The sequence below is a fragment of the Priestia sp. Y58 genome (assembly GCF_029522095.1).
In the GTDB taxonomy this organism is placed as follows: Bacteria; Bacillota; Bacilli; order Bacillales; family Bacillaceae_H; genus Priestia; species Priestia megaterium_E.
On the sequence record NZ_JAKWFL010000016.1, the window covers coordinates 1 to 51975 of the forward strand.

At 38.3% G+C, this 51975-nt stretch carries 49 protein-coding genes, 20 tRNA genes and 2 rRNA genes; 7 read left to right on the forward strand and 64 right to left on the reverse strand.

The window, feature by feature from the left end; translation table 11 throughout:
- Positions 1-133: 133 nt before the first annotated feature.
- The 12 genes from MMB68_RS26300 to MMB68_RS26355 form a co-directional block, all read right to left on the reverse strand.
- Positions 134-207 (reverse strand) — tRNA-Gly (locus MMB68_RS26300).
- A 4-nt stretch (positions 208-211) separates the two neighbouring features.
- Positions 212-288: transfer RNA gene (locus MMB68_RS26305), tRNA-Arg, on the reverse strand.
- Between the two features lie 90 nt (positions 289-378).
- Positions 379-464: transfer RNA gene (locus MMB68_RS26310), tRNA-Leu, on the reverse strand.
- A 22-nt stretch (positions 465-486) separates the two neighbouring features.
- Positions 487-569, reverse strand: a tRNA-Leu gene (locus tag MMB68_RS26315).
- Between the two features lie 12 nt (positions 570-581).
- Positions 582-654, reverse strand: a tRNA-Lys gene (locus tag MMB68_RS26320).
- A 4-nt stretch (positions 655-658) separates the two neighbouring features.
- A tRNA-Gln gene (locus tag MMB68_RS26325) sits at positions 659-733 on the reverse strand.
- Positions 734-743: 10 nt separating this feature from the next.
- Positions 744-819: transfer RNA gene (locus MMB68_RS26330), tRNA-Asp, on the reverse strand.
- Between the two features lie 28 nt (positions 820-847).
- Positions 848-923: transfer RNA gene (locus tag MMB68_RS26335), tRNA-Val, on the reverse strand.
- 24 nt (positions 924-947) lie between these two features.
- Positions 948-1022 (reverse strand) — tRNA-Glu (locus tag MMB68_RS26340).
- 9 nt (positions 1023-1031) lie between these two features.
- Positions 1032-1122: transfer RNA gene (locus tag MMB68_RS26345), tRNA-Ser, on the reverse strand.
- Positions 1123-1125: 3 nt separating this feature from the next.
- Positions 1126-1200 (reverse strand) — tRNA-Asn (locus MMB68_RS26350).
- 134 nt (positions 1201-1334) lie between these two features.
- Positions 1335-1784, reverse strand: coding sequence for a SprT family protein (locus MMB68_RS26355; protein ID WP_221786137.1), 450 nt, complete (start codon positions 1782-1784; stop codon positions 1335-1337).
- Between the two features lie 109 nt (positions 1785-1893).
- On the opposite strand from MMB68_RS26355, the gene cmpA reads away from it, so the two are divergent.
- Positions 1894-2010: a cortex morphogenetic protein CmpA gene (gene cmpA, locus MMB68_RS26360; protein ID WP_013055014.1), complete on the forward strand. Its 117-nt coding sequence runs from the start codon at positions 1894-1896 to the stop codon at positions 2008-2010.
- Between the two features lie 57 nt (positions 2011-2067).
- On the opposite strand, the gene MMB68_RS26365 is transcribed toward cmpA, so the two are convergent.
- The 14 genes from MMB68_RS26365 to acpS form a co-directional block, all read right to left on the reverse strand.
- Positions 2068-4242: a Tex family protein gene (locus MMB68_RS26365; RefSeq protein ID WP_221786136.1), complete on the reverse strand. Its 2175-nt coding sequence runs from the start codon at positions 4240-4242 to the stop codon at positions 2068-2070.
- An 84-nt stretch (positions 4243-4326) separates the two neighbouring features.
- Positions 4327-4932 carry a PP2C family serine/threonine-protein phosphatase gene (locus MMB68_RS26370; RefSeq protein ID WP_221786139.1) on the reverse strand — a complete coding sequence of 202 codons (606 nt, stop codon included), beginning with the start codon at positions 4930-4932 and terminating at the stop codon, positions 4327-4329.
- Complete coding sequence (gene sigB / locus MMB68_RS26375; protein ID WP_013055011.1) at positions 4932-5726, reverse strand: RNA polymerase sigma factor SigB; 795 nt, start codon at positions 5724-5726, stop codon at positions 4932-4934. Before sigB ends, MMB68_RS26370 begins: the two co-directional genes overlap by 1 nt.
- Complete coding sequence (gene rsbW, locus MMB68_RS26380) at positions 5692-6177, reverse strand: anti-sigma B factor RsbW (RefSeq protein WP_025753516.1); 486 nt, start codon at positions 6175-6177, stop codon at positions 5692-5694. Before rsbW ends, sigB begins: the two co-directional genes overlap by 35 nt.
- Positions 6174-6506 (reverse strand): anti-sigma factor antagonist, encoded by a 333-nt coding sequence (locus tag MMB68_RS26385; RefSeq protein ID WP_013055009.1) that lies wholly within the window; start codon positions 6504-6506, stop codon positions 6174-6176. Before MMB68_RS26385 ends, rsbW begins: the two co-directional genes overlap by 4 nt.
- A 59-nt stretch (positions 6507-6565) precedes the next feature.
- Positions 6566-7576 (reverse strand): PP2C family protein-serine/threonine phosphatase, encoded by a 1011-nt coding sequence (locus MMB68_RS26390; RefSeq protein WP_013055008.1) that lies wholly within the window; start codon positions 7574-7576, stop codon positions 6566-6568.
- A 13-nt stretch (positions 7577-7589) separates the two neighbouring features.
- Positions 7590-7991 (reverse strand): anti-sigma regulatory factor, encoded by a 402-nt coding sequence (locus MMB68_RS26395; RefSeq protein ID WP_013055007.1) that lies wholly within the window; start codon positions 7989-7991, stop codon positions 7590-7592.
- A 3-nt stretch (positions 7992-7994) separates the two neighbouring features.
- Complete coding sequence (locus MMB68_RS26400) at positions 7995-8351, reverse strand: STAS domain-containing protein (protein WP_013055006.1); 357 nt, start codon at positions 8349-8351, stop codon at positions 7995-7997.
- A gap of 2 nt (positions 8352-8353) precedes the next feature.
- Entirely contained in the window at positions 8354-9190 is an 837-nt protein-coding gene (locus MMB68_RS26405; RefSeq protein WP_013055005.1) for an RsbT co-antagonist protein RsbRA, read from the reverse strand.
- A 157-nt stretch (positions 9191-9347) separates the two neighbouring features.
- The gene (gene ndoA / locus MMB68_RS26410; RefSeq protein WP_013055004.1) at positions 9348-9698 is read right to left on the reverse strand and encodes a type II toxin-antitoxin system endoribonuclease NdoA; all 351 of its coding nucleotides are present in this window, start codon (positions 9696-9698) and stop codon (positions 9348-9350) included.
- A 4-nt stretch (positions 9699-9702) separates the two neighbouring features.
- Entirely contained in the window at positions 9703-9984 is a 282-nt protein-coding gene (locus MMB68_RS26415; protein WP_013055003.1) for a CopG family ribbon-helix-helix protein, read from the reverse strand.
- 201 nt (positions 9985-10185) lie between these two features.
- Positions 10186-11427, reverse strand: coding sequence for an alanine racemase (gene alr / locus MMB68_RS26420; protein WP_481861954.1), 1242 nt, complete (start codon positions 11425-11427; stop codon positions 10186-10188).
- Between the two features lie 62 nt (positions 11428-11489).
- Entirely contained in the window at positions 11490-12548 is a 1059-nt protein-coding gene (locus tag MMB68_RS26425) for a LolA family protein (protein WP_013055001.1), read from the reverse strand.
- A 58-nt stretch (positions 12549-12606) separates the two neighbouring features.
- Positions 12607-12972 (reverse strand): holo-ACP synthase, encoded by a 366-nt coding sequence (gene acpS / locus MMB68_RS26430; protein ID WP_153252861.1) that lies wholly within the window; start codon positions 12970-12972, stop codon positions 12607-12609.
- 64 nt (positions 12973-13036) lie between these two features.
- Here acpS and MMB68_RS26435 point away from each other — a divergent pair, with 64 nt between their 5' ends.
- Positions 13037-13639: a rhomboid family intramembrane serine protease gene (locus tag MMB68_RS26435; RefSeq protein ID WP_221786134.1), complete on the forward strand. Its 603-nt coding sequence runs from the start codon at positions 13037-13039 to the stop codon at positions 13637-13639.
- An 8-nt stretch (positions 13640-13647) separates the two neighbouring features.
- Here the strand turns inward: MMB68_RS26435 and uvsE are convergent, their stop codons facing one another.
- The 4 genes from uvsE to MMB68_RS26455 all read right to left on the reverse strand — a co-directional run bounded on the left by uvsE (position 13648) and on the right by MMB68_RS26455 (position 18985).
- Positions 13648-14619 carry a UV DNA damage repair endonuclease UvsE gene (gene uvsE / locus MMB68_RS26440; protein ID WP_221786133.1) on the reverse strand — a complete coding sequence of 324 codons (972 nt, stop codon included), beginning with the start codon at positions 14617-14619 and terminating at the stop codon, positions 13648-13650.
- 96 nt (positions 14620-14715) lie between these two features.
- On the reverse strand, positions 14716-16227 hold the full coding sequence (gene cshA / locus MMB68_RS26445; protein ID WP_013054997.1) for a degradosome RNA helicase CshA: 1512 nt from the start codon (positions 16225-16227) through the stop codon (positions 14716-14718).
- Between the two features lie 196 nt (positions 16228-16423).
- A complete protein-coding gene (locus MMB68_RS26450) occupies positions 16424-17806 on the reverse strand; it encodes a UDP-N-acetylmuramoyl-tripeptide--D-alanyl-D-alanine ligase (protein WP_221786132.1) in 1383 nt (460 codons plus the stop codon).
- Positions 17807-17902: 96 nt separating this feature from the next.
- On the reverse strand, positions 17903-18985 hold the full coding sequence (locus tag MMB68_RS26455; RefSeq protein WP_013054995.1) for a D-alanine--D-alanine ligase: 1083 nt from the start codon (positions 18983-18985) through the stop codon (positions 17903-17905).
- Between the two features lie 293 nt (positions 18986-19278).
- On the opposite strand from MMB68_RS26455, the gene MMB68_RS26460 reads away from it, so the two are divergent.
- From MMB68_RS26460 to MMB68_RS26470, 3 genes are read left to right on the forward strand one after another with little or no spacing between them, the layout of a single operon-like run.
- Positions 19279-19791, forward strand: a complete 513-nt coding sequence (locus MMB68_RS26460) for an FMN-binding protein (RefSeq protein WP_221786131.1) — start codon at positions 19279-19281, stop codon at positions 19789-19791.
- 11 nt (positions 19792-19802) lie between these two features.
- The gene (locus tag MMB68_RS26465; RefSeq protein WP_221786130.1) at positions 19803-20735 is read left to right on the forward strand and encodes an FAD:protein FMN transferase; all 933 of its coding nucleotides are present in this window, start codon (positions 19803-19805) and stop codon (positions 20733-20735) included.
- Positions 20719-21606, forward strand: a complete 888-nt coding sequence (locus MMB68_RS26470) for an RnfABCDGE type electron transport complex subunit D (protein ID WP_221786129.1) — start codon at positions 20719-20721, stop codon at positions 21604-21606. Before MMB68_RS26465 ends, MMB68_RS26470 begins: the two co-directional genes overlap by 17 nt.
- A gap of 16 nt (positions 21607-21622) precedes the next feature.
- On the opposite strand, the gene MMB68_RS26475 is transcribed toward MMB68_RS26470, so the two are convergent.
- From MMB68_RS26475 to mscL, 10 genes are all read right to left on the reverse strand, one after another.
- Positions 21623-22858: a sensor histidine kinase gene (locus tag MMB68_RS26475; RefSeq protein WP_221786128.1), complete on the reverse strand. Its 1236-nt coding sequence runs from the start codon at positions 22856-22858 to the stop codon at positions 21623-21625.
- On the reverse strand, positions 22851-23528 hold the full coding sequence (locus MMB68_RS26480) for a response regulator transcription factor (RefSeq protein WP_221786127.1): 678 nt from the start codon (positions 23526-23528) through the stop codon (positions 22851-22853). The genes MMB68_RS26475 and MMB68_RS26480 overlap by 8 nt, the downstream gene beginning before the upstream one ends.
- A gap of 145 nt (positions 23529-23673) precedes the next feature.
- A complete protein-coding gene (locus MMB68_RS26485) occupies positions 23674-24786 on the reverse strand; it encodes an acyltransferase (RefSeq protein ID WP_221812717.1) in 1113 nt (370 codons plus the stop codon).
- Between the two features lie 218 nt (positions 24787-25004).
- Positions 25005-26078, reverse strand: coding sequence for an ABC transporter substrate-binding protein (locus tag MMB68_RS26490; protein WP_221786125.1), 1074 nt, complete (start codon positions 26076-26078; stop codon positions 25005-25007).
- The gene (locus MMB68_RS26495; protein WP_013054988.1) at positions 26075-26881 is read right to left on the reverse strand and encodes an ABC transporter permease; all 807 of its coding nucleotides are present in this window, start codon (positions 26879-26881) and stop codon (positions 26075-26077) included. Before MMB68_RS26495 ends, MMB68_RS26490 begins: the two co-directional genes overlap by 4 nt.
- A 1-nt stretch (position 26882) precedes the next feature.
- Positions 26883-27683 carry an ABC transporter permease gene (locus MMB68_RS26500; protein ID WP_013054987.1) on the reverse strand — a complete coding sequence of 267 codons (801 nt, stop codon included), beginning with the start codon at positions 27681-27683 and terminating at the stop codon, positions 26883-26885.
- On the reverse strand, positions 27673-28782 hold the full coding sequence (locus MMB68_RS26505; protein ID WP_025601794.1) for an ABC transporter ATP-binding protein: 1110 nt from the start codon (positions 28780-28782) through the stop codon (positions 27673-27675). Before MMB68_RS26505 ends, MMB68_RS26500 begins: the two co-directional genes overlap by 11 nt.
- A 20-nt stretch (positions 28783-28802) precedes the next feature.
- Positions 28803-29345: a helix-turn-helix domain-containing protein gene (locus tag MMB68_RS26510; RefSeq protein WP_013054985.1), complete on the reverse strand. Its 543-nt coding sequence runs from the start codon at positions 29343-29345 to the stop codon at positions 28803-28805.
- 195 nt (positions 29346-29540) lie between these two features.
- Entirely contained in the window at positions 29541-31610 is a 2070-nt protein-coding gene (locus MMB68_RS26515) for an LTA synthase family protein (protein WP_221786124.1), read from the reverse strand.
- 195 nt (positions 31611-31805) lie between these two features.
- Complete coding sequence (gene mscL / locus MMB68_RS26520; RefSeq protein ID WP_025753425.1) at positions 31806-32201, reverse strand: large conductance mechanosensitive channel protein MscL; 396 nt, start codon at positions 32199-32201, stop codon at positions 31806-31808.
- Between the two features lie 281 nt (positions 32202-32482).
- Here mscL and MMB68_RS26525 point away from each other — a divergent pair, with 281 nt between their 5' ends.
- Positions 32483-33019, forward strand: a complete 537-nt coding sequence (locus MMB68_RS26525; protein WP_221786122.1) for a L,D-transpeptidase — start codon at positions 32483-32485, stop codon at positions 33017-33019.
- A 37-nt stretch (positions 33020-33056) separates the two neighbouring features.
- Here MMB68_RS26525 and MMB68_RS26530 read toward each other — a convergent pair whose 3' ends face one another.
- The 12 genes from MMB68_RS26530 to sigW all read right to left on the reverse strand — a co-directional run bounded on the left by MMB68_RS26530 (position 33057) and on the right by sigW (position 49406).
- Positions 33057-33542, reverse strand: coding sequence for a VOC family protein (locus tag MMB68_RS26530; RefSeq protein WP_221786121.1), 486 nt, complete (start codon positions 33540-33542; stop codon positions 33057-33059).
- Between the two features lie 89 nt (positions 33543-33631).
- Positions 33632-34774 carry a mannitol-1-phosphate 5-dehydrogenase gene (locus tag MMB68_RS26535; protein WP_221786120.1) on the reverse strand — a complete coding sequence of 381 codons (1143 nt, stop codon included), beginning with the start codon at positions 34772-34774 and terminating at the stop codon, positions 33632-33634.
- Positions 34775-34779: 5 nt separating this feature from the next.
- Positions 34780-36870 (reverse strand): BglG family transcription antiterminator, encoded by a 2091-nt coding sequence (locus MMB68_RS26540; protein ID WP_221786119.1) that lies wholly within the window; start codon positions 36868-36870, stop codon positions 34780-34782.
- A gap of 60 nt (positions 36871-36930) precedes the next feature.
- Positions 36931-38823 carry a PTS mannitol transporter subunit IICBA gene (locus MMB68_RS26545; RefSeq protein ID WP_221786118.1) on the reverse strand — a complete coding sequence of 631 codons (1893 nt, stop codon included), beginning with the start codon at positions 38821-38823 and terminating at the stop codon, positions 36931-36933.
- Positions 38824-38983: 160 nt separating this feature from the next.
- A complete protein-coding gene (locus tag MMB68_RS26550; protein WP_346780489.1) occupies positions 38984-40330 on the reverse strand; it encodes an SH3 domain-containing protein in 1347 nt (448 codons plus the stop codon).
- A 143-nt stretch (positions 40331-40473) separates the two neighbouring features.
- Complete coding sequence (locus tag MMB68_RS26555; protein ID WP_013054976.1) at positions 40474-41190, reverse strand: YebC/PmpR family DNA-binding transcriptional regulator; 717 nt, start codon at positions 41188-41190, stop codon at positions 40474-40476.
- An 861-nt stretch (positions 41191-42051) separates the two neighbouring features.
- Positions 42052-43854: a glutamine--fructose-6-phosphate transaminase (isomerizing) gene (glmS, locus tag MMB68_RS26560; protein WP_115652903.1), complete on the reverse strand. Its 1803-nt coding sequence runs from the start codon at positions 43852-43854 to the stop codon at positions 42052-42054.
- Positions 43855-44284: 430 nt separating this feature from the next.
- The gene (glmM, locus tag MMB68_RS26565; RefSeq protein ID WP_042992391.1) at positions 44285-45631 is read right to left on the reverse strand and encodes a phosphoglucosamine mutase; all 1347 of its coding nucleotides are present in this window, start codon (positions 45629-45631) and stop codon (positions 44285-44287) included.
- Positions 45632-45659: 28 nt separating this feature from the next.
- The gene (locus MMB68_RS26570) at positions 45660-47216 is read right to left on the reverse strand and encodes a CdaR family protein (RefSeq protein WP_221786117.1); all 1557 of its coding nucleotides are present in this window, start codon (positions 47214-47216) and stop codon (positions 45660-45662) included.
- Positions 47209-48030: a diadenylate cyclase CdaA gene (cdaA, locus tag MMB68_RS26575; RefSeq protein ID WP_057243254.1), complete on the reverse strand. Its 822-nt coding sequence runs from the start codon at positions 48028-48030 to the stop codon at positions 47209-47211. Before cdaA ends, MMB68_RS26570 begins: the two co-directional genes overlap by 8 nt.
- A gap of 192 nt (positions 48031-48222) precedes the next feature.
- Entirely contained in the window at positions 48223-48828 is a 606-nt protein-coding gene (locus tag MMB68_RS26580; protein WP_013081391.1) for an anti-sigma factor family protein, read from the reverse strand.
- Positions 48829-48842: 14 nt separating this feature from the next.
- Positions 48843-49406, reverse strand: coding sequence for an RNA polymerase sigma factor SigW (gene sigW, locus MMB68_RS26585; protein ID WP_013054969.1), 564 nt, complete (start codon positions 49404-49406; stop codon positions 48843-48845).
- 155 nt (positions 49407-49561) lie between these two features.
- Here sigW and MMB68_RS26590 point away from each other — a divergent pair, with 155 nt between their 5' ends.
- Entirely contained in the window at positions 49562-49732 is a 171-nt protein-coding gene (locus MMB68_RS26590; RefSeq protein ID WP_223260213.1) for an aspartyl-phosphate phosphatase Spo0E family protein, read from the forward strand.
- An 82-nt stretch (positions 49733-49814) separates the two neighbouring features.
- Here MMB68_RS26590 and rocF read toward each other — a convergent pair whose 3' ends face one another.
- The 12 genes from rocF to MMB68_RS26650 form a co-directional block, all read right to left on the reverse strand.
- Complete coding sequence (gene rocF / locus MMB68_RS26595; protein ID WP_025753445.1) at positions 49815-50714, reverse strand: arginase; 900 nt, start codon at positions 50712-50714, stop codon at positions 49815-49817.
- Positions 50715-50877: 163 nt separating this feature from the next.
- A tRNA-Ala gene (locus MMB68_RS26600) sits at positions 50878-50953 on the reverse strand.
- A gap of 21 nt (positions 50954-50974) precedes the next feature.
- A tRNA-Gly gene (locus MMB68_RS26605) sits at positions 50975-51049 on the reverse strand.
- A gap of 9 nt (positions 51050-51058) precedes the next feature.
- Positions 51059-51131: transfer RNA gene (locus MMB68_RS26610), tRNA-Lys, on the reverse strand.
- A 4-nt stretch (positions 51132-51135) separates the two neighbouring features.
- Positions 51136-51210, reverse strand: a tRNA-Gln gene (locus MMB68_RS26615).
- Positions 51211-51217: 7 nt separating this feature from the next.
- Positions 51218-51301 (reverse strand) — tRNA-Tyr (locus MMB68_RS26620).
- An 8-nt stretch (positions 51302-51309) separates the two neighbouring features.
- Positions 51310-51385, reverse strand: a tRNA-Thr gene (locus MMB68_RS26625).
- Between the two features lie 4 nt (positions 51386-51389).
- Positions 51390-51465 (reverse strand) — tRNA-Val (locus tag MMB68_RS26630).
- Between the two features lie 23 nt (positions 51466-51488).
- A tRNA-Glu gene (locus MMB68_RS26635) sits at positions 51489-51563 on the reverse strand.
- 3 nt (positions 51564-51566) lie between these two features.
- A tRNA-Asn gene (locus MMB68_RS26640) sits at positions 51567-51641 on the reverse strand.
- 9 nt (positions 51642-51650) lie between these two features.
- Positions 51651-51766: ribosomal RNA gene (gene rrf, locus MMB68_RS26645) — 5S ribosomal RNA — on the reverse strand.
- 109 nt (positions 51767-51875) lie between these two features.
- Positions 51876-51975, reverse strand: a 23S ribosomal RNA gene (locus MMB68_RS26650); the annotation flags it as partial.

The window sequence follows — 51975 nt, forward strand, 5'->3', positions numbered from 1 at the left end:
ATTAGGCACGCCGCCAGCGTTCATCCTGAGCCAGGATCAAACTCTCCGAAGAAATGTTTGACTTGCTCAATTTTAAAATAAAAATTAACGTTGACGTTTGTCGCTTTGTTCAGTTTTCAAAGTTCAATATATTTGGAGCGGGTGATGAGAATCGAACTCACGACATCAGCTTGGAAGGCTGAGGTTTTACCACTAAACTACACCCGCAATATGGCGCGCCCGAGAGGAGTCGAACCCCTAACCTTTTGATCCGTAGTCAAACGCTCTATCCAATTGAGCTACGGGCGCTTCTTATGATGTTTACCGCCGTTGTTTTGGCGACTTTATTATAATATCACTTCTATTTTCTTATGTCAACACTTTTTTAAAAAGTTTTTTTGGTGCGGCCGAGAGGACTTGAACCTCCACGGGGTCGCCCCCACTAGGCCCTCAACCTAGCGCGTCTGCCATTCCGCCACGACCGCTAAATACATAAAATGAATAAGATGCGGGTGAAGGGACTTGAACCCCCACGTCGTAAAGACACTAGATCCTAAGTCTAGCGCGTCTGCCAATTCCGCCACACCCGCAAGAAATGAAAATGAGCCATGAAGGACTCGAACCTTCGACCCTCTGATTAAAAGTCAGATGCTCTACCAACTGAGCTAATGGCTCTTTATGGCTGGGCTAGCTGGATTCGAACCAACGCATGACGGAATCAAAATCCGTTGCCTTACCGCTTGGCGATAGCCCAATAATTTAAATGGCGGTCCCGACGGGAATCGAACCCGCGATCTCCTGCGTGACAGGCAGGCATGTTAACCGCTACACCACGGGACCATCCAAAATTATGTATAAAACAGTCAAATGGTGGAGGATGACGGGATCGAACCGCCGACCCCCTGCTTGTAAGGCAGGTGCTCTCCCAGCTGAGCTAATCCTCCACAGAATATGTAAATGAAAATCAATGGTGACCCGTACGGGATTCGAACCCGTGTTACCGCCGTGAAAGGGCGGTGTCTTAACCGCTTGACCAACGGGCCATTATAAAATGGCGGAGAAGGAGGGATTTGAACCCTCGCGCCGCTTACACGACCTACACCCTTAGCAGGGGCGCCTCTTCAGCCACTTGAGTACTTCTCCATATGGCTCCACAGGTAGGACTCGAACCTACGACCGATCGGTTAACAGCCGATAGCTCTACCACTGAGCTACTGTGGAATAATATTTATCAGACTTCTTACATTGTAATCGACATTATATGTAATGTCAATAAGTTTTTGTCATTTCTTTGCCGTTTATTTGAGACGGCTTTATTAATTTATCATAATCAATCTATTTTAGTCAAGCATCTTCTATATTTTTTTTAATTTACCTTTACACTTTCCACAAACATATTTAACCGTGTTCACTTTTCTTTTTCGAACATATTTTTGATCACACTGCATACATACATATATGTGCTCTTTTTTCTTTCCATCACTTTCTTTTTTCAATGCCTGACAAAATCGGGGGGCGCCTACTTCTTTCATTAGCCTTTTAAAGTCTTGATCTCCATGCTTATACCCTTTCCCCTCAATATGCAAATGGTAGTGACAGAGCTCATGTTTAATAATTTCTACTATTTCTTGTCTGCCATATTGTTCAAAGTATTTGTAGTTTACTTCTATATTAGATGTACGTAATAAATACCTTCCACCTGTCGTACGTAACCGAGAATTAAAAGTGGCTTCATGACGAAATGGTTTGTGGAACAGCTTCAATGAAATTTCTTCTACAAGTATTTGTAAATCCTTATCATTCATCTTATATACTCCTTTACTGTATGAAATCACCTGACTAGCTCTTTGGGCATACACTTCATTACATACTCACTATTCACCTTATCATAAATGAAAAGGAGTGATTGTCCTTATGCCAATGTGGCTACAAAAACAAATGAGGCGCGCTTATTCTGAAAAAGACCGTGCACAAATAAAATTGCTCAATCAATGTTGGTTTTTTTATCAAAAAAATAATTCCGCTTCTTAAATCACTTCTTTTTACAAATAAAATTGCCTTTTCAGAAAATCTGAAAAGGCAATTTTATTATTGATGGGGCGGAATCATCGTCAGTGCAACTCTTCCTTTTTTCATATCTATGTCTTCTACCCACACATTCACCAAATCTCCTACTGAAACGACATCGAGGGGATGCTTAACGTACCGATTCGTTAATTTAGAAATATGGACTAGACCGTCTTGCTTAACTCCTATATCGATGAACGCTCCGAAGTCTACGACGTTTCGCACCGTGCCTTCAAGCTGAATACCTTTTGCTAGATCCTCTAGCTTCAAAATATCATGACGGAGCAAAGGTTTTGGCAGTTCATCACGAGGATCTCTTTCCGGTCTTACGAGCGCTTCTATAATGTCTTTTAAAGTAAGCTCCCCTATACTTAGTTCTTCTGATATTTCGGGTAAAGAAATATGTTTTAATGCTTCTTTTACTTTCTCCGTTCCAAGCTCAGTCTCTTTCACTTCCGCTTTCTTTAAAAGCTTTTTAACGTCTCCATATGTTTCAGGATGGATACCCGTTCTGTCTAAAGGTTCTTCACCTTCTATAATACGTAAAAACCCAATACACTGCTCATACGTTTTAGCACCTAGACGCGGAATTTTCTTCAGCTGTTTTCGGTTAGAGAATTTTCCGTTTTCATCCCGATATTTTACAATGTTTTGAGCAACTGTCTTATTTAGACCAGCAACGTATTGTAGAAGCGAAGCAGAAGCCGTGTTTGCATTTACTCCTACTTGGTTTACTACTGTCTCTACAATAAAAGTCAGTGAATCATTTAATTGCTTTTGAGACACATCATGCTGATACTGCCCTACCCCTACCGACTTAGGATCGATTTTCACAAGCTCAGCCAGCGGATCTTGCAGCCTTCTGGCAATCGATACAGCGCTTCGCTCTTCTACTTGAAAATCAGGAAATTCTTCTCTAGCAACTTCAGAAGCCGAATATACGCTTGCTCCCGCTTCATTCACAATCAAATAATAAACTGGGTTTTCAATTTCTTTAAGAACATCCGCTACAAATTGCTCCGTTTCGCGAGATGCCGTTCCGTTTCCAATGGCTACTACTTCAATAGGGTATTCAGCGAACATTTTCTTTAATTTATTTTGCGCTTCAGCTGCTTTTCTCACAGGAGGATGTGGATAAATAACATCAATTTTTAATACCTTGCCTGTTTCATCTACTACAGCTAATTTGCAGCCTGTTCGAAAGGCTGGATCTACTCCTAATACGACTTTCCCTTTCAATGGAGGTTGGAGAAGAAGTTTTCGTAAGTTTTCAGAAAAGATGTGAATGGCTCTTTCTTCCGCTTTTTCTGATAGCTCTTTACGGATTTCGCGTTCAATAGATGGTTCTATTAAGCGTTTATAAGCGTCTTCTATAGCTGAGATGATATAACTTTCGGCTGAAGAATCCCTTTTTTTGATTACTTGTTTATGTAAATATGAAAGAATACGATCTGTAGGCGCATCAATACTCACTTTTAAAATACCGTCTTTTTCTCCTCTATTCATAGCTAAGATACGATGAGGAACGATTCGCTTTACCGCTTCTGTATATTCATAGTACATTTCATAGATATTTTTTTCATCTTTTCCCGGATCTTTGACTGAAGTAACAATTATGCCATCTTTTACAGTGGTCGTACGAATCCATTGACGGTAAGATGCTTCGTCGGAAATTTGTTCCGCTACAATGTCTAGGGCTCCCTGAATAGCTTCGTCAGAAGATTGAACTCCCGCTTCTTCATTTATGTATGTTTGCGCTTTATTCTTCACGTCAGAACGTGGAAAACTTAGTAGCCACTGTGCTAATGGTTCAAGACCTTTTTCTTTTGCTACAGTTGCTTTTGTACGTCGTTTTTGCTTAAAAGGGCGGTATAAATCTTCTACTTGCTGCAATTTCTTCGCTTGATGAATTTGAGCAGCCAGTTCCTCAGTTAATTTCCCTTGCTCTTCAATTAATCGAAGAACTTCCTCTTTACGCTCCTCTAAATTCATTAAGTAGTTCCAGGAATCTAAAATATTCCGGATTTGGACTTCATCCAAAGCACCAGTTTGTTCTTTTCTATATCGAGCAATAAAGGGAACTGTATTACCGTCTTCTACTAAAGCAATTACGTTTTGTACTTGCTTTTGCGAAATCTCCACCTCTTTACTTACACGTTGAACAATTTGATTATCTAATTTCGTTGCAACAGACACAGCTTATCCTCCTACCTAAATGAAACTTTGTCTCTATTGTAACAAAACTCACATGCAATAACACATGTGAGCTAAAAAGAAAGGCTATGCAGTTGGAAGATGACCAGCGATATACGTAATATCGTCATTATGAGATCGAATAGCTGCCTGTAGCCGTGTCGACAATTGATCTACATTCATCGAGTTAGCAAAAACAGATTTAATCTCTTTTAATTCTAAGCCATCTGTATGAATCAAAAATTTAGAACCGGAGTCATATGGGAAGGTTTGTGTGCGGAACTTTTGAATTTTTCCTGATAAAAAACCTTGAATTGGCAGAGGGTACGTTAATTTCCCCTCCGGAGAATACAGATAAAAGCGGATATTACCTACATTTGTATAATGAAATTCGTTATGTTTTTTATCAATTTTCAAAATAGCTACTGCTGCGCCTCTTGTATGTCGAGTAGCTTTGTTGCACTTAGAAATGATCTCATCCACATCTAGATGATGATGAGCTTTCGCTACATCCGTAACAGCTACAGAAGCGGCTCTGGCTTGTTCACCGCTTCCTAATCCATCTGCCACTGCACATAGAAAATAGTCATCCGTTTCTTTGACATAGTAACTATCTCCACAACATACGTTCCCTTGCTTTGGTTCTTGGTATATATGAGTTTGAATCGACTTTGTATTAGGGTCTACTGCCATCACGACATATACTCCGAATCGTTAGAATCTGAGCGAGCTGCAGTCCTTAGCTTATCAAGCGCTCTTCTTTGCAGTCGAGATACATGCATTTGAGAAATCCCTAACTTCTCACCGGCATCTTTTTGACTCAGATTTTCAATAAAGGTATAGCGAATCACTTCTTTTTCTCTATCGCTTAATACATGAAGAATCTTTTCTAACACTAAGCGCTGATCAGTTTTCTCATAACCCGACTCTTGTTCACCTACTAAATCAAGGATTGTCACAGTGCTTCCATCAGAGTCTGCTTCAATGGAATGATCAACAGACAACGCTTGATAACTTTGCCCCATCTCCATCGTTTCTAAAATTTCTTCCTCTGTCACTCCGATATGATCAGCAATTTCTTTCACTTGAGGAGATCGCTGTAAACGGGTTGTTAACTCTTCGACAGCTGCTTTAATTTTAGGACCTAATTCTTTGATGCGGCGCGGCACGTGAACACTCCACGTTTTATCGCGTAAAAATCGCTTAATCTCTCCAATGATTGTAGGAACAGCAAACGATTCAAAGCTTCTTCCAAATGAAGCATCATACCTTCTAATAGCTCCTAACAGTCCTAGCATCCCTACCTGCACAATATCTTCATGTAAGCTTCTGCCTTTTGAATAACGACGTGCAATAGATTCAACAAGGTTCTTGTAATGTACTACTAGATCACTTTGTGCTTCTTCATCCTGCGTTTTTTGAAAGCGCTCAATTCGTTCCTGAACCTGTTCTTTAGTTAATTTCATAGGTTGAGACTGTGTTTTCATCACTCTCCACCTGCTCTCTTTGCACATACTTAGTCATCATTAGCGTTACACCTTTTGAATTGACCATTTTCACTTCATCCATTAGTGTTTCAATTAAATATAAACCAAGTCCACCTTCAGGAAGAAATTCAACTTCTTTTGATGTTTCATAAGGTCCTATATGTTCCTTAAGCTCTTCAAAATTGAAGCTTTCACCTTTATCGACCACCATGATTTCTAAACGGTCATCAAATAAACCAAAACCTACTCTCACTTCACCATTTTCTTCACTCTTGTAAGCATGCTGCACGGCATTTGTACATGCCTCACTCACAGCAATTTTCATATCTTCAATTTCATCATAAGAAAAACCCATCCGGTTCGCTACACCAGACAGCGTCAGTCGAATAATCGCTACGTAGTCTGGCTTAGCAGGAATCTTCATCTCAACAAAGTCATAAGGCTGTTTCATTTTACGCCACCTTCTACTTGTGAATTCACGTTTAAAATGTCTGTAAGGCCCGTAATATCAAATAAGCGCTTGATGCGCTCTGATACACCAACAAATTTCAAAGAGCCGTTATTTTTCTTATTGGCTTTTAACAATGCAATAAATACACCTAGTCCTGTACTATCCATGTATGATACATCGGTTAAATCGACTATAATTTCCGGTTCAGTATGTTCAGTAATTTCCATGAACTTTTCTTTTAGCTTAGGTGCTGTATATGCGTCAATCTCTCCAGCCAGCTTAATACGATATGCTTGACCGTCCTTTTGTATATCTATTTTTAAATTCATCGTATTAGTAGACCCCCTCTAATTTTGTGCTATCTTTTCTGTACCCTTTTTTAGAATACTTAAACTAAACTCTTCAAAATAATCAATGTAAAGTCATCCCTCAATTGAAAATGCTGTAATTTCTCCAGCTCTTTATATACAGATTCTACAATTTCTTGAGGAGACAAATGCATGTATTTTCGAATTAATTTTATGATGTCCAATCTTTCAATAAATCCTTCTTCAGTTCTGCATTCTGTTACGCCATCTGTTAACAGAACAATCATATCGCCTTTTGAAAGCTGCTGCTCGTACTGAAGATATTTCACATGGCGATCGACTCCTAGCACGAGTCCTTTTGCCTCCAAATCTTCAAATGAATCAGCTTTTGCATCATAATAAAAACCTGGCTCATGCCCTGCAGAAGCATAATCAAATAAGTTTGTCTCGGGATTATAGCTTCCGTAGAACATCGTAATAAACATACTTGGATCTACGTTTCGCTCTACAATATTATTCAAGTTCTCTAATACATAACTTGGATTTTTCCTTGAGTCCGGTAAGCTGTCCATTGCATATTTGATCATAGACATACACATTGCAGCTGGAATTCCTTTTCCGATCACATCGGCAATGGCAATACTTAACCCGCCGTGCTCTTCTTCTACAAAGTGAAAATAATCTCCGTTCATCTGTTTAGCCGGTACGCTAATCGCACCAATTTCTAAAGTTGAACTAGCCGGAACCTTTGTCCCCAACAGCGTCTGCTGGACGTTAGCAGCAACTTCAATCTCAGAACGAAGTTCCCGCTGCTTATTTTTTAATGTTTGATGCTCACGAAGAGCAAGGCCGTAGCTAATCATTACCTCAAGTAAAAAGTCCAGAGAATGCAGCACTTTTTCTGGAATATCAGAATAGATTTCTTCAATCACTTCTTTATGAATGCTCACAATATCTTCTGGGGATATTTCATTCTCTAAAGATTTTCTACTTAGTTTTTGTCCTTGATACAAAATTTGTTCATTTTGTGTTTGGATATAGTTCCCCAAAATATCTTTGTATAAATCTCTCATCTCTTTATCAAAAGACATTATCTATTTCCTCCTACCGGAGCCACTTAACTGCTTTAATTTCAGTACCTTCTCCGACATTTGTTTCGATGTCAAACTCATCCATCAATCGTTTTACCCCAGGAAGCCCAGCTCCTAGTCCACCCGATGTTGAGTATCCATCTTCCATTACTTTGCGAACGTCGGGGATACCTGGCCCTTCATCTGTTGCTACGACAAGAAGACCGTTTTTTCCTCCACGATTTAATTTCTCAATATAGATTTGACCCTTACCCGCATATAGGTAAATATTACGAGCTAATTCAGAAATGGCGGTTGTAATACGAGCTTGGTCAACTGTTCCAAACCCTAGCTCTTTCGACACATTTCTACCTAATTGGCGTGCCGCTACGATGTCCCATTCTGTTACGATTTTTACGCTGGATTGGAATTCCATATACTAATCCCCCAATTCCGATTGGAGTTTCTCAAGACCTTTTTCTAAATCGAGTGCAGTAAGAACATCATTTAGGCCAATCCCTAACTCAACAAGTGTAATAGCTACTGCAGGCTGGATACCTGTTAATACTACTCTAGCCCCCATCAAATTAGACATGCTAACCACGTCACCTAACACTTTTGCGATGAATGAATCGATCATATCAATTGAAGTTAAATCGATTACCACTCCTTTTGCTCCAGTTTGATGAATTTTACTTAGCAAATCTTCTTGGAATTGAATAGCCGTTTGATCATCCAGCTCCCACTGAATGGATACCAATAAATAGTCGTACAATTTCAAAATGGGTATTCTCACGTTTATTCCTCCGATTCTATATCAACTATTTTCCGCTCAGTCATTTCTAACGCAAACTCTACGCCTTTTTTTAATGAGTTTTTCGTAATAATTTCGTTTAAGTTAATACCTAAGTTCACAATAGTCTGAGCAATTTCCGGACGAATTCCTACTAACAAACACTTGGCTCCAACCAAACGTACGGCTTCAGCAGCTTGAATGATATGATGGGCAACCATCGTATCCACTACTGGTACTCCGGTAATATCTATTAATACGACCTCTGATCGGTGCTTTACGACACCTTGCAGTAAGTTTTCCATAATTTTCTTTGCGCGATCAGTGTCAATTGTTCCTACAAGCGGCATTACTGTAATTTTATCAAATACCGGTATTAATGGAGCAGACAATTCTTGAAGTGCAACTTTTTGCAACATAACTGTATTTTCCCACGAGTTGGAGTATTGTTCTACTATTTTGTTATAAATAGGGCTTAACCACTTGTCAAACCGATAGAATAATTCAGAATGAGTTTGGTCAGCCTTCACATGTTCACTGTTTACATACCCTTCAACCACTACGTGACCCAAGTTACGTACACCCTGTGTCAAATAAGCAAGAGGCCATCCTAAACTCACAACTCGTCCTACTACTTCCTCTAGTTCCTCTGCAAAATTTTCCTGATCACGGAATGCTTTTGCCAAAAGTAAATTTACAAAATCAGAGCTTACATTTACGTACACTTGTTCGGATACAATGTTTTTAATCCGCTCTGTTTCCACATCATTCATTAACACTAGCCATCGATCAAAAATTTCTGATTTATGATTTTGTATATAATTGAATAAATCTTGATTCATGAGGTCCTCCTTGTGAGTCAATACACTCATTTATATCTATATATATATTATCATTTTTAAAACGTTTCTTATTACAATATACGTTTACTGATTATTCCTAGTCAAATTAAAAAAGTTGCTCATAAAGGAGCAACTTAGCATAAATGGAAGTATAATTCTAAAAGTCGATAAGTCCTACACTGATTTGCAAGGCTTCATCCACTCTGTCCATCATTTCATCATCTAAATGGGTAATCTTGTCTGTTAGCCTCTGTTTATCAATAGTACGAATTTGTTCTAGTAAAATAACTGAATCTCGCTCAAATCCATAGCGCTTTGCATCAATTTCAACATGCGTAGGTAACTTTGCCTTTTGAATTTGAGCAGTGATCGCAGCTACAATAACAGTTGGGCTAAAACGATTGCCTATATCATTTTGAATGACAAGTACAGGGCGAACGCCTCCTTGTTCTGAGCCAACAACAGGAGATAGGTCAGCAAAATAAACGTCGCCACGTTTGACTACCAAGTCATTACCCCCCGCTTACTAAACGATCCACAGTATGATCAGCTTCATACTCTGCTAGAAAAGCCTCGGAAGCAATATTTAAGTTTATCTTTGCCATCTCCATATATCCACGTCTCATTGATTCGCGAATATGGCGTTTTTTTCGCTCACGAAGGTACAATTTTGTTGCTTGGTGAATAAAATCACTTCGGTTGCCATTTTCTTGTTTAACCATAAGATCGAGCTCCGATACTAAATTTTTCGGTAATCTTACTAGGATTTCTGTAGTTGCGCTCGCTTCAGACACAAACATACACCTCCAACATCAATACACACACCAATAGTCTCATCTTTCCTTATCATAACATTGATTAGCTTTAATGGAAAGTTAATTCTGTCAATTTCTACACTATTATCGTCAATTGATACCCTCTTTTATGCATGGAAGTTATTATTTTTATTGTCTTTTGTTCGCAGACTTTTTATGTTGACTCAGGAAGATATATATTCAGCGCAAGATATAATTATTAACATCAATATGCTGCGAATCTCTTGTATAAACCCTCGGAACTCTTGCTGCAACCATGCAAGGGATTTCATAATTAATTGTTTCAAGATGCTTCGCTACTTCATCAATTGTAATTTCAGCATCTTTTTGTTTTCCAATAAATGTTACTTTTGTACCCATTTTATACATTTTAGGTAATTTAATCATCAGTTGATCCATGCAGATTCTACCAACAATTGGCACTTTAACTCCATCTACTAATACTTCAAAATTACTTAATTTACGAATCCAGCCGTCTGCGTATCCTACTGGGATAGTAGCAATCCATTCATCTTCTTTAGCTTCATAAGTAGCTCCGTAACTGATATGACTCCCTTTTTTGACTTTTTTGACATGCACGATACGGCTGTGCAGCGAAAAAGCTTGTTTTAACGGAATTGGCATGACTTCTTTTAATTCCTCAGAAGGACTCAAGCCATACATAGAGATGCCTAAGCGTACGCCATTAAAGATATCTTTTGGACGACGAAGCAAGGCTGCGCTATTTGCACAGTGAATCATCGGAGGTGTAAAATTATGTTCTTTCACAATTCGAACCATTTCTTCAAAGAATGTGTATTGTTCTTCAAAATAAGATGAGTTTAGCTCGTCTGCTGTTGCAAAGTGTGTAAACACTCCATCCAGCACGAATCCCGAATGAGAAGCGATGATTTTCATCGTTTCGTGTAATTCTTCTTTTGTTCTAACTCCCAAGCGACCCATGCCTGTATCTATTTTTAAATGCATATGCAGCTGACTGTTTTCACCTAGAATGGACGCCGCTTCTTCAATCCAAGCTTTGCTATAAGCAGTGACCGTTACATTCCAGTCCAATGCGGTTTGAATGTGTAGGGTAGGCACGGCTCCTAATACTAAAATGGATTCCTTTATTCCTTTTTTCCGAAGAGCAATAGCCTCATCCAAAAAAGCTACAGCTAGCATATCAGCACCAGCTTGAAGCGCAATCTCTGCTACTTCTTTATCTCCATGCCCGTACGCATTCGCCTTCACTACAGCCATTAACGTTTTATGCCCCGGTATCAGTTCTCTTACATGATTCACATTTTGAAAAATGGCTTCTACATCAATTTCTGCCCATGTTTCTCTATAAAATGCATCCATTACTACGACACTTCCTTTTTTCAGAACCATTCTAAACGTACTTTCCTCTGTTAGTATAATACATCTATAGCCAAACTTCATCTCGATCTTTATTCAAATTAAACAAGAACAAGCCTACATATATGCAGGCTTGTAAGCTTCTCTTATTTTCCCATCTGACTTTGCACAGATCTAGCAACTGTACTCAATTCATCTGGTGTTAGCTGATCAGAAGCCAGCATAAAGTCTACTCCATTATATGTCCAAGATAGACTTTTATCCGTTAAAGCTCCCACAGTAAAACCTAAATCAAATGGCTCTCCGGCAGTAACTGTAGATGTCGCTGTTTTAGCTACTTGCGCTTTTTCTTGTACAAGCGTAAACGGCTTTTCTCCTTTGTACATTAAAACGACTCTTTCGCCATTTTCTGTCTCAATTTTCTTTTCCTTGGACAGCTTTGTACCTTTTGGAACATCCTTAGGATAAAGGACGCTAAATGATTTTTGCTGAGCTAATGTCGGAACGTCAATCTTTGCACTTGTCATATTTCTTTTTGTATCAAAAGCCCCTTTATCAAACTTAGAATCGAATTTGACCTTAGAGAAATCAACTTTTATTAACACTTTATTATCCGTATCCATAATTTTAACCGAAACAGGCGCTAAGTCACTTTTATTCAGCGTAATTTCTTGTTTAGGAAGCATCGTGCTATTTTGATAGTTGGTTTTTGTTTCAAAAATATAATGCTTATCTGTTGATTTAAAACTTGCCTTTTCATCCTTCACAATATCTTGGACAAGGGATTCATACAAATAAGCTTGACTGCTATTTTGCGGCCAGTCACTTTGAAAACGAAAGCTTTTATTTAAGGCAGGCGTTAAAACAAAAACCCCTTCATCATTACGCAAAATCATTTGGCTTTGATCTTTCTTTGTATTTTTCAAATTCACTCGATAATACATAGGCTTACTATGCCAAATCTCTACATCGTATACTTGAGCATCTTTCCCTGTATTTAATGTCATCTTAGCATCTGATTTATAACCCGCCATTTCTTGTACCTTGGCATCCAATGCATCTGTTACATCCTGCTGACTTTTTTCACCGCATGCTGATAAGGCTAAGAGAAAAAAGGCGCAAACAAATAAGCCAATCCATTTTTTATGCATTTCCCCAACTCCTTTATTTCGTATATTCACAGCTAAACGGAGAAGCAAGAACATATCTTGTCTCCCCTATCCACACTATGAATATATGAACAAGAAATAATGAATATGCAGACTAGCTTGACAAGCGTTCAATAATTACTTGAGCAATTGCATAGTGCGCACTGTGGGAAATAGATACGTGTACGGACGCATCCAGTGGTTGTTTTGTAACAATGTGGGGTTTTCCTCTTTCATCATTCACAATTTCTATATCTTGGAAACTGAAATCTTTTCCTATTCCTGTTCCAAGAGCTTTCGAATATGCTTCCTTCACAGCAAATCTTCCTGCTAAAAATTCGACCTTACGTCGGCTTGATAGCTTTTCATAGCGTTCTTTTTCATTTTTTGTTAAAATCCGAGTAATAAAAGCGCTTTGACGCTGCACCATTTTTTCAATCCGCTCTAACTCTGTAATATCAATTCCAGTTCCTATAATCATTTTCATTTAATCCTCTCTTACAGAATAGTATATAAAAATGCCTTTATAAAAAGGAGTGACAAATATGTTCGTACGCACAGAAAATGCAGCTGAATTTAAACGTTTTTATCCTGTTACCTTCACGCTTATCTGCATCCACATTGCGCTATGGTTACTTGCCGCTCTTCCCTCACACCTTGCAGAATCTTTTATACATCAGCTTATTGGTGTGAATAGCTTAATTTCTCAAGGAGACTACTGGCGACTTTTCACACCTATCTTTTTGCATCTAAGCTTTTCACACCTTCTTTTTAACTCATTTTCATTGTTCTTGTTAGGGCCAGGTGCTGAGCGTATTCTTTCTTCTTATAAGTTTCTTCTATTCTACCTTACGTGTGGATTGCTTGGAAATATCGTTACATTTCTAACCCAATCTTCTTTCTACAGCCATGTGGGTGCATCCGGTGCCATTTTCGGGCTGCTTGGGTTTTACCTCTACCTTGTAATAAAACAAAAGCATATGCTTTCTCAAAGTAACCAGCAAATCATTGTCGTCTTTTTAATTATTGGATTACTTTCAGGTCTGCTAACGCCAGGAACTAACAACACAGCTCATTTCGTTGGAGGTATTGCTGGATTTTTTCTCGCTTTTCTGGCGTTCAAACAGAAAAACAAGCCACAGATATGAGGCCTGCTTTAAGATTTAATATAAAAGGTGGATGAGTTAATAAATTCCACATCTTCATAAGACTTCAAGTCTCTTGCTAACTGAAAGAGCGCTTCATCTTTTTTCTTAGCTTCAATCATGCAATCAATTTGCGGTATCGTTCCATTTACTTCTTTTAAAAAGCTGTAAAACCCATGAACATCGATATAATCTGCATGAGCTCTAAATTCTTTATCACTTTTAGGACTAGATATATGCATTTTTAGAGGAAGCGTTTCCTGTTCCCACGTTCTAATGATACGGTCCCAATGCTCCTGCCATGAAGTTTCGTCGTTGTTTGCCTGATGATGATGAAGATCAAAAATGATTGGGACATTTAGTTTTTCACATAAATACAAGACGTCCTTTATATGAAAGGTTGTATCGTCGTTTTCTAACATAATCATTTGCTGAAGGGATTGAGGTACAAGCCCCCAATTATGAATAAACTGCTCCAGTGCTTTTTCTTTATCATTATAAGCCCCTCCAACATGTAAAACACAGCGATTTTGAAGCGGAATGTCCATTCCTTTTAGCAACTTTTGATGCATGCGAAGAGTTTGGATAGAATGCTTAAAAACCTCTTTATCCGTTGAGTTTAAAACAACAAAATGATCCGGGTGAAAATCTACTCGCATTGGATGTTCCTTCAAAAATACAGAAATACGCTGAAGAGCATCCTTTAAAGGAGCTATGTAGTTCCACTCTTTTAGGGCCTCATGGTTAGCTAATGGAATTAACTTAGAACTGAATCGAAAAAACTCAATTTCACTCCACGCATTATGTTTTAATAACCGTAAGCAGTTTTCTAAGTTGGATATTGCAATACGTTCGAGCTTGCGAATGGCCGCTTCATGGTCTTTCACACGCTGAAATTGTGCAAAAGTCATTGTTTGAGAAGGAGAACTATTTTCCAAATGAACGCTCATCGCCACATAACCTAACCGTACAATGGTCGACATCAGTGAACACCCCATTTTATTTTACTCATAGTGTGCACCAATAAAATAGCAATTAACACATAAAAAAAAACGAGCCTGTTAAGGCTCGTTTTTTTTTTACGCTTTGCTGCGAGAATCTTTACGATTACTGCTGCTATTACGATTTCTATTATCACTGCCGTTGCTTCCACCGCGACGCTTGTCACCAAAACGCTTCGAGTTTCCACGACGATTTTGCTGTGAGTAGTTTTTAGAGTTAGAACGTGAACGACCTCCGCCATTTCCACGTTTGTTTTTATCACCTTTTGCAATTACCGGTGGTTCAGCAGTTAATTGAATTGGTGATTCGTTTGGTTCTTTTGTAAATAATTTGATTGCTGCTGCCACTAATGAAACTGAATCGTGCTCTTCAAGTAACTCTTCTGCCAACTGTTTGTAGTAAGATAAGTTGCCTTGTGTCACAGATTCTGTTAATTTGTCAGCTGCAATACGCTGTTGACCTTCCATTGCTTCATCAAGCGTTGGAGGAGTAAGACGCTCCATTTTACGTTTTGTTGTACGCTCAATATTGTGTAACTGTCCAGTTTCTCTTGGCGTTACAAATGTCATAGCAGCACCCATTTTACCAGCACGTCCTGTACGTCCGATACGGTGTACATAGCTTTCTGGATCTTGAGGGATATCAAAGTTGTATACATGAGTAACACCAGAAATATCAAGTCCGCGTGCAGCTACGTCCGTCGCAACTAATACATCAATAGAACCTTCTTTAAATTGACGTAGTACAGATAGACGTTTCGATTGCGTCAAGTCACCATGGATACCTTGTGCAGAATAACCACGCATATTTAATGCTTCTGATAGCTCATCAACACGGCGCTTTGTACGACCAAAGATGATAGCTAATTCAGGTGATTGCATATCTAAAAGACGAGTAAGGATATCAAATTTACGCTTTTCTTGTACTTCTAAATAGTACTGCGTAATGTTTGGCATCGTTACTTCTTTTGCTTTTACTTTTACCACTTTTGGTTCGTTCATGAATTTTTCAGCAATGCGACGGATTGGAGTAGGCATTGTTGCTGAGAATAAAAGTGTTTGGTGGTTCTCAGGTACGTTTGATAAGATTTTTTCAATGTCTTCGATGAATCCCATGTTTAACATTTCATCTGCTTCATCTAAAATAACTGTATGAACATCTTGTAGACGAAGTGTACGACGATTAATATGATCTAGCATACGCCCTGGTGTTCCTACGATGATATGAGGGTGCTTTTTCAATGCACGAATTTGACGACTGATATCTTGACCACCGTAAATTGATAGCACGCGTACGCGCTTTGTTTGACCAATTTTGTAAAGTTCTTCAGATACCTGTACAGCAAGTTCACGAGTAGGAGCAATAATTAACCCTTGAATTGCATCTACGTTTACATCAACTTTTTCAATAAGAGGAATACCAAATGCCGCTGTTTTCCCTGTTCCTGTTTGTGCTTGTCCGATCAAATCGTGACCTTCTAGTGCTAATGGGATAGTTTCTGATTGAATTGGTGTTGCTTCTTCAAAACCCATTTTACTCACAGCTTTATTAAGCTGTTGACTTAATCCTAAATCTTGAAATAATGCCAAGTTTTTCAAACTCCTTTTATATTTAGACTATCTATATTTTACAAAAAAAAGCATTCTCCGAGGAAACGGAAAATGCTCTAAACGACTACTTCAATAAATTCAACGTTTAGAGTATAAGCGCCTCAAGACACTCAGACTACATCATAACACTATGGCTTTCCGTTTGCAATAGAGCTTACTTATACTCTTTTTAATATCACGGTAATTTATGCATCATTTTTGAGATAACTTCCTCAAGCTTCATCCCTCGAGATGCTTTCACTAAAACCACATCTTCTCTTGTTGTAATCGCTGTTAATTTTTTAACAAGCTCATCTTTCTCCTCAAAGTGCATTACCTTATCTTCTGCAAAATTATTTTTTGCTCCTTGCTCAATTTCAACAGATAAGGGGCCGTATGTTAGAACATAATCAATTTTTTCTGCTTGAATAAACTCTCCCACTTCTTTGTGGAACTCTTTTTCCTGATCGCCTAATTCAAGCATATCCCCAAGAACAAGAATTTTTTGCTTATAGCCTTCTAAATCATGCATCAACGTGATAGCAGCTTTAACGGACGTTGGGCTTGCGTTATATGCGTCATTAATGAAGGTCAGGCCATCTGTTCGTTTCACGAGCTCCATACGCATATTGGTTAGCTTTAATTCTTTTAATCCCTTAGCGATTGTTTTATTGTCTAGTCCAAAATAATGACCTACCGCAATAGCAGAAAGCGCATTGTGAACATTATGTTTACCTAATACCGGGATAAAGAATGAATATGTTGTTTCACGTGAAACAGTGAATGTTGTGCCTAACTCTTCAGCTGAAATAGCACTTGGATACAAATCGTTTTGTTCTGAGCTGCCAAATGTCACCGTTTCAAATACTGGATTAACAACGCGCGACGTTAAAAGTGGCTCATCACCATTATAGACAAGCTGACCTGTTGGGGCTAAGCCGCTTGTAATTTCTAATTTTGCCTCCGCAATTCCATCACGGCTTCCTAAGTCTTGAAGGTGCGATTCTCCGATATTTGTAATAATGGCCACATCAGGCTCCGCTAAATTAGAAAGAAACTCAATTTCTCCTCGGCTGCTCATGCCCATTTCTAAAACTGCAATATCATGAGTTTCATCTAAACGCAAAATAGTAAGCGGCATGCCAATATGATTATTAAAGTTTCCATCTGTTTTCAGAACACGATAAGTTGTATCGAGCACAGCTTTCACCATGTCTTTTGCCGTTGTTTTTCCGTTACTTCCTGTAATGCCCACTACTTTAATATCTAACTCGTGACGATAGGATTTCGCTAATTGCTGAAGAGCTTCTAGCGTATCATCGACTAAAATAACACTAATGTCTGTCGGTGGGTTTTCTTCATCTTTGTTCCACAGTGTAGCAACCGCTCCGTTTTCAATTGCTTTATGAACAAATGCATGCCCGTTAAAACGTTCCCCTTTAATTGGGATATATAAATTACCTTGCTGAATGGTTCTCGTATCAATTGAGACTCCCTCAATTACAGCTGCTTCATTCCCGCTATGAAATACACTTCCTGGAATCATTGCAGCTAGCTGTTTAAGCGTACGTTTAATCATTGTTGGTTTGCTCCTCTCGATATAAAGTAAACTATGGATAACATTAATTGAAACTAAACACAGAAACACTATTCATGATGAATAGTGTTGTGTGAGTTACATTGTGTGTTTAATTTGCTGCTTTTCGGTATGACGTTCAATTGCTAGTGATACAAGTTTTTCAATTAAATCTGGATATTCAACACCTGCGTGTTTCCACAATAACGGGAACATACTGAAAGGTGTAAAACCAGGCATCGTATTCACTTCATTAATAATGAATTTACCTTCTGATGTTAAGAAGAAATCTGCACGTACAAGACCAGATCCATCAATTGCTTTAAATGCTTTGATTGCTAGTGCTGACATTTCTTGATGCTGTTCTTCTGTAATTTCAGCTGGAATAATAAGACCTGTATCGCCGTCTTCATATTTGGCTTTGTAATCGTAAAACGCTTTTTTAGGTAAGATTTCTCCAACTACTGAACAAGCTGCTTCATCATTCCCTAACACACCAATTTCAACTTCACGACCAACTGCTGCTGCTTCTACAATGATTTTCCGATCGAATAAAAAAGCTTCAACAAATGCCGCTTCTAGCTCTTCACGGTTATCACATTTGCTAATCCCAACGCTTGAACCTAAGTTTGCTGGTTTAACAAAGCAAGGATATCCAAGTGTTTCTACTTTTTCATAAGCAGCCGTTCGATCTGCTTCCCACTCGCGGCGGATAAATGATACGTACTCTACTTGAGGCAGACCTGCCTGTGCAAACAGCTGCTTCATTACAACTTTATCCATACCAGCTGCTGAAGCTAATACACCATTTCCAACATAAGGAATATTTAACAATTCTAATAACCCTTGTACCGTACCATCTTCTCCATTTGGACCATGAAGAAGTGGGAAAATAACATCTAGCTGATCATCTGTCTTTGAATCTGTTAATGCAAACATTTCCGTATTCAATGAAACTGGTGAAATAGCAGTTCCGTTATCTTGAATTTCTAATTGAGCAACTGTTTCAAGCGGACCAGTCAGCTGTGTGCCGCGAATCCACTTTCCTGTTTCCGTAATGTAAATTGGATGCACTTCATATTTATCGTGATTAATTGCTTTTGAAACTGCTAGAGCTGTTTGTAAAGATACTTTATGTTCAGCGGATTTTCCTCCGTATAAAAGGCCAAGCTTAATTTTCACTGATGTTCCTCCTAACACATATTCATCTTTTCTATTTTATCATGCACGTTTAGATAGTAAACAGAAATATTAACTATTATTACGTATGTCAAAATAGCTAGGCTTGTGAAAGAAATTCCAGCTTCTCCTTTCATTATTTAAAATGACCTTTTCACTTGGAACATTTACTTTTGAAAAAACTTTTTTGATTTTAAATCTTTTTTAAAAGTTTATTTGTAAAGTTTATTTATGCTAAAGATCACCATCAATAATCGAAACTATAGTTCTGGTATAAATCAGGAGGTTCAACAAACATGAGTAAAATGGGAAAAACGATGATTGCTGCATGCAGCGTAGCCATTGGAAGTATTTATGCAACTGGTTATATAAACACTCTATCTGATGCACAAGCTGTTCAAGTCCCCCCGGCTCATCATCAGAAGAAAACGACGGATCAAACAGACAATCAAACGATTGTCAATGACAGCTGGGGAGAAGATGTTGCTTCCTCTAATAAGAAACAGTCATCAGCGAGTGCCGAAAGTTCTGCTCCTAAAACAAAATACAAAGATGGAACGTATTCTGGCCAAGGAAGCAACCGTATCGGAACTGTCTACGTATCCGTGACCATTAAAAACGACCGAATTGATACAGTTGAAATTACAGAAGCGGATACTCACTATTCTCAAAGTTACATTGAGGGCCTTCCGGCTCAAGTCGTACAAAGACAAAGCTCAGATGTCGACGTCGTGAGCGGAGCAACGCTTAGTACAGAAGATTTTCAAAATGCTGTGGACGACGCACTTCAGCAAGCAATGAATGCATAAAGGAGAAACGAATGATGTCCATAAAAACGTATAGCCGGTCTGTCTTATGTATGGGAACAACCGTCTCCATTCAAGTAATTGCTCCCCACTCAGAAGAAGCAAATGTCCTTCACCATATCTCAAAGGCATTTACTATTTTTAAAACCGTTGAAACGACATGCAGTCGATTTGATGCCAAAAGCGAAGTTATGAAACTAATTAGACATGTCAAAGAGCCTGTTTCTGTTAGTCCTCTATTATTTGAAGCCCTTCATTTCGCTATCTTAGTAGCAAATGAAACGCATGGAATCTTTGACCCAACGGTAGGAAAGCAATTAGAAAACCGCGGTTTTAACGAACATTACTTATATGGAAAGCCCGTACAAGTGAACGAAGCAGTCGATTCTGGAAGTTATAAAGACATCGTATTGGATACACATAAAAAAACGGTTTGTTTACAAAAACCGATGATTATAGATCTTGGAGCGGTCGCCAAAGGGTTGGCGATTGATTTGGCTGCCCGCTCCCTTCCTTATCAGCATTTTATGATTAATGCAGGAGGAGACATCCTAGTTAAAGGATGCAATCAACACGGAGAGTTGTGGAAAGTCGGGATTCAGCACCCTGTGATTCAAACGCAGTCATTACTGACTTTGCGTGTAACAGATACGGCTGTCTGCACATCAGGAAATTATGCTAGAAAAAATAAGACACATCCATCAACGCATCATTTGGTTAATCCCTTATCTCCATCCACTCGAAGCAGTCTGTTGAGTTGTACAGCTATTGCTCCTTCTGCCATGCTGGCCGATGCATTATCTACGTCAGCTTTTATTTTGGGAGCGGAAAAAGGAGTAAATTTATTGAATGATGCCGACATACGCGGCGTGCTCTTCGACTCTAGTTTCACTCCTTTTTTTACATCAGATATGGAGGAATTAATAAATTATGACCACACGTTCTGAACGAAGAAGCGGTGTTAAATATATTAGTACACCAAAAGGTTATATTATTGTAGATGAAAACAAACCAAAAGAAATAAGTCTTTGGGCGCAGCTAGTTAAAACCCCTAAAAGATATGTAATTGCTATGCTTCTGCTTTTAACTTTATTAGGTGAATTTAACTCTTCTGCCTTTCAAGGGTTAGGACACCTACTACTTGCCGTATGCTCGGCGGCCGCCTTAGATTTAGGATTTTCTTTTGCTTATAAAAAGAACATTCAGCTTCCTGACGGCGGAATTATTACCGGATTAATTATTGCCTTAGTACTCAGCACCTCTACACCTGCTTGGGTCACATTTTGCACTGTAGCTGTTGCGATTTTATCGAAGCACTTCGTAAAAGTAAAAAAGAAGCCTATTTTTAACCCTGCTGCTTTTGGTCTTCTCTTTTCACTTATTGTCTTTTCAAGCGGCCAAAGCTGGTGGGGAAGCTTATCTTTACTACCCGTATGGCTCATTGTATTCGTGTTTGTGACGGGGTACCTTGTGACGAGCAAGGTAAATAAATTCCCTCAAGTATTTGCGTTTTTGGGCGTGTATTTTGCTATTTTTACGATTATGTCATTAATAGGAGTAGGCGATGTAGCAGATGCTTTACGAGCTCCTTTTGTTAATTCCGCTTTATTTTTAGCCTTCTTCATGGTGACGGATCCGCCAACTTCTCCTGCCAAGTATAAAGCCCAAATAAAATTTGGGCTGCTTGCGGGGGCGATTAGCGCTGTAGATTACTTAGTTTTTGGCGGCCTTGCCTATTTATTAATTGGCCTGTTACTTGCTAATGCATGGAAAGCATGGAAGACTGCAAACAAAAAAGTGACAAAAAAAGCTGCCTGATGACAGGCAGCTTTTTTCATAGCGGAATTTTCACATAAAATTCCGCACCCACGTTTTTTTGGCTAAAAACCTTAATTTCTCCGTCGTGAGCTTGTACAATCCATTTGGCAATCGCCAGACCTAAACCTGACCCTCCTTCGGCACGTGCTCGGCTCTTATCACTTCGATAAAAGCGATCAAACACATATGGAAGATCTTTCGCTTCAATTCCAACGCCTGTGTCTCTAACGATTAACGTCATAGAGTGATGATGTTTCTTTAGACTAATATGAATGCTTTCTCCAGGTGGGGTGTATTTAAAAGCGTTATCTAATAAAATCATACATAGCTGATGAAGTCGTTCTTGATCTCCTCCGCACATTAACGATTCAATTTCCCTTGTGAAACGAAGCTCCTTTAGTTCAAATATGGGCTCAAACTGATTAGCTACTTTATCAACCAGCTCACCCATATTAAAGACCGTTTTATTTAGCAGCTGTGCACTTGAATCAGATCTAGCCAGTGTTAGTAAGTTGCCCACCAGCTTCGTCATCCGCTTTACTTCGTTTAAGCTTTGATAAATATTTTCGCTTTCTTGCTCAATCGTATGATTTGGTCGTCTAAACAATAGCTCGAGATGCGTTTGCATCACGGAAAGAGGCGTTCTTAGCTCATGGGAAGCATCTGCAATAAATTCGACCTGTTTGTTCCACGACTTTTGTATAGGTACAAGCGCTCGATTAGCTAAAAACAAGCCAGCTACAAGCGAAAGAAGCAGTCCAATAAACGCTGAAATGATAAGAAGAAAAGCAAGGTGCTCTAAGGTTTGAGTTTCTGGATCTACGTTTAAGACAAGTTGAATCGTTGAAACGTCTTGGTCTTTTATATACCCTTCGTTTTTCACATTCATCACTCGATAAGCATGACCGTTTACCTCTTGCGACGTTTGGACTTTTCCTTCTGAGAGCGCAGGCTTAAAGTCGTCAATATCGTTTGTATATAACCCTTTTTTAGGTGTGATTTTGATTAGTTTTTTATCACTGCTCCAAAGCAAAAATGCAACGCGCCGTTCTGTTTCTCTCTCATTGTTTTCCTGAATTTCATGTAAATTTCTTTTTTTAACCTGCTCGCTCATCTCACTTAGCCGATTGTCCGGGTTTGAAAAAATAAGATGCTGCATGTAAAAATATAAAACTAAACTAAAAATGCTCAAAATAACCATCAGCACGATTGTGTTAAATAACACAAGCCTGATTCTCGTCTTTTTAAACATGCTCTTCCCCTTTTAACATAAAACCTACGCCTCTGACTGTACGTACATAACCGTCACACTTAAAAGGCTGAAGCTTCTTTCGTAAATGGTGAACATAGACGTCTACTACACCCACTCCTACATCAGATGTAAATCCCCATACCCGATTGAAAATTTGATCTCGAATAAGGATTTGTTCTTTATTTCGAATAAAGTATTCCAAAAGCTGAAATTCTTTAATCGTTAACGTTAGGGCACTCCCATTTATCATAACTTCATGATTGGCTTCTCGTATAGAAATGGGACCATATGAAATCATGCCTTCTTCTGCCTGCAAGTCTCTGAGCATCACCCTTAACCTCGCAAAAAGTTCAGCCATGGCAAAAGGCTTAACCAAATAATCATCAGCTCCATAATCAAGTCCTTTCACTCGATCTTCTACACTATCTTTTGCAGTAAGAAAAATAACTTTCGTCAGCACCTTTTGTTTTCTTAGCTTTTTTAGTATGTCAAGCCCTGTCATACCCGGCAGCATAATATCTAAAATCAAGGCATCATAAATATTCTGCTCTGCTAAAAACAAACCTTCATCTCCTTCAGACGCACAATCAACTTCATATCCTTCTTCTTTTAAGCCTTCTACGATACCGTGTAATAATGAAGCATCATCTTCTACCACAAGTACACGCATATCAAATTCCCCCTTTTGTGAGTACCTAAGTAAGCATTATCTTAGCATGTCACTTTTAAAAATATTTTAAAACTAGCGTGTTATCATCTCTTATACTTTATAAAAAAAGTTATGCCTGCAAGCAGACATAACTTTTAACTAAACGTTATTTATGATTAGGACGTCGGTAAATGAACACCGCTTCTTTTGGCAGTTTACCAAACAAAAAGCTAGCAAACGGTAAAAGACGATGACATCCCCAAATGATGAGGTAGCAGCCCGCTAATGTTAAAATATAGCGCGCCACGATTTCAACGTGAAACATGTAGTTGCCTTGTATTGGTACTGCTTTTGCTACAAAGTTTAAAACCATTGGGTGAATCAAGTAAAATCCAAACGAGTACATAGCAATATTCTTAACAATCGTCACGGATTTCACAGAAAGCTTTTCAGCTAATATCTCTGCAATTCGGAAGAAGAAATAACTTCCAGCGACCAAATAAAGCGTATTAACAACCTCATACGTAAAGCCTGAAATTTGGATTGTCTTCATTGTGTATAAGTGATAATTTAACAGTGAAATAGCTATTCCCGATCCGAGCGTCACCAGAAATAATACAATATTCGAACGACTGTACTTTTTATCCACTTGCTCGCGATAATAAATGCCAATCCAACCGCCGAGTAAAAACGTAGCCATTGTATTTAAAAATAAATTAAACGAAGTGATGTGATACGTATTGTTGAGCATTAAATAACCAAGCTGAATGATAATGCCAAACAGCCACATGTATTTTTTAAAAACGGTTACTTTTTGTGCTAGCCATACAAAAACCGGCAGCACGAGATAGACTTGTACAATTAAAAAGATAAAATGAAGCTGATAGTAGGACTCTCCGCGTAAAATACGTTTCACAATATCAGATGCATTCAATTCTGTTGCTCCTACATAGTACGAATAAAATTCATAAATAAGTGCCCAAATAATATAGGGAACCAAAATATATGTCACTCTTCGAGCATAATACGTTTTCCATAAAGTCTTTGTTAACGGCTTGTTAATATAACTATAAAAGAAAACCAAACCTGTGATAACAATAAAGATCCCTGCTTCAATTCGAACAATTCGGTTAAGAAAATGATATTTCTGATAAGCTTCACTTGCAAATGGCAGTACCGTTGCATACGCTGCTGTTACATGTACGAGCACAACCATCATCATAGCGAATAATCGTAAAAAATAAATGGATTGAATATGCTGCTTTTGTGTTTGCTTCACTTTTTCTCTCCTATATAATGTGAAATATAAATTCTGGATGAATAATAGAACATTCAATTTTTTCTTATCTTTCCCTTTTTACAAATAAAAAAGCTAATAACATAAAATAAATGTTATTAGCTTTACTCGTTTGTATTTTATCTTTCCTCTCGCTATCACGCAACTGAATTTACAAAAACAATAAAGAACTTAAGTACAAAGACCTAATCAAGTTCCTTTTATTTACGGTGCATTTTAAATTCTAAAAATAATTCATTGTAATAAGCAAGCATTCGTTTGCCTAAGTTATTATATACTTCAAGCTTTTTTGTTAGTTCTTCCTCTGGGTAAAAACGTTCATCCTCCGCTACTTCTTTCGGCAAATATTCTAACGCTTTTTTATTAGGCGTAGAATATCCTACATATTCCGCATTTTGAGCAGCGTGTTTAGGATCCAGCATAAAATTCATGAATTTATGTGCGCCTTCTACGTTTTTAGCCGTTTTTGGAATAACCATGTTATCAAACCATAAATTCGAACCTTCTTCTGGAACAACGTAATTCAGCTTATCGTTTTCACTCATAATTTCAGAAGCATCGCCTGACCAAACAACGCCAACTGCCGCTTCTTCATTTGCTAGGAGCATCTTAATCTCGTCTCCTACAATGGCTTTGACATTTGGTGTCAATGTATCAAGCTTTCTTTTCGCTTCTTGAAGATGAGCCTTATTCGTATCATTTAATGAATAATTTAAGCTGTTTAGCCCCATTCCCATCACTTCTCTAGCGCCATCTGCAAGTAAAATTTGATTTTTTAGCTTAGGATCCCATAAATCATTCCAGCTTTTTATCTTCTTACCATGAAGCATATCAGAGTTATATACAATACCCACAGTTCCCCAAAAATAAGGAATAGAGTACTTATTTCCAGGATCAAAAGATAAGTCTAAAAAACGGTGATTAATGTATTTTAAATTAGGCAGCTTCGAATGATCAATTGACAATAGTAAATTTTCTTCACGCATCTTGCTAATCGCGTACTCAGAAGGCACAGCAATATCAAATGTCGTACCGCCTTGTTCAATTTTGGTCATCATTGCTTCATTCGAATCAAAGGTCTGATAAATGACTTTAATTCCGGTTTCTTTTTCAAACTGATTCACTAAATCAGGATCAATATAATCTCCCCAATTATAGACGGTCAGCGTATCTCCTCCAGAGTATCCTTCGGCATTGTTCAAATGATGAACCACATACATAAGAACGAAAGAAAGGATGACGATGAAGATAAACGGCTTTGCTAATTGCTTCATTTTCCAGTCGCCACCCCTTTCACTTTATTGCTATATCGCTGACTGATAAAGTAATAACCAATTACAATCAGCACGGTAAACATGAAAATAAGAGTAGAAAGAGCATTGATTTTCAGCGAGACCCCTCTTCTTGCTAAAGAATAAATTTCTACTGAAAGCGTGGAAAAACCGTTCCCGGTCACAAAGAACGTAACCGCAAAGTCATCCAAAGAGTAAGTTAAAGCCATAAAAAAGCCTGCAAAGATACCCGGACGAATAAATGGCAATACCACTTTCGAAAGTACTTCAAAGCGGCTTGCGCCCAAATCACGGGCTGCATCGAGCAGTGTCGGACTCATTTCCTGCAGCTTAGGCAGAACCATAATGACCACAATCGGTACACTGAATGCAATATGCGCTAATAATACCGATATAAATCCGAGCTTTACACCGATAATGGTAAATAGAATTAAAAAAGATGCGCCAATAATAACATCTGGACTCACAATTAACACATTATTAAATGTTAACAGCGTATTTTGAACACGTCTGCGCTTCACGTATACGATAGCAAGTGCCCCTATCACGCCAATAATAGTTGAAATAACCGAAGACAATAGAGCAATAATAAGGGTATTCAAGACAATAATAAGCAAACGTGTGTCTTGAAACACTTCTTTGTACCAATCTAACGTAAACCCTTCAAATTCACGCATGTTCCCTCCGCTGTTAAAAGAGTAATACATTAAATAAAAAATGGGCGCGTATAAAATGAAAAACACAAAAAATAAATAAAGGTGGCTGAACTTCCACTTTCTCTTCATTTTACACACCTCTCTTTCCAGTGCCTGTTATGAGCATCATAACGGCCATCGCAATAATTAAAAAGACGGCTATTGTGGCGCCCATGCCCCAATCCTGCGTCACTAAAAAATGTTGTTCAATCGCTGTTCCCAGTGTAATGACGCGGTTTCCAGCAATTAAACGCGTAATCATAAAGAGTGATAGTGCTGGAATAAAAACAGCCTGACAACCTGATTTAACCCCTTCTAGCGTTAGCGGAAATACCACGCGCTTAAATGTCACCCATGAAGATGCCCCCAAGTCTCGCGAAGCGTAGATAAGCGAGGGATTAAGTTCTTCTAAAGAGTTAAAGATCGGCAAAATCATAAAGGGGATAAAAATATACACCGATACAAATACAAAACTAAAGTCAGTAAATAAAATTTGATGAGTACCAAGTCCCAGAAATTCAGTAAACTTATTAACCGTACCATACGTGCCAAATATACCTAAAAAAGCATAAGCTTTTAATAATAGGTTAATCCACGTCGGTAAAATAATCAGTAGAAGCCAAAGCTGCTTGTGCTTAAGCTTCGTTAGTAAATAAGCTGTAGGATAAGAAAAAACCAATGAAAATAACGTAATTAAAAAAGCATACCAAAATGAACTCAGTGTCATCTGTAAATAAACTGGGGTAAAAAATTTCTTATAGTTTTCAAGCGTCAGCTCATTATCGATGCTGAAAAAAGAATAATAGACAACTAATACAATGGGAGCAACTACAAAAAGCAAAATCCATAACACGTAAGGGACTAAGTAAATATTTCTTGATTTAGTTTGCATCGTAATCCTCTTCATAACCTTCGAGTCGCTTATCGAATTCTTCTTCCGTTTCATTAAATCGCATAACATGAATAGCTTCAGGTTCAAAATATAAACCAATTTCTTCGCCAACCGTTGCCTTTTTCGTAGAGTGAACGAGCCACTCATTCCCTGCATGGTCATAGCCTAAAATTTCATAATGGACTCCTCTGAACAGCTGTGAATCTACACGAACCTGCAGCTTTCCTTGATCGGAGCTTGTAATGGCTAAATCTTCAGGACGAATCACAATTTCAACCTGCTCATTTTGGTTTAATCCTTGATCAACACATTCAAATTGCTGGCCGCCAAACTCCACTAAAAAGTCAGCAATCATTTTACCTGGTACAATATTTGATTCACCAATAAAATCGGCAACAAAACGATTAATTGGCTCATCATAAATATCTGTAGGTTCCCCGCTCTGCTGAATTCTTCCTTTATTCAAAACAAAGATTTCATCGGACATCGCAAGCGCTTCTTCTTGATCGTGCGTAACAAAAATGAACGTAATACCTAGACGACGCTGTAATTCTCTTAACTCGTATTGCATTTCCGTACGCAATTTTAGATCAAGAGCTGAAAGCGGCTCGTCCAGCAAAATGACTTCGGGCTGATTTACAATTGCTCGTGCAATTGCTACGCGCTGTCTTTGGCCGCCCGACATTTCCTTTATTTCTCTGTTTTCATATCCTTCTAAGTTAACAAAACGAAGGGCTTCTTTAACTTTTATTGTAATATCAGCATTTTTCATCTTCTTGATTCGAAGACCAAATGCTACATTTTCAAATACATTCAAATGGGGGAAAAGCGCGTAGTCTTGAAAAACCGTATTAACCTGACGTTTGTTAGCCGGAACATCATTAATTCTTTTCCCATTAAAATAAATCGTTCCGCTTGAGGCTTCCGTAAAGCCTGCAATTAATCGTAAAATCGTTGTCTTTCCACATCCCGATGGACCTAAGAGGGTATAAAATTTCCCTTTTTCAATTTCAAAGCTTACATGATCCAATACAACTGAATCATTATCATATTGCTTGGTCACATTTTCAAATTGAATAATTGTATTCGTAGATGTCATTTCACTTCACCTCTTTTGTTCTATAAATAAGACTCTGTCGCCACGATAATTAACTCTGTTATTCCGTCATGAGCATTTAAAATCTGATGTTCTTCAGAAGCTTGAAAATAGATGGTTTCTCCTTGTTTGGCTTCATATATTCTGCCTCCAAGCTTCACCTTCACACACCCGCGCAAAATGTAGCCAAACGTTTCTGAAAGGGAAGGCTCAAATCTCTTAAATGCACCTTTTTCATGAAGAATAAGACGAATTGGCTCCATTTCTTTTTCATTTGATTCATGCACAAGCCACTGAATATGGTAACCTTTTTCATCTTCGCAATAACTCGTGTAGTCTTCCTCTCTGTATACAACCTTTTGAACATGCGTATCAATTTCGAAGAATTCTTTCGGTTCGCATCCTAGCACTTCCAAAATACTAAAAAATGTTTCTAAAGACGGCGAACTTAAATCGCGCTCTAGCTGCGAAATATAGCCTTTGCTTAAATCAGTACGTTCTCCTAGCTCTTCTTGTGTTAAACCTTTTTTTAATCGTAAATTTTTAATTTTCTTTCCTATTTCCATACTCTCGATCCTCAACTGTATTTAAAATTAGCAAACAGCATGAATGATTGTTCATGCTGTTCCAAACTCAAGTTTTGTTTTACTTAACTTAAAGTTTACTTTTAACCTTAAAATATTATACATGAATTATTTTTTAGTACAACCTTAAACACTTAAAAAATAAAAACTCCTTTTATTTAAAAGGAGTTTTTATTTTTATTTATACAACTTATGCGTTTCGTACTGTTTCCCGGATAATGTATCAAACTCAACTTCATGGTAATCTTGAAGGTCTTTTGCAGCTTTTTTAGATAGCGCTGCCGGATCATCCACTAGCTTTCCTTTTGAATCTATATACATATTTGAACGAAAAGCCGGCACTTCTGTTTTCATTTGATTCAACTGATCGTAGAACAGATTACTTTTGTAACCAAGAGATTGAGCAAGCGTCGGAGCAATATAAATAGGACTCATCGTACCGAGATTTTTATCTATTTTCGTATCGTAATTAGATAAAAATAAGAGCGGCGTCTCATAAAATTTTTGAGATGTTTGCTGCGTTTTCTCGTTTCCAAAACCCGTTTCTTTGTAAGCTTGAAGGTTTTGTCCAAGTGCTGGCAAATGATCTCCCCAAAATACTACAATGGTTGGCTCGTCCAGCTTTTGAATTTCATCGTTCAATCGTTTTAAAGCAGCATCTGAACGTTTAATTCCTTCAGCATAAATTTCAATTTCCTTTTGCATTTCCGGTGATAACCCTTTACCGGTTACTTTAATGGTTTCCTGACCGTTATACTTATCCGCTGAATAAGGAAGATGATTTGCAATCGTTACAGCATGCACAAATGCAGGCTTTTTCGACTGACGAAGCGTATCGAGTACTTCATCAACTACCGCTTCATCGGAAACAAATTCTTTGTTATCTTTTTGCGTATGCTTCATTTGATCAATAAACTTCACTTGATCAAATCCCAAATTTGGATACACATTTTGCCTCATATAAAGCATACCGCTGTTTGGATGCATAGCTGTTGTAGCATAGCCTTGTTTTTCTAAATAAGAAACAAAAGACGGATATTCTTTTTTACTCAATACATGCTGATAAGGAAGGCCTCCAGGGTTAAAGAAAGACAAAGAGTAGCTCGTCAGCGCTTCAAATTCCACATTAGCTGTCTCCCCGCCAAATGAAGGACTTAAAGACCACCCAGAAGGATATTTCTTTTGAAGTTCTCTTGTATTTTTCATTGGATCTTCAGAGAACGTCACGCTAAGCTTTGTTGGGTCCCAAAACGTTTCGTTCATCACAAACACGACGTTTGGTTTGACTTCAGCATTGCTTTCTTGTGTTTTCTCTTCCTTTGACTGAATCCGCTTTGCCACTTTGGCCATTACTTCTTGTGAGTAGTCATCCGGCTCTTCCAGCACATCTGTTTTAACATTTGAAATCATGCCAATAACAGGTCCATTATAGTAATAATTATTTTGCTGATTCCAAGGCATCAGCGCAGCATATTGATCGTAATATTTTTGAGCAAACGAGTGTTCAAAGAATAAAAATGATTTCATTAAAAAGATGAGCGGCAGAATCATAATAATTCGAAGAAACCATCGAATTTTAATTTTCGGCAAGAAAAACCAAAGAGCGATCAGTACGACAATGGATCCAATAACTCCTATTACAATAGGAATTGAAATCGAATCTTTAATCATCGGAATAACTTCTTTTAACTGACTCGCCTGAATAAAATCGTTCGGGAACAATGGTTCATTTCGAAAGATTTTTTTATAATAGTTTACAAGAGCTAAAATAAAATACAGAACAAAGGTAATCCCAGCCCCTAAATAAGCTTCTCCTACTAGCATAATGATCGCTAGTGTTAACAGCGAAAGTAAAAATACCGTAAAAAGATAGCGTTCGGGATATGCTTGCATCCACTCTATTGTTTTGCCTGGATTATGTATATCAATATGATATATAACAAAAACCATAGCAGAAACGGCTGCTACCGCAATTGAAAACACACTTGCCGTAAAAATGGCATACCACTGCGAATCTTGTATTCTCTCTATCTGATTAAATCGAAGTAGCAAATAGAAAGTGAGCGCCCATAAAACAAGTGAGCATCCTCCTATTAATACTACGAACCCAGCTGTATGGATTTGGGCCCAATCAAACAACATTTTTGTGTCATTTGACACATTAAACATCACAGCACTGTATAAAAAAACGCTAAGCAGCCCATACGCCACCAGCATTGGCAAAGAACGATACAAATGTTTAAACATAACCTTAAGCCTCCTATTTACAATATCTTAACACTTTTAATATGATTTTAACATTCCTATCTCTCTCGCTTTCACGCCTAATTTTCCCATGATCATACCACTAACATTTCCCGAGAAATTTCACACGAAAAAAGCCCGCTTTTCTTATGAAAAGACGGGCCTCTTAGCCGTTTTATACGTATGTAAAAATTGCTGCTATGAACGCTCTTTCACTGCTTGTGCTTTTAGCAAATCACGAATTTCTGTTAAAATCTCTTCTTCTTTTGAGAGAACAGCCACTTCTTCCTCTACTTTCTCTTCTTCTTTTCTCTTAAAGCGATTAAAGAAACGAATAAATAAGAAAATCGAGAATGCGACAATTAAGAAATCAACAATTGTTTGAATAAAAGATCCATATAATACCGTAGCATCTCCAACCGTGAAGGATAAATCTTTAAAGTCTATACCTGCTAACAACAAACCAATCAGCGGCATAATAATATCATTTACAAGAGACGTGACAATTTTTCCAAATGCCGCTCCAATAATAACACCGACTGCTAAATCTAATACGTTTCCTCGCAAAGCAAATTCTTTAAATTCTTTAAGCATCTGTTTGTTCCACCTCCTGCCCTTCATTTCAAACTTTCATGATAATACATCCTAAATTAAACAGACAAGGTGCATTTTCATTTTTCTCTTTTTCATGAGATATGTACCAGACCTTTAGTTGTATTTCTGCCCATATTTTTACTTTATATTCGCGTGTAAATAAAAACGAACTTTCAGTTTTCATTCAGGTAAGGTTCATGTTCAGTCCATTTTTCTTTTATACACTAATAGCATGTAATTCATCAAATATGTAAACGAGCAATAGAGGAGATGGCTAGAACGTGAGAAAAATTCTACTGCGAGCAGCGGCTTTGTGTCTCGCAACTATTATCAGTATTTCATATACAGCAAGCACGGCGGACGCAAGTGAAAAGACAGTAAGTGGAGATTTAATTATTATTAATAAAAAAACAAATCAGCTTGCTTATTTTCATAATGGAAAGTTAGAAAAGACGTATTCAGTAGCTACGGGAAAGACGTGGAGCGATACGCCGGTAGGTTTTTTTAAGATTGTTAACAAAATTAAAAATCGTCCTTACTATACAGGGCATATTGCAGGAGGCGCTCCTAATAACCCTCTTGGCTCTCGCTGGCTAGGGCTTAATGCAAACGGAACAACCGGCGACACATACGCTATTCACGGCAATAACTCAGAAGATAGCATCGGCAACTATGTAAGCCACGGCTGCGTACGAATGCATAATGCGGATGTCGAAGAATTATTCGATAAAGTGGCAGTAGGAACATCGGTAACTATTACGTATTCATCAAAAACCTTCGAAGAGCTGGCAAAAGTATACGGCTACGGACAGCTGTGAAAAAATAAAAGCTTATCCAAAAAATGTGGATAAGCTTTTATTCTTCTCTATTCCCATACATGAGCTCCGTACTATGTGAGTATAGCTCAATAATATTCCCAAACGGATCTTCGCAATAAATTAAGTAATAAGGTTTTCCCGGTCTTGTATTCCATACTTGGCTGCGCTTTTTACCGCCTGATTGTTCAATTTTATCCGCTAATTTTTTCACGTCATCGGCTATTAAACAAATGTGAAAATAACTTTGATACTGCTCATCGCTGTCTTTTAATACAAGAGGCATTTGCGGCTTATTAAATTCAAACAGTTCAATGCCTACCTGGTTATCAGCTGTCATGTGAGCATTTTTCATTTTTTTAATATGAGACCCCAGTAAATCTTGGGTCATATTTTCAGCTTTTTCTTCCTCCGCATTAAACGTATAAGGACCGGCAATCAGCTTAAAACCTAAAACTTTCCCATACCACTGTACGGCTTCTTCTACATCAGGTACAGCTAATCCAACGTGCGTAATAGCTACCATTTTATCATCCTCCTATACACAAATATTCCCTTTCTACAAAAAGAAAAACAGCCCATTTAAAATGGACTGTTTACACGCACTAAATTCATTCACGATTTTAAAGCATTATATTGAGCAATGATTTCTTTTGTTAAATCATTACTTGCCTCTAACCCACTAACCTCTTTTAATACGTACTCAATACCATACTCATGAATACCCGCTTGAAGTTTCATAGCCTCTTTATCTTCTTGCGGGTCAAATAAAAGCGCAGCGGCAATAGCCTTTGCTAAATAGGTATAAGAAAGGCCCGCTTTTTTTGCTTCTAGCGCTGGACGAATCAAACGATCCTGAGGTCCAAGCTTGCGAATTGGCGCTCTTCCTACCCTTTTAACTGAATCATTTAAATGAGGATTTTCAAAGCGTTCAATGATTTTAGTAATATAGGCTTCGTGTTCCTCTCTATCTAAGTCATATCTTTTAATTAGATAGTTTCCTGTTTCTTGTAGCGTTTGCTGTACTTGTTCATAAATATCTGAATCTCTTAACGTTTGATCAATTGTTTCTTTTCCTTTTAAATAACCAAAATATGCAATCACCGCGTGTCCCGTATTCACTGTAAATAACTTTCTTTCAATAAAAGGAGCAAGGTCAGGCACAATCGTCATTCCTTCTACAAAAGGAATATCTTCAGGTGCCTCTACTACCCATTCATAATAGGATTCTACTAAAACATCAAGCGAACCTTGGTCATGTTGAATAGGCACGATACGATCTACAGCTGAATTGAAGAAAAAGACCCTATTTATCATATGAGCTTTTGTCTCTCCATCCAGTGCGTCAAAAATATAGCCTTTTAATAAATCTGTCGCAGAGATTTGATTTTCACATGCAATAATATATACATTTTCGTCGCTTGCTTTTACACGTTCAGCTAAACCTTTAGCAATTAAAGGAGCAATGCGGGGCAGAACGTTCGGTCCGATGGCTGTCGTAATGTACGTTGCTTCTTTAATCGCTTTAATGACTGCTTGTTCTTGTGTCAGGTTATTTAAACCAGATACGTTTTGAACAGCTAATGTCTCGGGGTGCTCTGCGGCTGTTATTACGTTATACCCTTCCTCTGTGTTTAACTGATTAATAATCTTTTCAGCAATATCTACGAATGTAACGTGATAGTTGCTTTGAGAAAACAATGCCCCAATAAATCCTCGACCAATATTGCCTGCTCCAAAATGAACTACTTGTTTCACAAAAATCATTCCTTTATCAAATTATTTCGAAGGTACTCATGAAACGTATCCTCTAGCTTTTTGCGAATTATCTCTTCGTTTGAAGACGAAAAAATCATCATTGCTTCATGATCTTCAATTAAGCTGGTACTAATTAAACTTAAAATTTCTTGCTGTGCTTCACTTAACTCTTCAGGTGCGAGCATTAATAGAAGGTTACGCGCCTGCATGTTTGTTCCGTCCATGCCTTTAACTGTGCAAGGCTGTTCTAAATGTGAAACTTGAAAAATCAGCTCTTTCACGTGATGTTCACGGCAATGGAACAGTGCCATACTCGTTTGCGGAATACCTAAACCGCCTTTGTTTTCTCGTTCCTTAAGCTGATGAATAACGCAGTTGGCATTGGTTATTAAACGTTCTTTTTCAGCAACTTTTACTACGTGCGAAATCACTTGATCGTGACTCACTGCATCCGAAAATCGATACATTCTAAGGTTTTGAAGAATTGATTCGATACTTCCATGCACATCTTTAATTTGCTTCATCGTTTCCTCAAAAGACGGTTTTTCTTTAGAAACAGTCTTATTTTTATATTGGAACGAGCGATAGTCCTTATCTTTGGTTAACTTTTGAATGTTTTTCTGTAAAAAATTCTGGACGGATTGAATATCCTCTTCGGTTAAGAGTGGATTGACTAAAATGTAATCGACATTTAAAAAAGGCAGTCTTACTGTTGAAATCACTACGTCATACCCTTCAAACGCGGCTTCTTTGATTTCTTTTACCGATTTAATGACAACTGAATTAATCTCCGGAATCTCTTTACGAATACGGCTAGCTAACATTTTCGAGGTGCCAATTCCAGTTGGACAGACAATCAGTGCCTGAATTTCCATGACTTCTTCTTTTAGCACTAGCGTTGAACCGAAATGCAAAACAAGATATGCTACTTCATCATCTGGAAAAACTAAATCCGGCAGCTCTTGATCGATACTGTTTCTCACAGCCATAAATAAAACCGGGTACTTTTTTTTAATCTCTTCTGTTAATGGATTAAAAAGCTCCATTTTTTGCTTAAGGCGAAAAATTGCCGGTTCCATATGAGCAAGCAGCCCTTGGTAAAGGGAAAAATCACCGGTTAAGTCGGTGTTAAGCTGAACAGAAACGTGAGCAATCATATTCTTAATAATCTGCCCAACCACTACGCTGTCGTAATATACGTCTCTAGTAGTTTGGAATTTTGCTGCACGTAACCGCACTGCTAAGAAATGAATATCTTTTTCTGTAAAAGAAAGAGAAAATACCCGTTCAATTTCGCGGCAAATATCCTTCATTAAGAACAGTTCACTTGCCAGCTCTTCCGTTTGGCCGCCGTCGTCTTCTAGATACATTTGCTTTTTCGTTCGCTGTATCATAATGCAAATATGAACAATGAGCCCTATATAATCGCTGTCAGCCAGCTTAGAATGATGCTGATTAATCGCTTGATGTACAATTCTGTCTACTTCTGCCAAATAATCCGGATAAAAATAATGCAAAATTGTTTCATCCGTATGCTGCTGATTTTCTGCTAAAAACAAGCACTCAATTAACTCTTCATTAAAGTGAAGAAGAAAATAATTAGCTAATGCTTTCCGTTTATTGGCTTCAGTAGCGTGAACCTCTACTCCCACCCCTCTTTTTCGATGAAGGAGAACGTCAAATGTGGTTAACCACTCTGTTAATTCATCTAAATAAGCAGTTAGTGTAGTGATACTTACTGCTAAGTCTTTAGCCAGCGTTTGTAATTTAAATGAATCTCCTTCTTCTAGAAGAAGAATTAAAAGAATTAATTTTCTTTCCTGTGGAGACTGATCCGTCGTTTTAATCTTCATCAGCTCTTGAATAAGACGAAAAATTTGTTCATTTTTACCTTCAATCATTAGTCCTTCGTCTTGTGTACGAATCAGCTTCAAATCAAATTTTTCAAGTATTGATTCAATTGCCTTCAAATCTCGGTGAACGGTTCTTACACTTACATTCAAAAAAGTAGCAAGTGTAAGGGCTGTATGCTTTCCTGCCGTTTTAATAATTAACTCAATGATTGATTTTTCTCTTGAAGTAATAAACAAGAACATCAACTCTTTTCTTATTTATAAACAAAGGACAAAAAGGCATCTTCATGCCTTTCTATCCCGTTAGTTACTTTGAATAATAGCCATTAATTCTTTAGCTGATTTGGCATGAACCATCTTTTCAATATTGTCCATATCAGAACATGTAATCGCGATACCAGATAAAATTTCTAAATGGGTGCCGTCTTTTCCAGCAATTCCAAAAATCAAACGAACTTTCTCACCATCAAAATCAACGCCTTCTGGAACTTGAATCACTGTAAAACCTGATCTTAAAACGTTCTTTTTCGCTTCTTCCGTACCGTGCGGAATCGCTACGTCATTTCCCATATAAGTAGAAGTCATATTGTCGCGCTCAATCATCGCTTCAACATAGTTTTCTTCTACATATCCGCCTTTTACTAACACACTTCCTGCAAATCGAATTGCTTCTTCCTTAGAAGAAAAGTGCTGATTCAAGAAAACGTTTTCTTCTTTTAATAAACCATCATTACTATCTGTATTATTTTCTACAGATACGTTCTTTTCTTCTTCCGCCTTAGAAGTAGTATGATCATTTTTTAGTTGATCAATTAATTTGTCATATTCCGGGCTAGATAGAAAATTATCAACCGAGATATGATACGCATCTGGAACTTTGTTTTGAGCTCTTGGCGTTAGCTCTTCCTGTGTAATAACGATTTGAGCATCACTTGGAATATTACTGATCGCTGTATTTGTTACCGAAATATTTAAATCTGCTTGTTTAACTTTCTTGCGAAGAAGAGAGGCGCCCATTGCACTCGATCCCATACCTGCGTCACAGGCAAAAACAATTTTTTGAACGCTTGCTGGTACGTCGCCTTGCTGTTTTGTAAAGCTTCCTGCTACAGAGCTCTTCTTGCCTTTCATCTCTTGCATTTTGCGAGCTGCTTCATCCAAATCTTCTGTTTGCTTGCCCGTTTTTAAAATTAACGAACCTACAATAAACGATACGACGGCTGCAACGAGAACACCGGAGATATTTGCAACATAGCTGCCTGCATTACCTGGTGTAGCAGCTAAAATAGCCAAAATACTTCCTGGTGAAGCAACCGCTTGTAAGCCTCCGCCTAAAAGAACAAATGTAAATACGCCGCTCATTCCTCCTAAAATAGCCGCAATGATTAGAAGCGGACGCATTAAAACGTAAGGGAAGTAAATTTCGTGAATTCCTCCAATAAAATGAATGATGGCCGCTCCCGGCGCTGACTGTTTTGCTGTTCCTTTTCCAAAGAAGCAATACGCTAACAAAATTCCTAATCCCGGACCAGGATTTGTTTCTAATAACAATAGAATGGACTGTCCGTTTGTTCGAATTTGTTCTGCTCCGATCGGAGATAAGATACCGTGATTAATAGCATTGTTTAAGAATAAAATTTTAGCAGGCTCAATTAGAATACTTGTAAGAGGAAGAAGGCCATGTGCAACCATCCAATCTACACCCACTACAAGCGCGCCTGTAAATCCGTCCACGGCTGGACTAACACCTAAAAAGGCTAGAATTGCTAGAATTCCTCCAAGAATACCTGCTGAGAAATTATTAATTAACATCTCGAATCCTGTTTTGACTTTACCTTCAATAAACTGATCAAACTTCTTGATGATGTAACCGCCAAGCGGTCCCATAATCATAGCGCCTAGAAACATCGGAATATCAGATCCAACGATGACGCCCATGGTGGCGATAGCACCTACAACGCCTCCCCGCTGATCGTGTACAAGCTTTCCTCCCGTGTAGCCGATTAGCAGCGGAAGCAAATACTTGACCATTGGATCCACTAGTTTGGTAAGGCTTTCATTTGGAAAAAAGCCTGTTGGAATAAATAAAGCAGTAATAAGTCCCCATGCAATAAATGCTCCGATATTTGGCATAACCATTGAACTTAGAAAGTTCCCAAACTTTTGTACAGCTACTTTTATATTAGATTGAGCCATTTGCTCTCTTCCTTTCTCTACGTGATGATACTTTAATCGTAAGAGATTAAACGCTTTCATTCAATGAATAAGAAAACTAACTTTGTCGTACCACAGACGGACAAAGCTTTTAATTACATAAAAAAGCAGCTGAATTACACGAATTCAGCTGCTTTCTAACTTAATATTTATCTAATTCACTTACAGGAGATTGAATAATAACTGGATTTTTCTCTGGATTTAACCATTTTAAAATAGAGACAACTTGTTCTTTAGAAGTGGCCGTACATCCTGCTGTATAATTTGTTCCTACATGAAAGAAGATTGCACTTCCCTTTCCTGGGGTTCTAGATTCATTATAATTAATGACAAACCCATAATCATAAGCCGGGATAACCATGTTCTCAGCGCTCGTCCAGCGGCCATTCGCTGGCTTTTGCTGCCACGTATTATACAGAGAGCTTTTTGAATCGTCTACCCATACATCATTTGCTGTAATCTTTCGATATGGAAGCTTAGTTCCAGGATTTGCATAGCGTCCGAATGCTGTGCCAATTGTATATTTCCCTGTCGGAGATTCCATATCTCCTTCTTTTTTCGATAAAGCGAATCCTTTTTGTCCAAGTACACCGTTCGCGGTTAAAACTTGCTTCCATTTTCCATCAACTTTTTCAAACGTTTGAATTTTAGCAGACTTCGTATCGTAGTTATCTGCTGTAACCAAGATGACTTGCTGAGCGTTACCTAACGTTTTAAAAGAATCGACTACGAGCTTTGGAGACGCTGTAGCTGAAGCCTGTACATAGTCACTGCTTACATAGCCTGTGCGGCCGTTATAGTTAATTTTGTACCAATCTCCGCTTTTGCTCACCACGGACAGCTTCTGACCTTTTGTCACACTTCCTATTGCTGCATAGCTAGTGCCCGCTCCGCTTCTTACATTCAGCGTGCTTGCCGTTACTGTGTAGGTTATGCTTTCTGCTGGCGGCGTTGTTGGGGCCGTTGTTGTTCCTGAAACTTGTACATAATCGCTGCTTACGTAGCCCGTGCGGCCGTTATAGTTAATTTTGTACCAGCTTCCGCTTTTGCTCACCACAGACAGCTTCTGGCCTTTTGTCACACTTCCTATTGCTGCATAATTAGTGCCCGCTCCGCTTCTTACATTCAGCGTGCTTGCCGTTACTGTATACGTTGTGCTTTCTGCTGGTGGCGTTGCTGTTCCTGATGCTTGTACATAATTGCTGCTTACGTAGCCCGTGCGGCCGTTATAGTTAATTTTGTACCAGCTTCCGCTTTTGCTCATCACAGATAGCGTTTGACCTTTCACTACGCTGCCGATAATCCCGTAAGTTGTTCCCGCTCCGCTTCTCACATTTAGCTTGCTTGCCGTTACTTTATATGTAACTGTCGCTGCATATGCCTTTCCTTGATTTCCCCCAATTGAGCCAAAGCCAGGCGTTACAGCCGTTGCAAGTGTAGCTGTTAACGCCATCCCCACCATTAATTTTTTCAACTGCTTTCCCTCCAGTTATCTCTTATAAAATTCTACTATTTTCTATTCTTAATTCATTATCTTACCATATTCCAAACGAAGGGAAAGGGTCAATAGATGCTTTTCATACGGCCTATAAAAAAAGACAGACCTCTTTGATAGGTCTGCCTCTTTCACTATTATCCTAAATCAACGTTGTGATATACTTGCTGCACATCTTCTAGGTCCTCTAATGCATCAATCATTTTTTCAAACTGAGCTTGTGCATCTTCAGGAAGAGTTACATCATTTTGAGCAAGCATCGTTTGCTCAGCTACTGTAAATTCCGTAATACCAGCATCGTTGAACGCTTTTTGTACCGCATGGAATTGATCCGGATCAGCATAAACAATTACAGAATCTTCTTCCTCTAAAATGTCACGCACGTCTACATCTGCTTCCATTAACAGTTCTAGCGTCTCTTCTTCATCCTTACCTTCTACACCAATAACAGCTGTTGGATCAAACATGTACGCTACTGATCCGCTTACTCCCATATTACCGCCGTTTTTACCAAAAGCAGCACGCACGTCTGAAGCTGTTCTGTTTACGTTATTCGTAAGAGCATCTACGATAACCATTGAGCCATTTGGTCCAAAACCTTCATAACGAAGATTATCGTAATTTTCTTCTGATCCGCCTTTTGCTTTTTCAATCGCACGGTCAATAATTGCTTTTGGCACATTGTATGTTTTCGCGCGTTCTAATACAACTTTTAACGCTTGGTTTGATTCTGGATCTGGCTCGCCTTGTTTCGCAGCCACATAAATCTCACGGCCAAACTTGGCATATATACGACTTGTATTAGCATCTTTTGACGCTTTCTTTTCTTTAATATTGTTCCACTTACGGCCCATATTGTTTCACTCTCTTTCAAAATTGAATCTAATAAAATAAATAGGCAATGATATATCCGTCTTTATTATACATCAATTCCCTCTTATCTTTCGAGTTTAATACCTAAAAAAGACAAGCAATCTTTTGGTATATTTCATTAACTAAATAAATGAGAAAACCATTTGATAACCGGCTGAATGATTTTTGTATATACATTTTTAAGCGGTTTGTATATACATCTCATCCAAATCCACCGTAAAGGATAGTAGATCATATGAATTACGATCCACTTAACTCCTTTCCAGAAACAGAGGAATATACGCTGACAAAATGAAACCACAGGAATAACAATTTCATTGAAAAATGGCAGCACAACATATTTCCAGAAAAGATAACAAGGGTAACAAACTAGATACAACACAGGGTATAAAACGTACTTCCATATAAATCTAGTTATAGGCAAAAAACATCGTTTCCAAACGAAGAGAATAAAAGGATAGATGAGGACACTCCATAGCCAAGAAATAGGATAAACGAACAAGAAACGTATAATGTATCTCCAAATGAAATCAATGACAGGTTGAATAATTCTTGTTCCTATCCATATGAGGGGCTTAGCGATAAAATATACCCATAGCTTACACAAAATTTGAAATACAAAATAAAAGGGAAAATACAAGACAAAAAAGATGCCTCGCAACACGTACTTTATACTTTGAGCTACTCCACTAATACTTTTCACTTCCTTTTTTATAAGTGAGTTTCGTTCATTTACCTACTCTATTATATAAAATAAAGTGAGCAAGCAAATATATTTTTTAGCTCAATGAGAATTGTATACAAAAACACCCTTCTATAATAGAAGGGTGTCTAGAACCTTATTATTCTACAGTAACTGATTTTGCTAAGTTACGTGGTTTATCTACATCGCAATCGCGGTGCAATGCAGCGTAGTAAGAGATTAATTGTAAAGGAATAACCGCTGCTAGTGGTGAAAGTGTTTCATGAACTTTCGGAATCACGTAGCGATCTTCTTCTGTTTCTAATCCTTTCATTGAAATGATACAAGGATTAGCTCCACGTGCTACTACTTCTTTTACGTTACCACGGATGCTTAAGTTTACATGCTCTTGTGTTGCTAATGCAATAATTGGCGTATTGTTTTCAATTAAAGCAATTGTTCCGTGCTTAAGCTCTCCTCCAGCAAATCCTTCTGCTTGGATGTAAGAGATTTCTTTTAGTTTTAACGCACCTTCTAAACCTACATAATAATCAACAGAACGTCCAATAAAGAATGCGTTGCGAGTTGTTGCTAAGAATTGAAGAGCAATGCTTTCCATTTCTTCTTTGTCCTCACAAAGTACTTCCATTGTGTTTGCTACGATTGCTAACTCTTGAACTAAATCAAATTCTAATTCAATGCCGCGTGTTTTTGCTGTTACAGCCGCTAGAATTGATAGCACTGCTAATTGAGCTGTATAAGCTTTTGTTGATGCTACAGCAATTTCCGGACCTGCATGAAGTAATAACGTATAATCAGATTCACGAGATAATGTTGATCCCGGAACGTTTGTGATTGTTAACGCTTTGTAACCTAGTTCTTTAATTTGAACTAATACTGCACGGCTGTCAGCTGTTTCTCCACTTTGAGAGATAAAGATAAACAATGGCTTTTCAGATAAAAGCGGCATGTTATAAGAGAATTCACTTGCTACGTGCACTTCTACTGGAACCTTCGCCCACGTTTCAATGAATTGTTTACCTACTAGGCCTGCATGATAGCTTGTTCCACATGCTACGATATAGATGCGGTCTGCTTCATCCATTGCTCCTAAAATGTCTGCATCAATGTGCAGTTCATTGTTCTCATTTTGATACTCTTGAATGATTTTACGAACAACTAAAGGCTGCTCATCAATTTCTTTTAACATATAGTGAGGGTACGTACCTTTTTCAATATCACTTGCATCAAGCTCTGCTGTATAAGGTGCTCTTTCTACCACTTCACCATCAAGCGTTTTAATTGTTACGCCTTCTTTTGTAACAATTACTGTTTCTTTATCCATTAATTCTACGTACTGATCTGTTACTTGAAGCATTGCCATAGCATCGCTCGCTACAACGTTAAATCCTTCGCCAACACCTACAAGAAGCGGGCTTTTGTTTTTAGCTACGTAGATTGTATTTTTATCTTCGTTATCAACAAGAGCTAGTGCATAAGAACCGTGAAGCAAGCTTACTGTCTTACGGAACGCTTCTTCTACATCTAAGCCTTCTGCTGCGATTTTTTCAATTAACTGAACGATTACTTCTGTATCCGTTTCGCTTTTAAACGTTACATCTTGTAAATATTCACGTTTCAAAATAGCGTAGTTTTCAATTACACCGTTATGCACAAGTGTGAAGCGTCCAGATGTACTTTGATGCGGGTGAGCATTTTCTTGGCTTGGTACACCATGAGTTGCCCAACGCGTATGACCGATACCTGCTGGTGCTACAACACTGTTATCTACTGCCTGACGCAATTCTGCAATACGGCCTTTTTCTTTGAATACGTGTACGCCTTCATTGTTAACAACTGCAATACCTGCTGAGTCATAGCCACGATATTCTAACTTTTCAAGACCACGTAATAAAATTTCTTTCGAATCTTCTGTTCCAATATATCCTACAATTCCGCACATAGATAAAATCCTCCTTCATGTATGAAAAGAGAGTCTCTTTTCATCATCAATGATTATCATCTCAATGCTTTTGTCCAATAAGTCACCTCATTGTTTTTCACATCAAGTTTTCGGCCGTGATAATCAACAACCGGGAGGCATCCGCCGATACTTCGATAAACCTCCTCCTCGTCAACTAAGTCGTTTCCGTCCCTTTACTTAGTTCAGGCGCTTTGTATTCACTTTTAAAATAGATTGTTCACTCCTTTACATAAATTAAGAGACGAACAGATTTAATATTACAATAAGAAGTGAGAAAACGTCAATTATCTTCTTTACTATCTGTAAAAACAGCCTTTAGCATCAGATAATTTCCAAGAATTTTTCTCAACAATATAAAAATATGCATAAGCAGCTTGAAACGTCACCGCTTATGCATATAATTAATGAATTACTCTAAGCCCATTTCTGCTTTTACTACTTCTACGATACGCGTTACATAAGTTTCACATTCTTCTTGTGTTTGTGCTTCAACCATAACACGTACTAACGGCTCTGTTCCTGAAGGGCGTACAAGTACTCGGCCATTACCGTTCATTTCTTTTTCCACTTCTTCAATAACCACTTTTACCTTCTCGTTATCTGTAACATGATGCTTATCCGTTACTTTTACATTTACAAGAAGCTGAGGATATTTCTTCATTTCAGCTGCTAATTCTGATAAAGGCTTTTTCGTTGCTTGCATAATGTTTACAAGCTGAATAGCTGAAAGCATACCGTCACCTGTTGTGTTGTAATCTAAGAAAATAATATGACCTGACTGTTCTCCACCTAGGTTATATTGATTAGCTTTCATTTCTTCCACTACATAACGGTCACCTACACCAGTTTGTGCGCTTTCAATTCCGCTAGCTTCTAGTGCTTTATAGAAGCCTAAGTTACTCATAACGGTAGAAACAAGCGTGTTTTTCTTTAAACGTCCTTGTTCATATAAGTATTTTGCACAAATGAACATAATTTGATCACCGTCTACAATCTCGCCTTTTTCATCGATTGCGATTAAACGATCTCCGTCTCCATCAAATGCTAATCCAACATCCGCTCCTTTTTCTTTTAAGAAGGCACTTAATGCTTCGGGATGTGTAGATCCTACACCGTCATTGATGTTTAATCCGTTTGGAGATGCCCCCATTGTAGAGATATCTGCATCTAAATCCGCAAATAAATGTGCTGCTAACGATGACGTTGCCCCGTGCGCACAGTCTAATGCCACATGAATACCTGAGAAGTCTTCATCAACCGTTTGTTTTAAGTATTGAAGATATTTTTGTCCACCTTCGAAGTAGTCATTTACCTGACCTAAGTCTCCCCCAACAGGTCTTGGTAATTGATCTGTTTCACTATCCATTAACGCTTCAATTTCATTCTCTTGGGCATCTGAAAGTTTAAATCCATCTGGACCAAAGAATTTAATTCCGTTATCTTGAACTGGGTTATGCGAAGCAGAAATCATGACTCCTGCTTGTGCGCCAAGTGCTTTTGTTAAATACGCTACCCCTGGAGTTGAAATAACGCCTAGTCGCATAACTTCTGCTCCAATTGAAAGCAATCCTGCAACAAGCGCTCCTTCTAACATATGACCAGAAACGCGTGTATCGCGTCCGATTAATACTTTTGGTCGCTCTGAATCTTTTGTTAGAACGTAACCACCTAAGCGTCCAATTTTAAAAGCAAGCTCAGGAGTTAATTCACTATTGGCAACTCCTCGTACTCCGTCTGTTCCAAAATACTTACCCATTAATTTTCTCTCCTTCATGTCAAAACATTTAGTTTCCTGATGTATTATCTGTCTGTCCATCTACGGGTGTAGAATTTTCATCACTTTGATTACTACTGTCGTCACCAGTTTCTGTACTATCTGTTGGTGTATCTGTATTATCTTCAGGTGTATCAGTCTCTTCGCTTGGTTTATCAGCTGAATCACCTGAATTTCCCGTCCCAGGATTTGTTCCTGATCCTGATCCAGTTCCCGTGTCTGGCTTTGTTTCTTTATCGCTCGTGCTTCCACTTGTTTCTTTATCTGTTTGCTCATCATTTGTCCCTGATTGTTTTTTCGCTGTTACACGAACTTTTGCCTGTTTAGTCGATAGAGTTGATGTAACAGAGTCGGGACTATTTATTATAATAGGAACCGTGTGCTCCCCGGCAGATAAATTCCCTACATTCGCTGACAAGCTAATGCCGCTTTTCGTTAACTTATCTAAATCAGATTTTGGTCCTTTTACATCCGCATCTACTGAAGTAGGAGAAAGCAGTTCATACGTGTACTTTGAGGATTGACCAGTTAAAGAAACCGGTAAATTCTTAAATGACTTAGTCTCAGCTGCACTCGCGTCCGTTTCTTCTGCGTCTTTCTCATCACCTTGTTTGTCTACTTCCACATGAACGGTAATTTGTTTAGGACTTACACTATCTATTCCGTCTGGAACAGGGACGTTCACCTTAATATCTTTAGATTTCGTAATACCGGTAACATCGACTGGAATATTATCAATTTTATCGACTTTTTCTAAAGAATCAGATGGACCGATAATTTTCACTGTATCTGTTTTAGGCTCTAGCTTCGTAATGTTGACACCGTCGCCTGGCATGCCTTCTTGAATCACATCGATCGGCACTTTTTTACTAATATTTTTCACTGGGATTGTTACATTGACCGTTTCTGGTTGAACTGTTACATTCAATTTATTTAAATTCTTGTCTAGTGCGACAACAGTTGCTTGTTTCGTCACTGTTTTTGAAGCATTATCTAAATCAATAATAGCTTTCACATAAGCAACTTGGTCTAATTGACTTGATGCGCCCGTTACCGTGACGGCTCTTGGACTAACGGTTGCTTCCCCTGCTTCATATCCATTCTTGACCTTGTTTTTATCATAGCTTGCCTCTACTGAAAACTGTTTTGAGTCGCGTTCTTCAATTGTTACGTTTACAATATCAGGCTTAACCACTACGTTTAAATTATCAGAGATATTTCGATACTGAACCTTGACTCTATGCTGCCCTAAGCTTAAATTATCAAGGTCAATATAAGCTTGATAATCTTTTTGTAGCTTTGTTTGAGCCAAAATATTTTTAGGACCTTCCAGTGTCATAATAACCGTATCCGGAACACCTCTTACAATTCTGTTCTTCTCATTGTAGGATACTTGAACCGGAACATCTGTTAATGTTTCTACTCCAGTGTTGGCAGAACTGCTTCGGTTCAGGATCTTATTTGATGAACTGGCACCATCATCTAAATTAACAGATAAATATAACATGAAGGCTAACAGCAACGCGATAATTTTCATAACCCACGATCGATTCATCAATTTATCCATTCTTCTTCAACCTCCATTGCCAACGAGTGGAAGAAGTTGCTTTAGAAGTTGTGACTAATTCTTTTTCTAGCATTTCTCTCAATGTATCAATTGTCAATTCACGATACAATTCACCATTTTTGGTAACGGAAATGCCTCCAGTTTCTTCAGATACAATAACAGTCACACTATCTGTTACTTCACTTATTCCTACAGCAGCACGATGGCGAGTACCTAATTCTTTTGAAATAAAAGGACTTTCAGATAAAGGTAAGTAACATGCTGCAGCGGCTACTTGATCCCGCTGTAAAATAACCGCTCCATCATGAAGTGGTGTATTCGGTATAAATAAGTTGATTAATAATTCAGAAGAAATATTAGAGTTGAGCGGTATACCTGTTTCGATATAGTCACCCATACCCGTCTCTCTTTCGATTGAGATCAATGCACCTATGCGTCTTTTAGCCATATAATGCGTTGCTTTTATAATCGCCTCAATCGTAATGGTACGTTCATCTTCTTCAGGCAAATTACTGCGTGAAAACAAACGTCCTCTCCCAAGCTGTTCAAGCGCTCGGCGCAGCTCCGGCTGGAAGATAATAATGATAGCTAAAAACCCATACGTTAACGCTTGGTCCATTAACCATTGCAGCGTATTTAGTCCAAGGAAGTTACTTATAAAGCGTACAACTAAAATCACGGTGATTCCTTTTAAAAGCTGTACTGCTTTTGTACCTCTTATGACCATAATTAATTTATATATGACGAACCATACCAGGAGAACATCAACAATTTTTCCTAAATATGAGAGGATTGGCAGGTCTCCAATAGGCATCTTCTCACTTCCTCTATATATGTAATAAAGATAACATAACCGTTTTATTATACCATAAAACAAAATTACACTGTAAATTACATCTTATTTTTAAATCCTTGTTCCTATATAATGTAGCCTTCTTTTTATATAAATAAAACCGTCCACTGTTCCTCTCTAACAAGATAAGCGGACGGTTTTATGTTTCAACTATTAAAAGTCAACAGCTTGTTTGGCATGAGTTTTGACGTTATACCATACCCAGTCAAAAATCTTGTCTAACTCTTCAATATTGCCTGTCACTTCTCCTGCAGAAGCTAGGTACTTATCACCATGTATAACAGTAACATTTCCATCTACTTTTCCTTCAATTTTAATATCGCCATTTCTCACAGTAATATCACCTTTGACGGTCTCACCTTTTGGTACAACGACTGTTTTATCATGAATGACCAAGTTCGGCTGCTTTGAAACAGAAAAGTCTTCATCCGTTTCCCAAGCTGAAAACACCGTGCCGGACATTAACAGCACAAATACAGCAGCTGCACTAAGAATCGGGTGGTTTGTAAACCATCTATTCATTCGAATTCGATTCTTTTCACGTGGTAACCCAGCCATAACACCTGCTGTAAAGTTCATAGGTAATTCTATATGAGAAGTGCTTTGCACAAATGCAATGGTTCTTTTTAACTGATGCATATGCTGCTGACAACCTTTGCATTGATGCAAATGCTCTTTTAATAATAGTTCATTTTCTTTTGTAATATCCCCATCCAAATGTTCATGAATGAGATTTACATACATTTTTGGACATTTCATTCTTAGTTCACTCCTTACAAGTGGCGAAGTCGATTTCTTAAAGCTTCACGTCCTCTGTGAATTCTAGTCTTTACCGTACCAAGCGGCAGGTCTAAAATATCGCTGATTTCTTTTAACGACAGCTCATCTATATATTTTAGGACAATGACAGTTCGATATTTCTCAGGTAGCTTTAATATTTCCGACTGAATGAATTCTTGCAATTCTACTTGCTCTAGTTCTTCCTCTGGTAAGGCCTGATCGGCAGCTATTTGAGAGTACATATTTAACCCGTCGGTCCCGGCTACTTCTGCATCTAAATAATAGTCTGGCTTTTTTTTACGAATTCGATCAATACAAAGATTTGTAGCAATTCGATATAACCAGGTGGAAAACTTTTTACTCGTGTCATAGCTATGAATATTTACATAGGCTCGAATAAACGCCTCTTGTGCAGCGTCTTGCGCTTCTTCCCGGTTTCCTAACATTCGATAACATAGATGAAAAAGTTTATCCTTGTGATATTCTACTATGTCAGCAAACGCATCCTGGTCACCTTTTTTTACTTTTTTTATTTTTCTTTTTAATAATAAATCCATGTAACGGTTACCTCCGCCCATTGCGGGATAGTATATATACGTGTACTTTATCATAAAGTTTCACTTATGCTTAATTATTTTAACAAAAATTTGTCAAATATGTTTAAAAAGATCGTACGTAGGTTATGTAATTAGTATAGATGAAAAGAAGAGGAGTGGAAAGCTTGACTCATACAAAAGAGAACCTTTTGAATCAAATTGAAGAATGCAGAAATAACATGGTCACTCTTGCAGCAGAAAACCCTTTATCATCACTAACAGTGGTGAGAGTAAGTTCAGAGTTAGATGGTTTATTAAATGAATATGAAAAGTTTTTCTCTATATAAAGAAGCTCTCGAATCCGAACTAAGAGCTTCTTTTTTTTATCTTCATATATATTTCATGTACTTTTTGGTAGGTACTAATGTTTTATACTAATTTTTCTCCTAAAAGTGAGCCCATCAATGCAACAGCTACTGTAGCTGTTTTATTCCGTTCATCTAAAATAGGATTCACTTCCACAAACTCGGCAGAAGTGATTAGCTGAGATTCTGCCAACATCTCCATAGCTAAATGACTTTCTCTGTAGCTTATTCCACCGATAACTGGCGTTCCTACTCCAGGTGCATCATGTGGATCCAGTCCATCTAAATCGAGTGATAGATGAACCCCATCTGTTTTATCACGCAAATATAAAATTGTTTCTTCCATTACTTTTGTCATACCCATTCGGTCTATCTCATGCATCGTATACACTTTAATCCCTTTTTCCTTTATTAGCTCTTTTTCTCCTTCATCTAAAGAACGTGCTCCGATAATCACAATATTTTCAGGCTTGACTTTAGGTGTATAACCGCCAATTCGAGTCAATGCGTCGTCTCCTATACCTATACTTGCCGCCAATGGCATACCGTGAATATTTCCTGAAGGAGACGTATCTGCTGTATTCAAATCTCCGTGTGCATCATACCAAATCACGCCCAAGTTTTGATAATGACGACTTACTCCTGCTAGTGTTCCGATAGCGATGCTGTGATCTCCCCCTAGCACTAAAGGAAACCTTTTATTTGTAATAACATCACTTACGGTCTGAGCAAGCCTCTCGCTAGCATCTGCTACAGCTTTTAAATTCTTTAAGTTTGTATTTTCATCACTATGTACTCGTTCAGCTAAGGCAATTTCAATATTCCCTTTATCTTCTACACTATAGCCAATATTCTCGATGCGTTCAATAACACCTGCATATCGTATCGCACTTGGCCCCATATCGACCCCACGGCGAGTTTGACCTAAATCCATTGGTACTCCAATAATTGAAAGCTTATTCATAATATGTCCCCCCATCACAAATGTTGCTACTCTCTTATTGTAACGGCTAAATGAGCGATGGCTCAACTCGACACTTTTTTGAATATATATACAATTCTAATTTGTAGAAACTGCACAAAAAAACCTTTAAGCAAATTGCTTAAAGGTTGTACGTTTATATGTATGGTGGAGCCTAGCGGGATCGAACCGCTGACCTCCTGCGTGCAAGGCAGGCGCTCTCCCAGCTGAGCTAAGGCCCCAAAATCTTTTTTATATAGAAATGGAGCGGAAGACGAGGTTCGAACTCGCGACCCCCACCTTGGCAAGGTGGTGTTCTACCACTGAACTACTTCCGCTTATTAAAATGAGCCATGAAGGACTCGAACCTTCGACCCTCTGATTAAAAGTCAGATGCTCTACCAACTGAGCTAATGGCTCTCTATGGCTGGGCTAGCTGGATTCGAACCAACGCATGACGGAATCAAAATCCGTTGCCTTACCGCTTGGCGATAGCCCAATAAAGATGGTGGAGGGGGGCAGATTCGAACTGCCGAACCCGAAGGAGCGGATTTACAGTCCGCCGCGTTTAGCCACTTCGCTACCCCTCCGATATAAATGGTGCCGGCAAGAGGACTTGAACCCCCAACCTACTGATTACAAGTCAGTTGCTCTACCAGTTGAGCTACACCGGCACGGTGGTGGAGGATGACGGGATCGAACCGCCGACCCCCTGCTTGTAAGGCAGGTGCTCTCCCAGCTGAGCTAATCCTCCACTATTATGTAGATAAAAATAAATGGTGACCCGTACGGGATTCGAACCCGTGTTACCGCCGTGAAAGGGCGGTGTCTTAACCGCTTGACCAACGGGCCAGTTGGCTCCACAGGTAGGACTCGAACCTACGACCGATCGGTTAACAGCCGATAGCTCTACCACTGAGCTACTGTGGAATAATAACAGCCTGGCAACGTCCTACTCTCACAGGGACAAAGTCCCAACTACCATTGGCGCTAAAGAGCTTAACTTCCGTGTTCGGTATGGGAACGGGTGTGACCTCTTCGCTATCGTCACCAGACATATTATATTATACATGATTTTCAAAAGAAAGCAAGACTTTTTTGAAAAAGTTTTGTTCTCTCAAAACTAGATAACAGTTCGCTGAGTAAAGCTTACGCTTTTAAAGTTTGGTTAAGTCCTCGATCGATTAGTATCAGTCAGCTACACATGTCGCCACGCTTCCACCTCTGACCTATCAACCTGATCATCTTTCAGGGATCTTACTAG

Coding starts and splice junctions, on each gene's coding strand:
- MMB68_RS26355 (WP_221786137.1), bottom strand. CDS start 1,784: ATGAATGATAAGGATTTACAAATACTTGTAGAAGAAATTTCATTGAAG.
- cmpA (WP_013055014.1), top strand. CDS start 1,894: ATGCCAATGTGGCTACAAAAACAAATGAGGCGCGCTTATTCTGAAAAA.
- MMB68_RS26370 (WP_221786139.1), bottom strand. CDS start 4,932: ATGGCAGTAGACCCTAATACAAAGTCGATTCAAACTCATATATACCAA.
- sigB (WP_013055011.1), bottom strand. CDS start 5,726: ATGAAAACACAGTCTCAACCTATGAAATTAACTAAAGAACAGGTTCAG.
- rsbW (WP_025753516.1), bottom strand. CDS start 6,177: ATGAAACAGCCTTATGACTTTGTTGAGATGAAGATTCCTGCTAAGCCA.
- MMB68_RS26385 (WP_013055009.1), bottom strand. CDS start 6,506: ATGAATTTAAAAATAGATATACAAAAGGACGGTCAAGCATATCGTATT.
- MMB68_RS26390 (WP_013055008.1), bottom strand. CDS start 7,576: ATGTCTTTTGATAAAGAGATGAGAGATTTATACAAAGATATTTTGGGG.
- MMB68_RS26395 (WP_013055007.1), bottom strand. CDS start 7,991: ATGGAATTCCAATCCAGCGTAAAAATCGTAACAGAATGGGACATCGTA.
- MMB68_RS26405 (WP_013055005.1), bottom strand. CDS start 9,190: ATGAATCAAGATTTATTCAATTATATACAAAATCATAAATCAGAAATT.
- alr (WP_481861954.1), bottom strand. CDS start 11,427: ATGAAGTTTGGCTATAGATGTATTATACTAACAGAGGAAAGTACGTTT.
- MMB68_RS26425 (WP_013055001.1), bottom strand. CDS start 12,548: ATGTTCTTGCTTCTCCGTTTAGCTGTGAATATACGAAATAAAGGAGTT.
- acpS (WP_153252861.1), bottom strand. CDS start 12,972: ATGATTATAGGAACTGGAATTGATATTACAGAGTTAGAGCGGATTGAA.
- MMB68_RS26435 (WP_221786134.1), top strand. CDS start 13,037: ATGTTCGTACGCACAGAAAATGCAGCTGAATTTAAACGTTTTTATCCT.
- uvsE (WP_221786133.1), bottom strand. CDS start 14,619: ATGTCGACCATTGTACGGTTAGGTTATGTGGCGATGAGCGTTCATTTG.
- MMB68_RS26450 (WP_221786132.1), bottom strand. CDS start 17,806: ATGATTAAACGTACGCTTAAACAGCTAGCTGCAATGATTCCAGGAAGT.
- MMB68_RS26460 (WP_221786131.1), top strand. CDS start 19,279: ATGAGTAAAATGGGAAAAACGATGATTGCTGCATGCAGCGTAGCCATT.
- MMB68_RS26465 (WP_221786130.1), top strand. CDS start 19,803: ATGATGTCCATAAAAACGTATAGCCGGTCTGTCTTATGTATGGGAACA.
- MMB68_RS26470 (WP_221786129.1), top strand. CDS start 20,719: ATGACCACACGTTCTGAACGAAGAAGCGGTGTTAAATATATTAGTACA.
- MMB68_RS26475 (WP_221786128.1), bottom strand. CDS start 22,858: ATGTTTAAAAAGACGAGAATCAGGCTTGTGTTATTTAACACAATCGTG.
- MMB68_RS26480 (WP_221786127.1), bottom strand. CDS start 23,528: ATGCGTGTACTTGTGGTAGAAGATGATGCTTCATTATTACACGGTATC.
- MMB68_RS26490 (WP_221786125.1), bottom strand. CDS start 26,078: ATGAAGCAATTAGCAAAGCCGTTTATCTTCATCGTCATCCTTTCTTTC.
- MMB68_RS26495 (WP_013054988.1), bottom strand. CDS start 26,881: ATGAAGAGAAAGTGGAAGTTCAGCCACCTTTATTTATTTTTTGTGTTT.
- MMB68_RS26500 (WP_013054987.1), bottom strand. CDS start 27,683: ATGCAAACTAAATCAAGAAATATTTACTTAGTCCCTTACGTGTTATGG.
- MMB68_RS26505 (WP_025601794.1), bottom strand. CDS start 28,782: ATGACATCTACGAATACAATTATTCAATTTGAAAATGTGACCAAGCAA.
- MMB68_RS26510 (WP_013054985.1), bottom strand. CDS start 29,345: ATGGAAATAGGAAAGAAAATTAAAAATTTACGATTAAAAAAAGGTTTA.
- MMB68_RS26515 (WP_221786124.1), bottom strand. CDS start 31,610: ATGTTTAAACATTTGTATCGTTCTTTGCCAATGCTGGTGGCGTATGGG.
- mscL (WP_025753425.1), bottom strand. CDS start 32,201: ATGCTTAAAGAATTTAAAGAATTTGCTTTGCGAGGAAACGTATTAGAT.
- MMB68_RS26530 (WP_221786121.1), bottom strand. CDS start 33,542: ATGGTAGCTATTACGCACGTTGGATTAGCTGTACCTGATGTAGAAGAA.
- MMB68_RS26540 (WP_221786119.1), bottom strand. CDS start 36,870: ATGTTCTTGTTTATTACTTCAAGAGAAAAATCAATCATTGAGTTAATT.
- MMB68_RS26545 (WP_221786118.1), bottom strand. CDS start 38,823: ATGGCTCAATCTAATATAAAAGTAGCTGTACAAAAGTTTGGGAACTTT.
- MMB68_RS26555 (WP_013054976.1), bottom strand. CDS start 41,190: ATGGGCCGTAAGTGGAACAATATTAAAGAAAAGAAAGCGTCAAAAGAT.
- glmS (WP_115652903.1), bottom strand. CDS start 43,854: ATGTGCGGAATTGTAGGATATATTGGAACAGAAGATTCGAAAGAAATT.
- glmM (WP_042992391.1), bottom strand. CDS start 45,631: ATGGGTAAGTATTTTGGAACAGACGGAGTACGAGGAGTTGCCAATAGT.
- MMB68_RS26570 (WP_221786117.1), bottom strand. CDS start 47,216: ATGGATAAATTGATGAATCGATCGTGGGTTATGAAAATTATCGCGTTG.
- cdaA (WP_057243254.1), bottom strand. CDS start 48,030: ATGCCTATTGGAGACCTGCCAATCCTCTCATATTTAGGAAAAATTGTT.
- MMB68_RS26580 (WP_013081391.1), bottom strand. CDS start 48,828: ATGAAATGTCCAAAAATGTATGTAAATCTCATTCATGAACATTTGGAT.
- sigW (WP_013054969.1), bottom strand. CDS start 49,406: ATGGATTTATTATTAAAAAGAAAAATAAAAAAAGTAAAAAAAGGTGAC.
- rocF (WP_025753445.1), bottom strand. CDS start 50,714: ATGAATAAGCTTTCAATTATTGGAGTACCAATGGATTTAGGTCAAACT.